Source organism: Variovorax sp. Soil_C_26, assembly GCF_057657075.1.
On sequence record NZ_JBDGJC010000003.1, the window covers coordinates 167,992 to 221,339 of the forward strand.

Below are 53,348 nucleotides of genomic sequence, written 5' to 3' on the forward strand. Positions count from 1 at the left end.
GAAGGCCAAGTGGTTGTTGCGCGCCGAAAAGGCGGGCCATACCGGCACGCTCGATCCACTGGCCACCGGCGTGCTGCCGCTGTGCTTTGGCGCGGCCACCAAGTTCAGCCAACTGCACCTCGATGCAGACAAGACCTACGTGGCCACGGCCCGGCTTGGCGTCAAGACGACGACCGGCGATGCCGAGGGCGAGGTGATCGCCGAACGGCCGGTGCAGGTCTCGCCCGAAGACCTCGTGCGCGTCGAAGCGCAGTTCGCCGGCTCGATCAGCCAGGTGCCGCCGATGCACAGCGCGCTCAAGAAGGACGGCAAGGCGCTCTATGAATATGCCCGCGAGGGCGTGGAGGTCGAGCGCGCGCCGCGCGACGTCGTCATCCACATGCTCGCGCTCGAACGCACGGGCGATGCCGAACTGCGCATCGCCGCCCGCGTGAGCAAGGGCACCTACATCCGCACGCTCGGCGAAGACATCGGCGAGGCGCTCGGCTGCGGCGCCCACCTGACCTCGCTGCGCCGCATCGCCACGGGCAACTTCGTCGAGGCGCAATGCGTCACGCTCGAGGCGCTCGAGGCCATGGACGAGGACGAGCGCCTCGCGCAACTGCGGCCGGCCGAGGCCCTGGTGGACGGCCACAGCCGCGTCACGCTCGGCGCCGAAGATGCGGCACGTTTCCTGTCGGGGTTGCGGCGCCGCGGCGACTGGGGCGACGCCGATGCGGTGGCGGTGTTCGGCACCGACCCACCGGCCTTCCTGGGCACCGCCCATGTCAAGGCCAGCGAACTGATCCCGGGGCGCTTGCTGAACCCCATCGAAATCCAGCAAATTCTTTTGAACGCACAACAGACCGAAGCGACACCATGAGTACCAACAAGCAAATCCGCAATATCGCCATCATTGCCCACGTGGACCATGGCAAGACCACGATGGTTGACCAGTTGCTGCGCCAGTCGGGCACCTTCGCCGAGCACGAGAAGGTTGTCGACACCGTGATGGACAACAACGCGATCGAGAAGGAACGCGGCATCACGATCCTGGCGAAGAACTGCGCCGTGACTTGGCAGGGCACGCACATCAACATCGTCGACACCCCGGGCCACGCGGACTTCGGCGGCGAAGTGGAGCGCGCGCTCAGCATGGTCGACGGCGTGGTGCTGCTGATCGATGCCCAGGAAGGCCCGATGCCGCAGACCCGCTTCGTGACCAAAAAGGCGCTGGCGCTCGGCCTGAAGCCGATCCTGGTCGTCAACAAGGTCGACAAGCCCGGCGCCAATCCTGACAAGGTGGTCAACGCCGCCTTCGACCTGTTCGACAAGCTCGGCGCGACCGACGAACAGCTCGACTTCCCGGTGGTGTACGCCTCGGGCATCAACGGCTGGTCGTCGCTCGAGGAGGGTGCGCCCGGCGAGCAGTGGGGCCCCGACATGTCGGCCCTGTTCAACACCATCCTCGAGCACGTGCCGGCCCAGACGGGCGACCCCGAGGCGCCGCTGCAGCTGCAGATCTCGGCACTCGACTTCTCGACCTTCGTCGGGCGCATCGGCGTGGGCCGCATCAGCCAGGGCACCCTGAAGCCGATGACGGACGTGCTGGTGATGGAAGGCCCGGACGGCAAGTCGATTAAAGGCCGCGTCAACCAGGTGCTGACCTTCCAGGGCCTCGACCGCGTGCAGTCGACCGAGGCCGGCCCCGGGGAGATCGTGCTGATCAACGGCATCACCGACATCGGCATTGGCGTGACCGTGACCGACCCCACCAATCCGGCGCCGCTGCCGATGCTAAAGGTCGACGAGCCCACGCTGACGATGAACTTCTGCGTCAACACCAGCCCGCTGGCCGGCCGTGAAGGCAAGTTCGTCACCAGCCGCCAGATCTGGGACCGCCTGCAGAAGGAACTGCAGCACAACGTGGCCCTGCGCGTGAACGAAACCGGCGAAGAAGGCATCTTCGAGGTGATGGGCCGTGGTGAACTGCACCTGACCATCCTGCTGGAGAACATGCGCCGCGAAGGCTACGAGATGGCCGTGTCGAAGCCGCGCGTGGTGTTCCGCACCGTCGACGGCGAGAAGCACGAGCCGATCGAGCTGGTCACGGCCGACATCGAGGAACAGCACCAGGGCGGCGTGATGCAGGCACTGGGCGAGCGCAAGGGCGAGCTCGTCAACATGGAACCGGACGGCCGCGGCCGCGTGCGCCTCGAGTACCGCATTCCGGCGCGGGGCCTGATCGGCTTCACCAACGAGTTCCTGAACCTGACGCGCGGCTCGGGCCTCATCAGCAACATCTTCGACAGCTACGAGCCGCACAAGGGCGACATCGGTGGTCGCAAGAACGGCGTGCTGATCTCGATGGACGACGGCGAGATCTTCACCTACGCGCTCGGCAAGCTCGACGACCGCGGCCGCATGTTCGTGAAGGCCAACGATCCGGTGTACGAAGGCATGATCGTGGGCATCCACAGCCGCGACAACGACCTCGTGGTCAACGCGACGCGCACCAAGCAGCTGACCAACTTCCGTGTCTCGGGCAAGGAAGACGCGATCAAGATCACGCCGCCGATCGACCTCACGCTCGAATACGGCGTGGAGTTCATCGAGGACGACGAACTGGTCGAGATCACGCCCAAGAGCGTGCGCCTGCGCAAGCGCTTCCTGAAGGAGCACGAGCGCAAGCGGGCCGGCCGCGACACGACGAGCTGAGCACGCGGCGGCTGGCCCGGCGATGCGCCTGACTCACGGCAGGGCGGTGTGGCTGATGGTCGCCGTGACCCTGATGTGGGGCACGGCGGGCGTCGTCACGCGCCACCTTGAACAGGCACAGAGTTTCGAGGTCACGTTCTGGCGCAGCTTCTTCACGATGCTGGCGCTGCTCGTGATCCTGCCGCTCTGGCGCGGCCGGGCGGTTTTCTCGCAGATCCGCCATGGCGGACGGGCGCTCTGGATCTCGGGCGCCTGCTGGACCGTGATGTTCACCGCATTCATGGTGGCACTCACGCTCACATCGACTGCACGGGTGCTGGTCACGCTGTCGCTCGGGCCCCTGCTCACGGCGCTGGCGGCACGCATCTTCATCGGCCATCGGCTGCCGCTTCGGACCTGGGTGGCGATCGTCGTCGGCGGTCTCGGCATCGCCTGGATGTACGGCGCTCAAATGACGGGTGGGGGCGGGGGCGCGCTGCCCGGCATGCTGGTGGCGCTCTGCGTGCCGCTCGCGGGCGCGACGAACTGGACCGTGGTGCAGCATGCCAATGCCAGGGGCCAGAACATCGACCTTGTGCCCGCGGTGCTGATCGGCGCGGCCTTGAGCACGCTGCTCACGCTGCCGCTGTCGCTGCCGTTCCAGGCGAACGCGCACGACCTGGGCCTGCTGGCCTTCCTGGGGGTATTCCAGCTCGCGATCCCGTGCGTGCTGTCGGTGCTGTGCGCACGCGTGCTCAAGGCACCCGAAGTCGCGCTGCTGGCCTTGCTCGAAGTGATCTTCGGCATCGCGCTGGCTTGGCTCGGGGCGGGCGAACAGCCCGCGGCGAGCGTGCTGACGGGCGGCGTGCTGGTGATCGGCGCACTGGTATTCAATGAATTGCTGGCGCTGCGCGCTCGCCGCACGCCCTTGCCGGACAAGGTGCTGCCGGGCGCGCACTGATCAGCAGCTGACGCGGACGAAAAAAAACCCCGGCAGCACCGGGGCCCTTGCGGCCAGCGGACCGACAGCGGTCGCTCAGGGACGCGCAACCTTCCAGGCGCCGTTCATCACGCCGTCGCCCGTCTTGTCGCCGGGCTTGCTGTCCTTCACCCAGTAGTAGAGCGGCCAGCCCTTGTAGGCCCACTGCTTCTTGCCGTCCTGGCGAGCGATGATGGTGTAGCCGCCCATGGGCTTGGCGGTTTCGGCCACCGGCAGCGGTGGCCAGTTGGCGGCGCACTGGGCGTTGCATGCGGAGGTGCCCGCGCCGGCCGTGTCGCGTGCGAAGGTGTAGAGCGTCATGCCGTTTGGCCCCACCAGCACGCCGTCGGCCGTGCGGGTCGGCGTGTCGGGTGCGCTGGCGGTCTGGTTCGACATGCTGCCGCAGCCGGCGAGCAATGCCGCCGCGAGGATCGAGGCGCTGAGCAATTTCATGCAATTTCTCCTTCAGTTGAAAAATCGCGCCGACAGCAGGGCAGGTCGGGCGACCGGGCAGTGTATGCCGGGCGCGAGGCAACTCCGGTAGGCCGGAGTCGCGAGTTTCTTTCAGCGGCTGCGGCTCTTCATTGCGCGCTCGACCTCGCGCTTGCCTTCGCGGTCCTTGATGGTGTCGCGCTTGTCGTGCTCGGCCTTGCCCTTGGCCAGCGCGATCTCGCACTTGACCTTGCCGGCCTTCCAGTGGAGGTTGAGCGGCACCAGCGTGTAGCCCTTCTGCTCGACCTTGCCGACCAGGCGCTTGATCTCTTCCTTGTGCAGCAGCAATTTCTTGGTGCGGACCGAATCGGGGCTGATATGGGTCGATGCGCTCTTGAGCGGATTGATCTGCAGGCCGACGACGAACAACTCGCCGTCGCGGATCACCACGTAGCCGTCGGTCAGCTGGACCTTGCCTTCGCGCAGCGACTTGACTTCCCAGCCCTCGAGCACCATGCCGGCCTCGAAGCGCTCTTCGAAGAAATAGTTGTACGCGGCCTTCTTGTTGTCGGCGATGCGGGAGGAGGTGGTGTCTTTTTTCTTGGTGGCCATCGTTGTCAGTTGGGGGCGCATGGCGCCCGGACAACCGCCCGGCATGCACAGGGCATCGATTCTATGAAAACCGGCACCGGCCTCAGCGATGGCGCTGCAGCGTGCGGTGCGGCGACTCGCCGAAGCGGCGCGCGTAGTCCTGTGCGAATCGCCCCAGGTGGCCGAAGCCGCATGCCAGCGCGGCCGAGGTCACGGTGGTGTCGTGCGCCGGCGCCGCGAGGCAACGGTGCACCGCGAGCAGGCGCCTCTCTCGCAGGTAGGCCATGGGTGTCAGGCCTGCGTGCTCGCGAAATGCCAACTGCAGGCTGCGTACGCACAGCCCGCTGGCCGAGGCGATCTCGTCGACGGTGAGGGCGTCCGCCAGATGGGCCTCGATGTAGTCGCGCGCACGGCGCAGCGCGCGCGGCGAGACGTCGCCGCGCGGGGTGCACAGCCGCCCGCTCTGGTTGTGCGGCAACTGGCCGAGCAGCGTGTGGATCAGGCCCGATTCGGCCTGGGCCAGGAAGGGCGTGGTCAGCGTCGTGCGGCCGCAGGAGAGCTCTTGCGCCAGGAAATCGACCAGGTGCTTCACGCTCGCGCCTGCGCCCTCGTCGAGCGCGACCGCAGGCTCGAACTCGAGCGGCCGGTCGCCGGCGGGTTCGCCGCACAGCGACGCCCAGTGGCGCTGCACCACCGCGGTGGCGATCTTCACGATCAGGTGCGGCGTGTCGTCGCCCCAGCGCATGCGCAGCGGCTTGCTCGGGGAGGCGAGCGAGGCCCGGTGCGCGTCGGACGTGAAGGACCGGCCTGCCCAGTCGATCTGGGCGCTGCCCCGCAACGGTATCTGCAGCAGGTAGAAGTCGCCGAGGCAGCCGGGATCGATCTCGACTTCGGCGCCGTATTGCACGTAGTTCAGCGAGATGTCGCCCAGCGGCGCCACGTGGTGCCGCGCATCGAAGCGCGCGCTGCCGTGCCCCAGGTGCAGCCGGTGCGGACAGAAGATGCGCGCCACTTCGTCGCGGGCCTGGTCGAGGTCGGGCGTGGCGATGACGGCGTAGCGCGCCAGGGGGAGCGTGGCCGGTTGCGCGACAGCGTGTGGCATGCGGAGCAGCGTCGAAAAGCGAATAAATGCGTTTTGCGGACAGCGCGCTGCGCAATCCGGATTGGGCAGCGAATCCTTCAAATCTAAAGTACCTGCAGCCGATTGACAACGGGACCAACCAGGAGAAAGTGCATGAGCGACAAGGACTTGCAGGACAGGACGGTGCTCGTCACCGGTGGCGCGACCCTGATCGGTGCGGGCGTTGGCCGCTGCATGCGCGATGCCGGCGCACGCGTGGTGCTGGCCGACATCGACGTGGCGCGCGGCGAAGCGGTGGCGCGCGAGATCGGTGCGACGTTCATCGCCACGGACATCACGGACGACAGCGCGGTGCAGGCCTGCGTGGCGCAGGCGGCGGACGCCGAGGGCCGCATCCACGGGCTCGTGAACCTCGCCTGCAGCTACCTCGACAACGGCCTCGCCTCGCCGCGCGCCGAATGGCAGGCCGCGCTCGACGTGAACGTGGTCTCGGCAGCGATGATGGCGCGCGCCGTGCTGCCTTTCATGCAGGCGGCGGGCGGCGGCGCCATCGTCAACTTCACCTCGATCTCCTCGGGTGTGGCGCAGACCGGGCGATGGCTCTATCCGGTAAGCAAGGCCGCGCTGGTGCAGCTCACGCGCAACATGGCGCTGGACCTGGCGCCGATGAACGTGCGCGTCAATTCCGTGTCGCCGGGCTGGACCTGGTCGGCCGTGATGGACCAGCTCAGCGGTGGCAACCGCGCCAGGACCGATGCGGTGGCGAAGCCCTTCCACATGCTCGGCCGCGTGGGCGACCCGGTCGAGGTCGGCCATGTCGTGGCCTTCCTGTGTTCGGCCAAGGCTTCGTTCGTCACCGGCGCCGACTGGTCGGTGGACGGCGGCTACTCGGCCATGGGCCCGGAGCAGGGCGAGCCGGCCATTCCCAAGCTCGCGGCCTGAAGAGCGCCGCCGACCCCTTTTCTTCCCCACCCACGAGGCTTTCCCATGAGCAACATCGCATCGCAGGGCGCCAAGCCGCGCCGTTTCATGATCGTCGGCGCCGGGCAATCGGGCCTGCAGCTGGCGTTGGGCCTCCAGCGCGAGGGGCACGAGGTGACCGTGGTCTCGAACCGCAGCGCCGAGGACATCGCTGCGGGCCGCGTGATGTCGAGCCAGTGCATGTTCGACAGCAGCCTGCAGATCGAGCGCGACCTCGGCCTCGACCAGTGGGGCGAGCGCTGCCCGCCCGTCGAGGGCATCGGCTTCACGGTTCCGCATCCCGAGAAGCCCGGCGAGAAGCTGCTCGGGTGGTCGCATCGCCTGGATGCGCCCGCGCGCTCGGTCGACCAGCGGGTGAAGGTACCGGCCTGGATGCAGACCTTCGCCGAGCGCGGCGGGGAGCTGCTGTTCCAGGACGCCGGCGTCGAGGACCTCGAGCGCTGGACCCGCTCGCACGACCTGGTGATCGTGGCTGCCGGCAAGGGCGAGATCGCGCAGATGTTCGAGCGCGATGCCGAGCGCTCGCCCTACGACAAGCCGCAGCGCGCACTGGCCCTGACCTATGTGCATGGCATGACGCCGCGCGCCGACTACTCGGCCGTCAACTTCAACCTGATCCCCGGCGTTGGCGAGTACTTCGTGTTCCCCGCGCTCACGCTCTCGGGGCCTTGCGAGATCATGGTGTTCGAGGGCGTGCCCGGCGGTCCGATGGACTGCTGGGCCGATGTGAAGACGCCCGAGCAGCATCTCGCGCGTTCGCTGTGGATCCTCGACACGTTCACCCCCTGGGAGGCCGAGCGCTGCCGCGACGTGCGCCTGACCGACGACAACGGCATCCTGGCCGGGCGCTTCACGCCCACGGTGCGCAAGCCGGTCGGGCTGCTGCCCTCGGGGCGCGCCGTGCTCGGCATGGGCGACGTGGTCTGCCTCAACGATCCGATCACCGGCCAGGGCTCGAACAACGCCGCCAAGTGCGCCGACGCCTACCTGCGCGCCATCCTCGCCCATGGCGAGGGCGCCTACGACGCCGCGTTCATGCAGTCGGCCTTCGACCGCTACTGGCACTACGCGCGCCACGTGGTCGAATGGACCAACGCGATGCTGCAGCCGCCGCCTCCGCACGTGCTAGAGGTGCTGGGCGCAGCCCAGGGCCACGCCGCCGTGGCACGGCGCTTCGTCAACGGCTTCGACGATCCGCGCGACTACGCCGAGTTCTTCATGACGCCCGACGCCAGCAGCGCCTACCTGCGCTCGCTGGCGCCGCAGCCGGAGGCGGCCTGACCATGCGCGGCGAATTCCGGGCCATCGAGACGCTGCGCTGCGAACCCAGCGTGGGCGCAGGTGATTTCCGCCGCGCCATGCGCTGCCTGGTCGGTGCGGTGACAGTGGTCACGAGCACCGACGGGCAGACGCCGGTCGGCCTCACGGCCACGGCCGTGACCTCGTTCTCGGCCGAGCCCGCGCGCATCCTGGCTTGCGTCAACCTGCAGGGCAGCAGTTTCCGCACCATCGCGCAAAGCCGCCGCATGGCCGTCAACCTGCTGTCGCTCGATCAGTCGGCGCTGGCGCTGGCGTTCTCGCGGCGCGGCGACGAGCCCGGCGACCGCTTTGCTTCGGCGTGTTGGGAAACGTTGGTGACCGGTGCGCCGGTGCTGCGCGGCGCGCTCGCGGTGTTCGATTGCGTGGTCGACGAGATGATGGTCGCGCACAGCCACGCCATGCTGATCGGCGAGGTCAAGGCGGCGCGCATCACCGATGCCCAGGAGTTGCCGCTGCTCTACGCCTGCGGGCAATTCACTACCTTGCGCGACGGCGTGCCGGCCTGAACGCACAGCCAAAGAGGAAAACCACGACATGACAGCTCGACAAGGCCGATGGCTGCAGGTGCCCGCCATCGACGGCAGCGGCAGCTTCCGCGCGTACCTCGCCGTTCCGGACGCAGGGCATGGCCCCGGCATCGTGCTGGCGCAGGAGATCTTCGGCGTCAACGCCACCATGCGGGAGGTCGCAGATCTTTACGCCGAGGAGGGCTACACCGTGCTCGCGCCCGACCTGTTCTGGCGACAGCAGCCCGAGGTCGAGCTCGGCGACACACCCGACGACTGGCAGAAAGCCTTCGCGCTCTACCAGGGCTTCGACGAGGACAAGGGCGTCGAGGACATCGCCGCCACGCTGGCGCTCCTGCGCTCTTTGCCCGAGCAGCAAGGCAAGGCCGGCGTGCTGGGCTTCTGCCTGGGCGGCAAGCTCGCCTACCTCGCGGCCTGCCGCACCGATGCCGAGGTCTGCGTGGGCTACTACGGCGTGGGCATCGAACAGCGGCTCGAGGAGGCCGGTCGCATCCGCGGCCGGCTCGTGCTGCACATTCCCGAGCTCGATGGCTTCTGCCCGCCCGAGGCGCGCACGCGCATCGTCGAAGCGCTGGGCGCGCGGCCGGGTTGCGCGCTCCATGTCTACCCGGGCGTCGACCATGCGTTCGCGCGGCTCGGCGGCGCCCACTACCACAAGCCTTCCGCGCTGATGGCGCACGAGCGCAGCGTGGCCGCCTTCCGGCGCGAGATGGGCCCGCACTACGACTTCTCGGCGCTGTGGGACAAGCATTGCGAATACGAGTTCGCCACGCGCAACGTGGCCGACACGATGGCGACGATGGTTGCCGAGCCCTACGTCAATCACATTCCGACCATGACCGGCGGGGTGGGGCATGCGATGCTGAGCCGCTTCTACCAGCACCATTTCGTCGACAGCAATCCGCCGGACACGCGGCTCGTGCCGATCTCGCGCACCGTGGGCGCGACGCAGATCGTGGACGAGGTCCTGTTCAGCTTCACCCACACCTGCGAGATCGACTGGATGCTGCCCGGCGTCGCGCCAACGGGCCGGCCGGTGGAGATCCCGCTGGTGGCGATCGTCAAGTTTCGCGGCGACAAGCTCTGCCACGAGCACATCTACTGGGACCAGGCCAGCGTGCTGGTGCAGGTCGGGATGCTCGATCCCGCGGGCCTGCCGGTGGCCGGTGTCGACACCGCGCGCAAGCTGCTCGACGAGACGCAGCCATCCAACACACTGATGGCGGCCTGGTCGCGTTCTGGTTGAGGCAAGGGCCTCCCGCGCGGAGGTGGGGGCCGGGCGGAGGCTCCCTACAATGAATCGCTCTCCCGATCCGATTCATGAAAACAGTCAACAAGTCCGTTCTCATCTGGTACAGCGCCGAAGAGATGTACGCGCTCGTCACCGATGTGGCGAAATACCCGCAGTTCCTGCCCTGGTGCGACAAGGCCCGGGTCATCGAGGAAGACGAAGCCGGCATGACCGCCGAAGTGGGCCTGGCGTTTGCCGGCCTGCACCAGAGTTTCACCACCCGCAACACCCACGTGCCGGGCCGCGAGGTGCAGCTCAAGCTCGTGGACGGGCCGTTCTCCAACCTCGACGGCACCTGGAAATTCGCGCCCGTCGGGGAACCCGGCGAACGCGCCTGCCGGGTCGAACTGCACATGAGCTACGGCTTCAGCAACTTCGCGCTGCAGGCGCTCGTGGGACCGGTGTTCGACACCATCGCATCGAGCCTCGTCGAGGCCTTCGTGAAGCGCGCGGAGCAGGTCTACGGCAGCGCCTGATGATCGAAGTCACGCTGAGCTGCTCGCCCGCGCCGCGTGAGGTGTTCGAGCAGGCCCTGCGGCTTGCGCCCGGTGCCACGCTCGCCGATGCGGTGGGTGCGAGCGCGCTGGCCGAGCGCTTTCCGCAACTGGACTGGCGCAGCACGATGACGCCCGGCGTCTGGGGCAGGGAAGCGGCCTGGGACCAGCCGCTGCAGGACGGCGACCGCGTGGAGCTTTGCCGGCCGCTCGCGGTCGACCCGAAGGTGGCGCGGCGCGAACGCTTCCAGCGCCAGGGCGCCCGGGGCACCGGGCTCTTTGCCAAGCAGCGCAAGGGCGGCAAGGCCGGTTACTGACCGAACGCGCTGACGGCTACTTGCAGTCGCTCTGGATGATCGACTGCAGCCGCTTCTGTTCCGCGGCGCGTGCCGTGTCGTCGAGGATCTCGCGCTCGCCGCTGGCGTTGACCCGCGCGACGCGCATGCCGCTGTCGTAGGTGGCCTTGGCCTGGCGCGCGCGGTCGCAGTTCTCGGCCTTGGCCTTCGCGACCTTCGCGGCCTCGGCGTCCTGCCGGGCCTTTTCCTCGTCCTCGGCCTTCTTCTTCTTCGCCTCGAGCTCCTTGTCGACGCCCGCGGGCTTGGGCGGCGCGGCCTCGGCCGCCGGTGCCGCTTCGACCGGTGCGGTGGCGGCGGCACCGCGCGAAGGCGGCACGCCCGCGCGGCGCAGGATGTTCTTCTCGGGCACGTTCGAAGGCGGAGGTTGGTCGCTGAAGACCTTCTTGCCCTGGTTGTCGACCCATTGCCACTGCGCGCCGGCCGCAAGCGGCAGCAGGCAGCAAATCCATCCCAGTACGAGCCGATGCGCAAACTTCATGAGCGGGAGTTTAGCCGCGCCTTACGTTTTGCAACATCGCGGCGGCGGGCGCCGGAGCGGGCGAGTTGGGAATTGGCGACGTTTTGCCAGCTGCCGTGCAGGTCGGCGGCCGCGCAAACCCTGCAGGCTTCGGGTAAGTACCGGGCGTCGTTACAATCCGTCTTTTGGAGCTTCACCCATGCGCCTTCTCGGCAAAGCGCTCACCTTCGACGACGTGTTGTTGGTGCCAGCGTTCTCCCAGGTCCTGCCCAAGGACACCTCCCTCGCGACCAAACTCTCCCGCAACATCACGCTGAACCTGCCGCTCGTCTCGGCGGCCATGGACACCGTGACCGAAGCCCGCCTCGCGATCGCGATCGCGCAGGAAGGCGGCATCGGCATCGTGCACAAGAACCTCACCGCGCAGCAGCAGGCCGCCGAAGTGGCCAGAGTCAAGCGCTACGAGTCCGGCGTGCTGCGCGATCCGGTGGTCATCACCCCCACGCACACCGTGCTGCAGGTCATGCAGCTGTCCGACGAGCTCGGCATCTCGGGCTTCCCGGTGGTCGATGGCGGCAAGGTGGTGGGCATCGTCACCAGCCGCGACCTGCGCTTCGAGACCCGCTACGACGTGCCGGTCAGCGAGATCATGACGCCGCGCGAGAAGCTGGTGACCGTGAAGGAGGGCGCCACGCCCGCCGAGGGCAAGGCGCTGCTCAACAAGTACAAGCTCGAGCGCCTGCTCGTCATCGACGACGACTTCGTGCTCAAGGGCCTGATCACCGTCAAGGACATCACCAAGCAGACCAGCTTTCCCAACGCCGCGCGCGACCCTTCGGGCCGCCTGCGCGTGGGTGCGGCGGTCGGCGTGGGCGAGGGCACCGAGGAGCGCGTCGAGGCGCTGGTCAAGGCCGGTGTCGATGCCATCGTGGTCGACACCGCGCACGGCCATAGCAAGGGCGTGATCGAGCGCGTGCGCTGGGTCAAGCAGAACTATCCGCAGGTCGACGTGATCGGCGGCAACATCGCCACGGGCGACGCGGCGCGCGCGCTGGTCGAGGCGGGCGCCGACGGGGTCAAGGTCGGCATCGGCCCCGGCTCGATCTGCACCACCCGCATCGTCGCGGGCGTGGGCGTGCCGCAGATCATGGCGGTCGACAGCGTCGCCACCGCGCTGCAGGGCACCGGCGTTCCGTTGATCGCCGATGGCGGCATCCGCTATTCGGGCGACATCGCCAAGGCCATCGCCGCCGGCGCGAGCACCGTGATGATGGGCGGCATGTTCGCGGGCACCGAAGAGGCGCCCGGCGAGATCGTGCTGTTCCAGGGCCGCAGCTACAAGAGCTACCGCGGCATGGGCTCCATCGGCGCCATGCAGCAAGGCAGCGCCGACCGCTACTTCCAGGAATCGAGCACGGGCAACCCGAACGCCGACAAGCTGGTGCCCGAAGGCATCGAAGGCCGGGTCCCCTACAAGGGCACGATGGTCTCGATCGTCTACCAGATGGCCGGCGGCCTACGCGCCAGCATGGGCTACTGCGGCTGCGCCACCATCGACGAGATGAAGAACAAGGCCGAATTCGTCGAGATCACCACGGCCGGCATCCGCGAGAGCCATGTGCACGACGTGCAGATCACCAAGGAAGCGCCGAACTACCGGGCCGACTGATTCGCGCCAGATACGAAAGTTGGGCCAGATTGTTATAATCTGGCCCAATTTCTTTTTCAGGCCAGACTTTTATGCAAACCGTCTCGGTGCATCAAGCCAAGGACCGCTTCTCTGCGCTGCTTCAAGCGGTGGAGGCGGGCGAGGAAGTGGTGATCACGCGCCACGGCAAGAAGATCGCGCGCATCGTGCATGAAGCCGACGCGCAGCCTTCGGAGACCGAGCGCGAGCGAATTCGCCAGCAGGCCCTGGCGCAATTGCGCGAATACCAGGCGGGCGTGAAACCTGCCGTCCCGGGCTATTCCGACTGGAAGAGCCTTCGGGACGCGGACCGCCGATGAAGCCCATCGTCATCGACGCCTCGGCCGCCGCCGCGTGGGTGCTGCCCGACGAGTGCAGCGATGCGGCGCAGGCGCTCTACCTGCAGGCCATCGAACCCAACGACGTGTTCCACGTCCCGCTGCTGTGGTCATGGGAAATGGGCAACATGCTCGTCATGGGCGTGCGCCGCGAACGCCTCGACGCGCAGCAGCTCGAACAGGGCCTGGCGCTGCTCGCCAGGGTGCAGGCGCAGGTCGACGTGCCGCTGTCGGCGCATCGGCAGGCGCAGGTCGGCCGGATGGCGCTGGCCCATGACCTGACTTTCTACGACGCCACGTACCTCGAACTCGTGCTTCGCCTCAACGGGCAACTCGCCTCGCTCGACCACAAACTCGTCGCTGCAGCCAAGTCCTGCGGCATCGTCTGCCTTCATTTCTGAGCCCTCACCATGCAACACGACAAGATCCTCATTCTCGACTTCGGCTCGCAGGTCACCCAGCTCATCGCGCGCCGCGTGCGCGAGGCGCATGTGCTCAGCGAAGTGCATCCCTGCGACGTCAGCGACGAATGGGTGCGCGAATACGCCGCCGACGGGCACCTGAAGGGCGTGATCCTTTCGGGCAGCCACGCCAGCGTGTACGAGGAAACCACCGACAAGGCGCCGCAGGCCGTGTTCGACCTCGGCGTGCCGGTGCTCGGCATCTGCTACGGCATGCAGACCATGGCGCACCAACTCGGCGGCAAGGTCGAGGGCGGGCACAAGCGCGAGTTCGGCTTCGCCGCCGTGCGCGCGCATGGCCACACCGCGCTGCTGAAAGAGATCGCCGACTTCACCACGCCCGAAGGCCACGGCATGCTCAACGTGTGGATGAGCCACGGCGACAAGGTCACCGAGCTACCGCCCGGCTTCAAGCTCATGGCCAGCACCGAGAGCTGCCCGATCGCCGGCATGGCCGACGAGGCGCGCCGCTACTACGCGCTGCAGTTCCACCCCGAGGTCACGCACACGGTGCAGGGCAAGGCCATTCTCGAGCGCTTCGTGCTCGGCATCTGCGAAGCCAGGCCCGACTGGGTCATGCGCGACCACGTCGCCGAGGCCGTCGAGAAGATCCGTGCGCAGGTGGGCGATGAAGAAGTCATCCTCGGCCTCTCGGGTGGTGTCGATTCGAGCGTGGCCGCCGCGCTCATCCACCGCGCCATCGGCGACCAGTTGACCTGCGTCTTCGTCGACCACGGGCTGCTGCGCCTCGACGAGGGCGACAAGGTGATGGAGATGTTCGCAGGCAAGCTGCACGCCAAGGTGATCCGCGTCGACGCGAGCGACCTGTTCCTCGGCAAGCTCGCGGGCGTGAGCGACCCCGAAGCCAAGCGCAAGATCATCGGCGGCGAGTTCGTCACCGTGTTCAAGCAGGAGGCCGCGAAGCTCAAGGCCGGCGACCAGGGCCACAAGGGCGCGACCTTCCTGGCGCAGGGCACCATCTACCCCGACGTCATCGAGTCGGGCGGCGCCAAGAGCAAGAAGGCCGTCACCATCAAGAGCCACCACAACGTCGGCGGCCTGCCCGAGCAGCTCGGCCTCAAGCTGCTCGAGCCGCTGCGCGACCTGTTCAAGGACGAGGTGCGCGAGCTCGGCGTGGCGCTCGGCCTGCCGCCCGAGATGGTGTACCGCCATCCGTTCCCCGGCCCCGGCCTGGGCGTGCGCATCCTCGGCGAAGTGAAGAAGGAATACGCCGACCTCCTGCGCCGCGCCGATGCGATCTTCATCGAGGAGCTGCGCAACTTCACCGACGAAGCCACCGGCAAGAGCTGGTACGACCTCACGAGCCAGGCCTTCACCGTGTTCCTGCCCGTGAAGAGCGTGGGCGTGATGGGCGACGGCCGCACCTACGACTACGTCGTCGCGCTGCGCGCCGTGCAGACCAGTGATTTCATGACCGCCGACTGGGCCGAGCTGCCGTATGCGCTGCTCAAGAAGGTGTCGGGACGGATCATCAACGAGGTGCGCGGGATCAACCGGGTGACGTACGACGTGTCGAGCAAGCCGCCGGCGACGATCGAGTGGGAGTGAGGTCACCCCGGCCCGGCGGCCGCAGCGCCGGTGCTGCACGATCGTCCCTCAAGGCGCAAGCCCGGCCGACTTGACGATCAACGCGTACTTGCCAACTTCCGATTCCGTATAGCGCGCAAACTGCGCCGCATTGCGCGCATCCGGCTCGGTGCCGATGTCGCGCAGCCGCTGCACCATGGCGGGCGCCTGCATCACCTCGGCCAATGCATCGGACAACTGCTTCAGCACCGGTTGCGGCACCTTGGCCGGCGCGAACACGCCGAACCAGGCGCTGACCTCGAAATCGGGCAGGCCGCTTTCCGCCACCGTTGGTACATCGGGCAGCAGGGGGCTGCGCTTGAGGCCGGTCACGGCGAGCGCCTTGACCTTGCCGGCCTTCAGGTTGGGAATGGCCGTGGTCTGCAGGTCGAACATCAGCGGCACGTGCCCGGCCAGCACGTCCGCGAGCGCGGGTGCGCTGCCGCGATAGGGCACGTGCATCAGCTGGATGCGCGCCGCGTTCGCTAGCATTTCGCCGGCCAGGTGGTTGGAGGTTCCCGGCCCGGCCGAGGCATAGCTGATCGTGCCCGGGCTCTTCTTGCCCGCGGCGATCAATTCCGAGACGTTGCCGTAGGGCGCAGCGGGATGGGCGACCAGCACGAACGGAATCGAGGCCAGCGGGCCAACCACGGCGAAGCCCTTGACCGGGTCGTAGCCCACCTTGCTCATGGCCGGGTTGATCGCCTGCGAGCTCACCGTCCCCATGAGCAGGGTGTGGCCGTCCGGCTTGGCATCGGCCACGAAGCGAGCGCCGATGGCGGTGCCGGCGCCGGCCTTGTTCTCCACGATGACGGGTTGCCCGAGGCGCGTGGCGAGCTGCTCGCCCACAGTGCGTGCGAGGATGTCGGCCGACCCGCCGGGCGGATAGGGCACCACGAGGGTGACCGGACGGGCCGGAAAGGTCTGGGCGAGCGAGGGCCCGGCGACCACGGCCGCAGCCATCAGGACCGGAACGGCGAACAGCTTCTTCATCATTGATTTCATCGTGGACTCCAGTGGGCGGGCAGGGCGGCACGGAGCGCTTCATCGCGCTTCCTCGCCGCATGATGCAAACCGCGCCTCATAACGTCCAATACGGACTGCGTACCGAATCCATACATGAATCGAATCACCAGCGCCTGCCGGGCAGAGCTGATCCGGTCAGCTGCCGCGGGCCTGCGCGACGACCTTGGCCGCCACCGAGAGGAAGGAATGGATCACGGGGTTGTCGTTGCTGCGGCTGTAGGCGAACGCCAATTGGTAGGTCGGCGGGACGCGCGTCGCGGCTACGTCGAGGAAGGCCACCTCTTTCATCGCCAGCATGCGCATCGAGGCCGGCACCAGCGCGATGCCCAACCCACCGGCCACCAAGGTCAGCACGGCCTGCATCTGCGAGGCCTCGTGCACCACCCGGGGCGAGAAGCCCGCGGCCTTGCATGCACTCAGCAGCGCCCCCACGAAGCCCGCGCCCTCGGCGGCCGGAAAGGTGATGAAGGGTTCCGCGGCCAGCGCCTTGATCTTGACGCTGCGCTGCGACGCGAGCGCATGGCTGCGCGGCACCGCGATCACGAAGGGCTGGGCCTTGAGGTCGACGAACGCAAGGTCGGGCACGTCCTGCAGCGGCCCGACGACCAATGCCAGGTCGACCTCGGCTCGCCGCAGTGCCTCGACTTGGCGCGTGGTGGTGTCGGCGGTCACCTGCAGGTGCACCGTCGGGTAGTCGCGTTGAAAGCGTTTGAAGACTTCCGGCAGCAGGTCGAGCGCGGCGCTCGGCACGAACGACAGGCTGAGTGCGCCCTCGGCGCCCTGGGCCGCGCGCCGGGCTCGCTCGGTGGCGGCATGGGCCTGGGTCAGCAGCCGCTGCGCGTCCTTCAGGAACACCTTGCCCGCGGGCGTGAGGCGCACGTGGTGCCGGCTGCGGTCGATCAGCAGCGTGCCCACCTGCGCCTCGAGGTTGCGGATGGCCACGCTCAAGGGCGGCTGCGACATGTGCAGCTTCTCCGCCGCACGGCCGAAGTTGAGTTCTTCCGCCACGACCACGAACTGACGCAGTTGCCTGAATTCGATCATCTGGGGTGCCTTGCTCGCCGAATGGATATACACGGATTGGATCACCGCACCATCCAAACGGTATTGGATGTATCACTGTGGCGAACCTAGCATGCGTGGCATTCCCCCACTGCCGAAGGAAGCGCGCCATGCAACCGTCTTTGCTCGAAGAGATCCCCGCCGTTCCGAATCCGTACCCGGTCGTCTCGAAGATCGAATACCCCGAGGTCTGGCGCCTGTGCACGCAGGCGCGCGAGCTGGCCTGGAACCCCGTCACCGACATCGACTATTCGGACCTGCAGAAAGCCGAGCTTCCGCCCGAGGTCCGCCGGGCCGGTGCCGAATGGTGGAGCCTGCGCGCATGGATGGAGCACGGCGCCACGCCCTATGGCGCCGAACGCCTGCGCGATGCGATCTTCCAGCACCAGCCCTTCGAGGTGAAGCAGCACATCACCAACTTCATCGCCGAGGAGTTCCGGCACCACGAAGCCAGCTTCCGGATCGCCGACGCGCTGGCCGCGTACGAGCCGATGCCGCGCTCGGACTACTTCAAGGACATCATTCCGCGCTTCCACGACGAGACGGACGAGAAGGCGATGAGCTTCTTCGCGGGCCTCTCGGTCAACACGCTGTTCGAGCAGCTGTCGGGCGACCTGCTGCAGGCGCGCTACGAGAACGCGCGCTTCGACTCCATCCGCGAGGCCTGCCGGCTGATCCTGCGCGACGAGGCGCGCCACATCCAGTTCGGCCGCATCATCATGCGGCGCTTCTTCAGCGAGCTGCCCGCCGAGGAGAAGCGCCTTATCGGGCTCAAGGTCGCGAAGAAGCTGCGCGGCAGCCTGCTCAACGGGGTCTATGCCGTCGTCAACCTGCCGGAGGCAGAGCGCGAGCGGTCCGGGCGCAACCGCGCGCTGGCCGCCGACCACGGCCTCGGCGCAACGCACCCCGACGAAGAGATCGGCATCATCAAGCGGGGCGTCGACAAGATCCGCGAGGACATCGGCGTCTACGGTGTCGAGATCCCGGCGATCCCCGAAATCGACAGCGTCGTGCACTGAGGCGGCCATGCATCGACGCATCGCTCCCGACACCGTCGCAGCGCCTGCGGGCGCCTACAGCCATGGCATTGCTGTCCAGGGCCCCGGCACATGGCTGCATGTCGCAGGCCAGATCGGCACGGACCGCGACGGCCTTCTGCTGCAAGGCTTCGACGCACAGGCCGACCAGGCCTGGAAGAACCTGATGGCGGTGCTCGCAACGGCCGGCATGGACGCGTCGCACCTGACCAAGGTCTCGACCTATCTCACCCGTGCCGCGGACCTGCCGCGGCTCAATGCGATCCGCAGCGTCTACCTCGGGTCGGCGCGCCCCGCCTCGACGCTGGTGGTGGTCGCGGCGCTGGCGCATCCGGACTGGTGTTTCGAGGTCGAGGCTTTCGCCTTCCGGCCCGACTGACCGCCATGCGCATCGCCGGCCGGTCTGCGGAACTGGACGCGCTGCTGCGCGAGGTCGGCCCCGTGTGGCAGAAGGACATCCGCACGGCGGGCGACAGGGTCAAGGCCGCCTACCTGCCCGTGCTGATGGCGGCGACGCGCAGCGGCATCGCGGTCACGCGCGAGCTGGCCTACGGAACGCATCCGCGCCAGGTGCTGGACGTCTATCGCCCGGCCACGGCGCGCGAAGCACCCGTGGTGGTCTTCGTGCATGGCGGCGCGTTCGTGCGTGGCGCCAAGGACATCAACGAAGCCATGTACGCCAACGTGCTGACCTGGTTCGCGCGCCAAGGCTGCGTGGGGGTCAACGTGGAGTACCGGCTCGCACCCGAGGCGTCGCATCCGCAGGGCGCCCTCGACGTGGCAGCCGCATGCGCCTGGGTGGCCGAGCACATCGGCGGCTTCGGCGGCGATCCGCGCCGCGTCTGCCTGATCGGCCATTCGGCCGGCGGCACCCACGCAGCGAGCTTTGCCTGCGATCCGTCGCTGGCCCACCTGCGGCGCGGCCTGCGCTGCCTGGTGCTGGTGTCGGCCCGGCTGCGCGCCGATACCTTGCCGGAGAACCCCAACGCGGCGGGCGTGCGGGCCTATTACGGCGACGACGAAGGCTGCTACCAGGATCTGGCCCCCATGGCGCACGCGGCGCACCTCGCGCTGCCGCTGTTCGTCGTCAATGCGCAGTACGAGAACCCGCTGCTCGACGTCTATGCGGCGGAATTCGTCCATCGGGTTGCCGTGGCCCGTGGCGTCGCGCCGCGCCACATGACGATGGCGCAACACAACCATGTGTCGATCGTTGCGCACTTCGACAGCGGCGAACAGCTGCTCGGCGAGCAGATACTCGATTTCTTTGCAGCTTGCTAGACCGCAACCACGATCGGAAACCGCGCCCGCAGTCCGTCCGCACCGCGCTCGAACGGCACGGTCACGGCGTCGCGCGCGGCCTCCGGCAGACGGCGCCAGAGCCCGTCGCGCGCATTGCCCGGGTCGCCGGCCACATAGAGCTGCGTCGTCAACAGCTCGCGCGCACCGAGCTTCACCTTGACGTGGATGTGCGGTGTGCGGCCGCTGTAGGGCACCGGCCGGATGGTGCGAAAACGGTAGCGGCCGTCGTCGCCCACGGCGACGCGGCCGAAGCCCTGGAACGCGGCGTCCGCGCGGTCGCCGTCACCCGGGTGGTGGTAGTGGCCGTTCTCGTCGCATTGCCAGATCTCGACCTGCGCGCCGCGCACGGGCTTGCCTTCCAGGTCGGTCACGGTGCCGTCGACCCAGGCCGGCTGGCCGCGGCCGTAGCGCAGCGTGCCGTTCTGCAGCAGGTCGTGGTCGGCATCCTGCGGCAGGCGCACGGGGTAGAACGGGCCTTCGGTCTGGGCTGGCGTGGCGATGCGCGCGGGCGCGGGTTGGGCGCGGGCACCGAGCCAGAGCGCGGGTGCGCCGACGATGGCCGCGGCGAGCAGAATGCGACGGGCGCTGTCAGGGGTGGGTTGGGCCGGTGCGCGCATGACGGGTCAGACCCGCGCCGCCGGTGCCGAGTTCCGCGGGCGCTTGAACGCGCCGCGTGCGCGGTCCACCTTCGAGCGGACCACGCAGCCTTCGGCGTGATCGTTGATGAGTCCCATCGCCTGCATGAACGCATACACGGTCGTGGGCCCGACGAACTTCCAGCCGAGCTTCTTGAGCGCCTTCGAGATCGCCACCGATGCCTCGGAGGTCGAGGCCGTCTGCGGCGTGTCGAGCGCTGCGGGTTCGTAGGCCCAGAAGAAGGCCGCGAGCGAGCCTTCGCGCGCGACCATCTCCTGCGCGCGTGCGGCGTTGTGGATCACCGCCTCGATCTTGCCGCGGTGGCGCACGATGCCCGCGTCCTGCAGCAGGCGCGCGACGTCGTCCTGCGTGAAGCGGGCGACCTTGTCGAAATCGAAACCCTCGAAGGCCGCGCGAAAGTTCTCGCGCTTCGCAAGAATGGTGCGCCAGCTGAGCCCCGACTGGAAACCCTCGAGGCTGATCTTCTCGAACAGGCGCCGGTCGTCGGCGACCGGATAGCCCCATTCGTTGTCGTGGTAAGCCGTGTATTCGGGCGTGGCCGCGCACCAGTGGCAGCGGGGGTGGCCGTCGGGGCCGTCGATCAGGGGAGGGGCTGTCATGCGGGATCGATCAGGGGTGTGGTGCGGCGCATTGTGCCAATATTGCGCGTTTGGCCGGAGGCGCTGCGCACGCTGCCTCCGGCGCATCGACAGAGTCCCATGACCGAACAGCTTCTTCTCCCCGGCATCGATCCGCCACCGCCGCCGTTGCGGCGCAAGCGCGGCACCGCCAAGCCCCGGGTGCGCCTGGCCCGCTCGCTGTTCTTCGCGATCTTTCCGCCGCCCGAGCTTGCCGGTTCGGTGGCCGCGCTGGCGGCGCAGCTCGACGATCGGCATGCGCTCAATGGCAAGCGGGTCGAGCCGCACCGCCTGCACGTCACGCTGCACCATCTCGGCGATTTCGCAGCCGTGCCAGCCAAGCAGTTGCAGGCCGCGCGCGATGCCGCAGCGGCGGTGCCGCCACCCGTGTTCGAGATCGTGTTCGACGAAGCCATGCGCTTCGACAAGAGCCAGGCCTTCGTTCTGTGCGCCGACGACAGCCGCAACGCAGCGTTGACGGCTTTCCGGCAGCGCCTGGGCGAAGCACTGGCCGACGTGGGCTTCAAGCCCGAGCACGGCTTCACGCCGCACATGACGCTGGCGCGGACCCCGCGCACGATCGCGCGGCAGGCCGTCGCGCCGGTGCGCTGGCATGCCGACGCCTTCGCGCTGGTCGAAAGCCATGTCGGCAAGGGTGTGTACGACGTGCTCGCGCGCTGGCCCGCCTGACGAGCGCCACATTCAGGCGCCGTCGGCAAAGTGGTCGAACAGCAGCCCGCGCAGCCACTGGTTGCCCGGCTCGCGGTGCACCTTCGCATGCCAGAACAGGTTGATCGCGATCTGCGGCAGCGCCACCGGATGGGGCCGCCACACCAGCCCGAACGGTTCGGCAATGCTCTGTGCGAGGCGCTCGGGCACGGTCGCGATCATTCCGCTCGCGCGCAGGATGTGGCCGATCGCCACGAAGTGCGGCACCTTGAGCCGGATGCGACGCTGGATGCCTTGCGCGGCCATCACGTCGTCGGCCTTGCCGTGACCGGTGCCGGCCGCCTGCACCAGCACATGGTCGGCCGCGCCGAAGTCCTTCAATGACACGCTGCGCTTGCGCGCGAGCGGATGTGCGGCAGAGAACAGGCACACGTAGCGCTGCAGAAACAGCCGGCGCTGGAACACGCCAGCCTTGAGCTGCGGCAGCAGCCCGATGGCGATGTCGACGTGGCCGGCCTCGAGCTCGTCGCGCAGGCTCGCGGGCGCACTGCTGTTGTTGCGCACCGTACTGATCGTCACGCCCGGCGCCGCGTGCGACAGCGCCTCCATGAGCCGGGGCGTGAAGTAGATCTCGCCGATGTCCGTCATCGCGAGCGTGAAGCTGCGCGTGCTGGTGGCCGGATCGAACACCACCTGCTGGTTGAGCGCGCCGTGCAGCGCGCCCATCGCATAGGCGACCGGCTCGGCCAGCTGCAGCGCGAACGGCGTCGGCTCCATGCCGCGCGCGGTGCGCAGGAACAGCTCGTCGCCGAGCAGCTTGCGCAGCCGCGCGAGCGCGTTGCTGATGGCCGGCTGCGAGAGGCCGAGCGATTCGGCCACCGCAGAGACGCGCTTCTCGGCCAGCATGCGGTCGAACACCAGCAGCAGGTTGAGGTCGATGTCCTTGAGTTGCATGCCGGACCTTTATTCATGAGCGTGATGTCATCGATTCACCAAATTCTATTGGTCAATTCGACACGGCCGCGCATCATCGCGGCACAGAGACAAGCCGGCCATGGCGCCCGACGCCGCCGGCCCAAGAAAGAGCCCCCGATGGACCTGCACATTCACCCGCTTGCCCGCACCCTCGAGGTTCGCCCCGGCGCGAACCTGCTCGAAGTGCTGCGCGCGCACGACGTACCCGTGTCGTACAGCTGCCTGTCGGGGCGTTGCGGCACCTGCCGCTGCAAGGTGGTGGGGGGCCAGGTGCTCGACGGCGGCCAGGACGCGATCCGCCCGGACGGGCAGGGCGAACGCTACGTGCTGGCCTGCCAGGCCACGCTGACCGAAAGCTGCGCGATCGAGATTCCCGAGCCCGACGAGGTGGTGGTGCATCCGGCACGCATCCTCAAGGCCACGGTCACGGCCATCGATGCGCTCACCCATGACATCCGCCGCCTGCGGCTCAAGCCGAACAAGCCGCTTGCGTTCTCGCCCGGCCAGTATGCGCAGCTGCAGTTCGCGCCCGACCTCGTGCGGCCGTATTCGATGGCCGGACTTTGCGACGACGCGGAACTCGAATTCCACGTGCGCCGGGTGCCGGGCGGGCGCGTCACCGACCACGTCTTCGACCGGCTGCAGCTCGGCGATGCGGTGCGCGTGAGCGGTCCGCTGGGCACGGCCTACCTGCGCACCAAGCACCGCGGGCCCATGCTCTGCGCGGCGGGCGGCACCGGGCTCGCGCCGATCCTGTCGATCGTGCGCGGCGCCGTCGCCGCCGACCTGATGCAGCCGATCCACCTGTACCTGGGCGTGCGTTCCGACGCGGACGTGTACGGCCTGGACGAACTGCGCGCACTCCAGGCGCAGCATCCGGGGCTGAACGTGCACGTGGTGGTCGTCACCGGCCCCGCGCGCGAAGGGCAGCGCCAGGGCCTCATCACCGATGCGATCCGCGCCGACTGGCCCGGTGGCTTCGAAGGCTGGCGCGCCTACCTCTGCGGCTCGCCGCCGATGGTCGAGGCCGTCACGCAGCTCGTGCGCAGCCGCGGCTTGGCGCCCGAGCAGATCCACGCCGACGCCTTCTACCTGCAAGGCACCTGAAGAATTCGAACGAAAGGAGACCCCACGATGACGACGCAGACCGTGTTCCCCATCGAACTCGCATGGGAGAACGACAAGACCAGCCGCATTCCCTTCATGGCCTACACCGACGAGGCGCTGCACAAGAAGGAACTTCAGCGCTTCTTCTACGAGAAGCACTGGTGCTACGTGGGACTCGAAGCCGAGATACCGAACCCGGGCGACTTCAAGCGCACCGCGATCGGCGAGCGCTCGGTCGTCATGGCGCGCGACGAGGCCGGTGAGATCCATGTGTTCGAGAACGTCTGTGCCCACCGCGGCATGCAGTTCTGCCGCGAGCGCCATGGCAACCGCAAGGAGTTCGTCTGCCCCTATCACCAGTGGAACTACACGCTCAAGGGCGACCTGCAGGGCGTCCCGTTCCGGCGCGGCGTGAAGCAGGATGGCAAGGTCCATGGCGGCATGCCGCCCGACTTCAAGACCGAGGACCACGGCCTGACGAAGCTCAAGGTCGCCTCGCGCGGCGGCGTGGTGTTTGCATCGTTCGACCACGGCATCGAATCGTTCGAGGATTTTCTCGGCCCCGACATCCTGCATTACTTCGACCGCCTGTTCGACGGCCGCAAGCTCACGATCCTGGGCTACAGCCGCCAGCGCATCCCGGGCAACTGGAAGCTGATGCAGGAGAACATCAAGGACCCGTACCACCCGGGCCTGCTGCACACCTGGTTCGTCACCTTCGGGCTCTGGCGCGCCGACAACAAGTCCGAGCTCAAGATGGATGCGCGCGGCCGCCACGCCGCGATGATCTCCACGCGCGGCAGCGCGGGCAAGGCGGCGCAGGTCACGCAGGTGTCGAGCTTCAAGGAGAGCATGCAGCTGAAGGACCCGCGCTTTCTCGACATCGTGCCCGAGCCCTGGTGGGGTGGGCCGACCGCGGTGATGATGACGCTGTTCCCGAGCCTGATCCTGCAGCAGCAGGTCAACAGCGTCTCGACGCGCCACATCCAGCCCGTGGGCCACGATGCCTTCAATTTCGTCTGGACGCATTTCGGCTTCGAGGACGACACCGCCGAGATGACGCAGCGCCGCTTGCGCCAAGCCAACCTGTTCGGCCCGGCGGGCTTCGTGTCGGCCGACGATGGCGAGGTGATCGAGTTCTCGCAGCAAGGCTTCGAGCAGAAGCCGTTCCACCGCACGCTCGCCGAGCTCGGTGGGCGCGAAGTAGCGAACACCGACCACATGGTGACCGAGACGCTGATCCGCGGCATGTACCGCTACTGGCGCGACGTGATGGAGGCGGCATGACGAAAAAGCTCGACCCCGGCGCCTACCTCGAACTCGCGGGGCTCTATGCGGCCTATGCACATGCGGTCGATTCGGGCCAGTGGGACCTGTGGCCCGGCTTCTTCATCGAACAGTGCAGCTATCGGCTGCAGCCGCGCGAGAACCACGCGCGCGGCCTGCCGCTCGCCACGCTATCGTTCGAGAGCCGCGGCATGCTCGAAGACCGCGTCTACGGCATCCAGGAGACGCTGTTCCACGATCCGTACTACCAGCGCCATGTGGTCGGCCTGCCGGTGGTGCACCGGGTCGACGACGACGGCGCGATCCACAGCGAGGCCAACTATGCGGTCTTTCGCACCAAGCTCGACGGGCCCTCCACCGTGTTCAACGTGGGGCGCTACATCGACCGGGTCGTGCCGACGCCCGACGGCCTGAAGTTTGCCGAGCGCCTGTGCGTATTCGACAGCGAAATGATCCCGAATTCCATCATCTATCCGATCTGAACCCCATGACCGAAAAAAAAGAACCCGACACCCACGGTGCGCCGCTCAGGCGCTTTGTCGACCCGGACTACCGGCCGCTGTGCGCCACGCTGGCCGAGGTGCGCCAGAACATCGATGCGCTCGACCGCAAGATCGTCGCGCTGCTGGCCGAACGCGGCCGCTACGTGAAGGACGCCGCGCGCTTCAAGCGCGATGCCTTCCAGGTGTCTGCGCCGCAGCGCCAGCAGGAAGTGATCGACAAGGTGCGCGCGCTGGCCGAAGCGGAGGGCGCCTACCCCGAGGTGGTCGAGGCCGCCTACCGCGCGCTGATCGCGGGTTTTATCGCGCGAGAACAACAGGACCATCAAGGCATGGTCGACCTGGAGGCAACATCATGAAATCGCTTCGTCTTTGGTTGAGCATTGCCGCAACCGCGCTGGCCGCGAGCGCCCATGCGCAGGAATGGCCGCAGCGCCCGGTGCGCATCGTGGTGCCCTACGGCGCCGGCTCGTCGCCCGACATCCTCGCGCGCATCGTCAACGACAAGCTCGCGGCACGCATCGGCCAGCCGCTGATCGTGGAGAACAAGCCCGGCGCGGGCGGCAATACGGGCACGGATTCGGTCAGCAAGGCGCAGCCCGACGGCTACACCTTTTTGCTGTCGGTGAACGCGCCGCTGGTCTACAACACCGTACTCTTCAAGAACCTGCCGTACGACCCCTTCAAGGACCTGGTGCCGGTCTCGCTCGCGGCCACCACGCCCAACGTGTGTGCGGTGTCCAACGCGATGAACGTCGATTCGGTCAAGGGCTGGCTCGCCGCCATGAAGGCGAACCCCGGCAAGTTCAACTTCGCCTCGACCGGCAACGGATCGATCTCGCACCTGGGCGTGGAGCTCATCAAGGCGAAGACCCAGTCGTTCGCGGTGCACATTCCGTACGCATCGTCGGGGCAGGCCGTCACCGCGATCATCCAGGGCGACGTGCACTACGCCTGCCTGCCGCCGGTCGCCGTGATGCCGCAGGCCAAGGCCGGCCGCCTCAAGGCGCTGGCCGTCACCTCGGCCGAGCGTTCGGCGCTGCTGCCCGAGCTGCCGACGCTGCGTGAATCGGGCATTCCCGACATCCAGGCCGTGCCGTGGTTCGCCTACATGGCGCCCAAGGGCACGTCGAGCGACGTGGTGCAGCGCATGAGCCGCGAGATCGCCGCGGTGCTGAAAGACCCCGAGACCCAGAAGCGGCTGCAGACCGCGTACTTCGACCCGGTCGGCAGCACGCCCGAGGCGCTCGCCAAGTTCATGGCCGACGAGCTCGCGCGCTGGAAGCCGGTGATCGAGCGTGCCGGCCTCAAGCCCGACAACTGAGCCAGGAACGAACACATGAGCACCACCACCTGGGTCGACGCCGCGGCGGTCGACGACGTTCCCGCCGACGACGTGATCGGCATCGAGGTGCAGGGGCGCGACATCGCGCTCTACGGCACCGAAGACGGCATCCATGCCACCGACAACATCTGCACCCACGGCCATGCGCGGCTGTGTGACGGTTTTCTCGAAGGCCACGAGATCGAATGCCCGCTGCACCAGGGCCGCTTCGACGTGCGCAGCGGCAAGGCGATGTGCGCGCCGCTCACCGAGGACCTGCGCAGCTATCCGGTGAAGATCGAGGGCGGACGCGTGTACCTGGCGCTGGACGCCTGAGCCGCGCCCTCAGCGCTGTGCGGCTTCGACCACGTCGCGCGCGAGCGAGGCGATGGTCAGCGGCGCGCAGCCCTCGGCGTTGTTGCTGACCGTGACGTAGGCGCGCTGGCCGGCGCCGGTGGTGCCGGCGATCACCTTCGCGAGCGCCGCGCGCGTCTCCGGGTCGGGGTCGACGATCCTGTCGAAGGGGCCGTAGAGCTTCTCGGCATCTTCGTAGCCGAAGCGGCCGTGCCGGCGGTGCAGGTTCCAGCGGCACACCAGTGGCCCCGGCCAGAGCGCGCGCAGCATCGGCAGTTGCGCCTCGATCGGCGGCATCTTGGCATGCAGGCCCATGCAGAAGGTGGCGCCCACGCTGCGCAGCATGGCCGCGAAGGCGGGTGAGAGCAGTTGCGGGTCGCGCACCTCGACGGCGATCACCGCGTCGGGCGCCGTTGGCTTCAAGTTGGGCAGCGCTTCGAGCATGACGCCGATGCGCGCGAGCAGCGCCGGCGTGTCGGCCAGCAGCTGCGAAGGAATCGGGCTCAACTGGAACACCAGCGCGCCGATGCGGTGGCCCAGGCCCTCGAGCGCGGGCTGCACGAACTCCTGGACCGCGAGCTCGCGGTTCAGGAACACCGGGTTGGCCTGCGTGCCGCGGCCGCTTTCGTCGCGCACCGTGGCATCGGTCACGAGGCTCGGCGCCTTCACCACGAAACGGAAGTCGTCGGGCACCATGGCCGCATAGCGCGCGTACTGGCTCGCGGTGAGCGCGCGATAGAAGTTGCGGTCCAGGCTCACGGTGCGAAAGAGCGGATGCTGCGCCAGCGCCGCGAGCCCGTTCTTCGACAGCGCCGACTCGGCGTACTCGCCGTCCCAGACGAGGTGGGCCCAGCCCGGATAGCTCCATGACGAGGTGCCGAGCCGCAAGGCCGGCGGCAGCGCGGAAGCCAGCGCGACGAGCGCCGGATCGATGGGCGCGGGAGCCACCGTGCCGCCGCGCGATTTCTTCTTCGCAAGCGGCTCGGCTTCTTGCGGGCCTGCGGCGGGCGCCTCGGGAGGGCGCGCGAGATCGGGAAAGAGGGGGTCCTGCAGTTCGGTCATTTCTGGGCCCGCATTCTCGGCCACGCGGGGCCGCCCCCGCCGCGCCGGGCACAATCCGCGCCATGAAACAGTGGTTGCGCACGCGGGGTGGCTGGTGGCTGGCATGGCTGGCGCTCACGGCCGTGGGCGCGGTGTGGCTGGCGCGCGCCGAACTCGCGCAACTGCAGCAGGACTTCGAGACCGATGCCCGCATTGCGCACCGGCTCATGAGCCAGCAGATGGTGCAGTACGACGCCGTGCTCGCGACGCTCGCGCTGCTGGAGCCCGGCGCCGAGGCGGGCCAGCCCGAGCAGCGCCTGCCGTCGGTGTATTCGTCGATCCTGCGGGTGCAGCGCCGTGCGCGCGACGAGCCCTGGCCCGACGCCCGCCAGGCCGACGCGCTTGCAGCGGCCGAGGCTCGATCGCGCAGCACGCGTCACGCCGAACTGGCGTCGCTGGCCTTCGCCGAGGCCCGCTACCAGCTCGTGATGGGTGCCACGCCGTTCAGCTATGCGCTCGAGATCGACCTGGCCGGCTCGGTGCCCTGGCGCGACTGGCCGATGAAACCGCAGGACAGTCCGGTGCGCCTGAGCCTGCAGCACGATGGCCAGCAACTGGTGCTGCAGCCCGGCAGGCCGGCGCCCAACGGCTGGCGCTTCGGCCTCTCGAAGGCGCTCGCCTCGCCGAGCCAGCCGTTCCTCATGGTGGCCGAGCGCGAGGTCGGCTGGGCCGAGCTGCCGTGGCGCAGCATGGCCGGTTGGGCCGCCGTGGTGGCGCTGCTGCTCGCGGGCCTGTGGGCCGCACAGCGCCAGCGCATTGCGCGTCGCCGGGCCGAAGAGCTGCTGCGGCTCGGCCAAGTGGCGCGGCTCAATGCGCTCGGCGAACTCTCGGCCGGGCTGGCGCACGAACTCAACCAGCCGCTCACCGCCGTGCTGGCCAATGCCCAGGCTGCGCGCCGCCTGCTCGACGACGATCCGCCCGACCTCGCGACCGCCCGCGACGCGATGGGCCAGGCGGTCGAGCAGGCCCGCCGCGCGGCCGGCGTGGTCGGCCGGCTGCGCCGCGTGATCGAGCGCCCGGAGGCCGGCGGCGACGTGCGGCCGCTCGTGCTGCAGGAGGTGGTGCGCAGCGCGCTGCACCTGCTGGCGCCCGAAATCGCGAAACGTGGCGTGGCCGCGCAGTTCGATGCCGGTGCCCAGGCGCCGGTGCGCGTGCAGGCCGAAGCGGTGGCGCTGGAGCAGATCGTGCACAACCTGCTGATGAACGCGCTGCAGGCGCTCGACCTCGTGCCGGCCGGCGATCGGCGCCTTTCCGTGGCCGTCGGGCGCAACGGCCAAGAGGGCGTGCTGACCGTCACCGACAACGGACGCGGTATCGCGCCCGAGGCCATGCCGCGTCTTTTCGAGCCTTTCTTCAGCACGCGGGAGGGCGGCCTCGGCCTGGGGCTGAGCCTCAGCGAGACGCTCGCGAGCGGCATGGGCGGCAGCCTGAGCGCCGCCCATGCGTCGCCGCGCGGCGCGCGGTTCACCTTGCTGCTGCCGCTGGTGGCGCCCCCTACGCCATGAATGCACCTGCCGCCGGCCCTCAGCCGCAGTCCCCGCTGGTCCACCTGATCGACGACGACCAGGCCGTGCGCGAGGGCCTTGCGCTCTTGATCGGCACCGTCGGCCTGCGCGTGCAGGGCTGGGCCGATCCGCAGGCCTTCATCGACGGCTTCGACCGCGCAGGCGTCGGCGCCATCGTGCTCGACGTGCGCATGCCCGGCATCAGCGGCCTCACGGTGCTCGACCGGCTGGTGGCGCAGGGCGTCGACCAGCCCGTGATCATGCTGACCGGCCACGGCACGGTGGAGATGTGCCGCCGCGCATTCAAGGCCGGCGCGGCCGAGTTCCTCGAGAAGCCGGTCGACGACGAGCAGCTGCTCGAGGCGCTGCAGCAGGCGGTGCGCCAGCATGTGCGCTCGCGCGAGCGCTCGCAGGCCGACCAGGCCGCGCGCGAGCGGGTGGCGCAGCTCTCCGAGCGCGAGCGCGAGGTGCTGGCCTTCATCGTCCAGGGGCTCACCAACAAGGAGATCGCGCGCACGCTCGCGCTGTCGCCGCGCACGGTCGAGACGCACCGCGCCAACCTGTTCGCCAAACTCGAAAGCGATTCGCTCGCGCAGCTGATCCGGCGCTATGCGCTGGTGGTGGCGCCGCAGGACTGACCGGCGCAGACACGCTCCGTCGTCTCCGTATTTTTACGGAGCGCCGGGCGTAGCCGTACGAATGGCCCGCAAGCGCCGCGGCTTCTACAGTTCGTGCAGCCGTCGACACACCGTCGGCGCAGCCCCTGCACCCCTGGAGAAACAACACACCATGCGTTCCATCCTTCGCTTCAGCACCGCCGCCGTCCTGCTCGCCGCTTCGGCCGTTCAAGCCCAGACGCCGGCACCCGCCGTGCGCACCGAAAAGAACATCTCGCTGGCGCTCGCGAACCAGATCGCGGCCGAAACCGTGGCCGCGTGCAGCGCCCTCGGCTACAACGTGGCCGCCACCGTGGTCGACCGCGCCGGCACCGTGCGCGCCGTACAGCGCGCCGACAACGCCGGCCCGCACACGCTGGCCTCGAGCGAGCGCAAGGCCTGGACCTCGGCCTCGGCCAAGGCCCCCACGCAGGCCATGATGGAAGGCGCCCAGAAGAACCCCGGCGCCGCCAACCTGGTCTACCTGCCGGGCTTTCTGCTGCTCGGCGGCGGCGTGCCGGTGAAATCGGGCAACGAAGTGATCGGCGCCGTCGGCGTGGGCGGCGCGCCGGGCGGCCACCTCGACGAGCAGTGCGCAAACGCCGCGCTCGAGAAGGTCAAGGGCCTGCTCTGATGACGATCCAGCGCCGCGCATTGCTCTCGGGCCTCGCCGCCGCTGCGCTCGGCGCCGTGGTGCCGGCCCGCGCGCTGGCGCAGGTGGCGCCGCAGCCCGCCGAGGCCGAGGCCTACCAGGGCCTGCACCGCGCCGCCTGGCGTGGCGACCTCGCGAAGATGAAGGCGCTGATCGCGGCCGGCGCGATGCTCGAGGCGCGCGACGCGCACGGCCGCACGCCGCTGCATGTGGCCGCCCATGCACGCCAGCACGACGCGATCCGGCTGCTTGCCAAGGCCGGCGCCGATCTCGACGCGCTCGAGGCCGACCGCTACGACGCCGTCACCATCGCCGCGGTGGCCGACGACGTGCCGACGCTCGCGCTGCTGCTCGCGCTGGGCGCCAAGCCCGGCCAGATCACGAGCCGCTACGACGGCAACGCCCTGATCGCGGCCGCGCACCTCGGCCACGACGAGGTGGTGCGCCGGCTGATCGCGGCGGGCGCACCGCTCGACCATGTCAACAACCTGCACTGGACCGCAGTGATCGAGTCGATCGTGCTCGGCGACGGCGGCCCGCGCCACCAGCGCACGCTCGCCGCGCTCGTCGAGGCCGGTGCCAGCCTGAAGCTCACCGATCGCCAGGGCAACACGCCGCTGCAGCTCGCGAAGGCGCGCGGCTACGCGGCAATGGTCGCGCTGCTCGAGGCAGCGGGCACGGGCCTACAGCGAAAGTAGCGCGCAGCACGGCTGCTGCCGCTCGGGGACAATCGGGGCCTCGCCACGAGGAATCCGCCCCATGTACATGCCCCCGCAGTTCAATGCCAAGGACCCGGCCATCGCGCTGGAACTGATGCGCGCGCACCCGTTCGCCACGCTGATCTCGAACGACGACGACGGCCTGCCGTTCGTCACGCACCTGCCGCTCGTGGCCGAGCAGGATGCCGACGGCGAACTGGTGCTGTTCGGGCATTGCGCCAAGCCCAATCCGCACTGGCGCTTCCTGCAGGCCCGGCCGCAGGCGGTTGCCAGCTTTCTCGGCCCGCATGCGTACCTTTCGCCATCGGTGTATCCCGACCTCGCGCGCGTGCCGACCTGGAACTACCTGGCGGTGCACTGCACGGTCGAGGCCCGGCTGATCGAAACACCCGAGGCCAAGGACGCGCTGCTCAAGAAGCTCATCGGCGAGCACGAGCCCGCCTATGCGCAGCAGTGGCGCGACCTCGGGGAAGCGTTCCAGCACAAGATGCTGGCCGGCATCATGGGCTTCTCGCTGCACGTGCGCGCGCTGCAATCCAAGGTCAAGCTCAACCAGCACCGGCGCGAATCGCATGCCGCGATGCATGCGATGTATGGCGCAGGCACGCCCGACGAGAGAGCACTCGCCGTGTGGATGGAACGCCTCGGGCTCATGGCCGACATTCCGCAGACCGCCGCTGGTACGCAGAGCGCGTGATGATGGCCGCCGACGACGCGCACTGGATGGCGCTCGCGCTGGCCGAGGCGCGGCTGGCGGCCGAGGCCGGCGAGGTGCCGGTGGGCGCGGTGCTCGTCAAGCAGGGGCAGCTCGTCGCGTCGGGACGCAACCGGCCCGTGGCGCAGCACGACCCGAGCGCGCATGCCGAGATCAACGCGCTGCGCGCCGCCGCCGCTGCGCTCGGCAACTACCGCCTCGACGGCTGCGAGCTGTTCGTCACGCTGGAGCCCTGCGCGATGTGCGCCGGCGCCATGCTGCATGCGCGGCTCGCGCGCGTGGTGTTCGGCGCACCCGATCCCAAGACCGGCGCGGCCGGCTCGGTGCTCGACCTCTTCGCGGAACCGCGGCTCAACCATCGCACGCAGGTGCAGGGCGGGGTGCTCGCCGACGAGTGCAGCGCGGTGCTGCAAGCGTTCTTCCGCCTGCGCCGGGAGGCGGCGCGCGAGCAGGCCGAGCCGCTGCGCGACGACGCGCTGCGCACCCCGGCCGAACGCTTCGAGGCGCTCGAAGGCTATGACTTTTCGCCGCACCATGTGCAGGACCTGCCCACGCTGCAGGGCTGGCGCATGCACTACCTCGACGAAGGCCCGGCCGATGCGCCGCTGGCCCTGTGCCTGCACGGGCCTGGCGAATGGAGCTACTTCTTCCGCCACCTCACAGGCGCGCCGGGACTGCGCACGCTGGTGCCCGACCTGATCGGCTTCGGCCAGAGCGACAAGCCCAAGCGCGAGAGCGTGCATCGGCTCGCGTGGCACTGCGAGGTGCTCTGCGAATGGCTCGACCGCATCGCGCCCGGGGCGCCGGTGGCGCTGGTGCACAGCGCCGCGGGCGGGGCGCTCGCCGCGCTGCTGCAGGCGGCGCGACCCGGGCGATTCACTGCCGTGCTGGCTGCGCCTGACGAGGGCACCGCGGCCGGCGCTGCATGGCGCGCGCCATTCCCGGACCGCGGCCACGAGGCGGCACTGCGCGCGCTCGGCCCGGTCGCCCCGGCCTCGGCATCGGGGCCAAGCCCTGCACAGGCCGCCGCGCTCGGGCGGCAGGTGCGCGAGGCAATGGGATACTCGTCGCCGTGAGCACCAAAAAACACATCTACATCTATTCCCCTTCGAGCGCGGTCCGCGACAAGGCCGCATTCCGCCGCGGCGTCGTGAGGCTCGAGAAGCTCGGCCACGAGGTCGAGATCGACGAAGCCGCGTTGTCGGTGCACCAGCGCTTCGCGGGCGACGACGCCACGCGGCTCGCATCGATCACACGCGCCGCGGCAAGCGGCGCCGACATTGCGCTGATCGCGCGCGGCGGCTACGGGCTCACGCGCATCCTCGATGCGGTTCCCTACAAGGCCGTGGCCAAGGCGATCGACCGCGGCACCGAGTTCGTCGGCCTCAGCGACTTCACCGCGCTGCAGAACGCGCTCTTCGCCAAGACCGGCGCCGTCACCTGGGCCGGACCCGCGGTCGGCGAAGACTTCGGTGCCGAGGGCGGCCCCGACGACATCATGGAAGCCTGCTTCGACGACCTGGTGAGCGGGCAGGGCGAGGGCACCGGCTGGCGCATGCCGGTGCGCGATGCAGAGATCCGGTTCAAGCCGGTGCACGGCGCCACGCTCTGGGGTGGCAACCTTTGCGTGCTCGCGAGCCTGCTCGGCACCCCGTATTTCCCGCAGGTCGACAAGGGCGTGCTGTTCCTCGAGGACGTCAACGAGCATCCCTACCGCATCGAGCGCATGCTCGAGCAGTTGCGCATGGCCGGCGTGCTCGCACGGCAGCGCGCGATCGTGCTGGGCCAGTTCACCGGCATGCGCAAGGTGCCCGGCTACGACCGCGGCTTCGGCTTCGAGGCGGTGGTCGACCGGCTGCGCACGCAGCTCAAGGTGCCGGTGCTCACGGGGCTGCCTTTCGGGCATGTGCCGACCAAGGTGCTGCTGCCCGTGGGCGCCAAGGTCGAACTCGCGGCCGACGGGCGCGACGTGTTCATGGTCTGGGGCCATCGGCATGCGCACGGTCATGGCGACCATGCCTGAAGCCTGACGGCCGGCGGCCGGCGGCCGGTCAGCAGACTCTGTGGTGGCGGCGCGGCCCCATGGAACCGGGCAGGCCGCCCTTGAACATGCCGTTGATGGATTTCATCTGGCGGCGCGCGGCGGTTTCGCCGTCGATCGCGCTCAAGGCCAGCATCACGTCCTGGCGCAGGTACCAGAGAGATTCCACATCGACCGCGAAGCGCACGCGCTGCGCCACCCGCTGAACCGAATGTCCGCCGTGCACCTGAAGCACCTTCAGCATGGCCGCGCGGATGCGCACCAGCTGGTGTTCTGCCATGAGAGCGGTCGACCCAGGACCGGGAATTCCTAGAAGTCGGAGGAGGCGACGGACAAGCAGCATGAGACGAAGCAAAACGTATTGCGGCGACGGTGATGGATACCTTAAGCCTCACACAATCAATTCACAAGCTGGGGAATACCGTCCCTTGTTTACAAACAACAAACTTTACGTTGCAGTTGATCAAATAGGGTAGGAATTGCCTGCCTTTGCAGCGATCGCCCCGGGGGCCACGCGGCAGAAGGGAGAATGGCGAGATCCCATCTTTCAACTTGCCATGGACGTTCAAGCCACCGTCGTTTTCGCGGACCTGACGGAAAGCTCCAGGGTCTTCGAGGCCATGGGCAACGCGCGGGCGACCGAAACGGTGACGCGGCTCACCCAGTGGATCGGCAGCATCTGCCAGGCCCACGGCGGGCGGGTCGTGAAGTCGCTGGGCGACGGCGTGTTCGCCGTCTTCGCGCATGCGGCGCCGGCCACGCAGGCGGTCATCGAACTGCAGCGCTACCACCAGAAGCGGCTCATGGCATGGCCGGCGCCGCTGCGCATGGCGCTGCAGATCGGCGTGGCGAGCGGGGACGTGGTCGAAGTCGAAGGCGACTGCTTCGGCGATGCCGTCAACCTGGCGTCGCGGCTGAGCGACCTGGCGGGGCCGGGCCAGATCTGGGCCACCGACGCGGTCATCGCGCAACTGGGCGAAGGCAGCGTGCGGCACCGCGACCTGGGCCTGCTCACGATCCGCGGCCGCAGCGAGATGTCGGCCGTGCACCGCATCGACTGGCAGGAGGAACTGACGGCCTTCCTCACGGTGCCGGCTGCGCTCGCGCCGCTGCGGCTGCCCGATTCGTCCTTCGGCCAGATCGTGCTCGAATGGCTCGACGTGCGCTCGGAGTTCCGCATCGACGAGCTGCCGATCCACCTGGGGCGCGTCGACGAGGCGCAGTTCGTGGTCGACGATCCGCGGGTTTCCCGGCTGCATGCGCGCATCGAAATGCGCCACGGCAGCTGCGTGCTGATCGACCTGAGCACCTACGGCACCTGGGTGCGCTTCCACGGCAATGGCGGCCCGAGCCACGAGATCGCCTTGCGGCGCGAGGAGTGCGTGCTGCACGGCAGCGGCGAGATCGGCCTCGGCGCGCCACTTGGCGACTTCAGCGCACCGACGATCGCCTTCAACACCTCGGGCGGCGGGGTGCACCTGTCGCGCGGGTTCGCGCGCTGAGCCGCACCGTCGGGGTCAGTGTCCGGCGGCCAGGATGTCCGAGAGTTGGCCGATGTCGATCGGCTTCTGCAGGTGGTGGTCGAACAGGTCGCGCGCGGCAGCGCCTGCGGCGTCGTCGGCCGAAAAGCCCGAAATCGCCACCAGCAGTCGCGGGCTGTGGCCGCTGGTGTCGGCGCGCAGGCGCCTGGCGACCTCGCTGCCCGGAAAATCGGGCAGCGTCAGATCGATGAGCGCCGCATCGAAGCGCTCCGCGGCCGCGGCGTCCATGGCCTGTTGCGCGGTGTAGGTGCAGCGCGCCGTATGGTCCTGCAGGGTCAGCAGCTCCCGCAGCAGGTCTGCGGCAGCTTCGTTGTCATCGACGATCAGCACGTTCACGGAGGCGCTTTCTTAATAAATTCAAAGGTCGATCATGCAGTATCCCGGCGCACCAGCGCGCCGGTCGTAGGAGGACGCCTATGCCTGCGCCGGGGTCGGCAGGGCGGCGGGGGTTTCGGCCTGCAAGGGCAGCGTCACCCGGAACAGCGCGCCCTCGCCGGGGTGGCTCTCCACTTCGATGCGCCCGCCGTGCAGGCACACGATGCGCCGCGTGATGAAGAGGCCCAGCCCGAGGCCCGGCGCGTGCTTGCGGCTGTCGTCGGTGCGCTCGAACTGCTCGAAGATGCGCTCCTGGTCCTCGGGCGCGATGCCGATGCCCTGGTCGCGCACCGCGACGTTCGCCATGCCGTCGATTTCGCGCAGCTGCATCTCGACGGGCTTGCCGCGGCCGTAGCGCAGCGCGTTGGTCAGCAGGTTGGTCAGCACCTGCTCGATGCGGAACTCGTCCCACACACCGTGAAGCTGCTGCGGCGCGTCGAGCGCGATCACGGAACCCGCGGCCTCGGCCTGCTGCCGCAGGCCCTCGACCACCGCCCGGGCCAGCGCTGCCAAGTCGACCGACTTGGGCTGGATCGACAGCGCGTCGCGGCGCAGCCGCGTCACGTCGAGCATGTCGTCGATCAGCCGCACCATGTTGCGAATCTGCCGCTGGTCGCGCTCGATCATCGCCGGCAGCCGGTCGGCGGCGAAGGACTCGAGGTTGCCCTTGGCCACATGCAGCTGCCGCAGCTGTGTTTCGAGGTAGAGCGTGTTCAGGGGCGTGCGCAGCTCGTGCGAGACCATCGACATGAAATCGTCGCGCATGCGCACCGCATGCTCCAGCTCGACCTGCGTATGGCGCAGCTGGCGCACGAGCTCTTCCTGCTTGTGGTTGGCGGCCGCGAGCGCGTCGCGCTCGTGCCGCAGCGCCTTGCGGTGGCGGTGGAGGTCGACGAAGACGCTGACCTTGCTCGCGACCACATGCGGATCGAGCGGCTTGTGCAGGAAATCGACCGCGCCGCTTTCGTAGCCCTGGAACGCGTAGTTGAGCTCGCGGCCCGCGGCGCTCACGAAGATGATCGGGATGTGGCGCGTGCGCTCGGTGCCGCGCATCAGCTCGGCCAGCTCGAAGCCGTTCATGCCCGGCATCTGCACGTCGAGGATGGCGAGCGCGAACTCGTGGTCGAGCAACAGCGCCAGCGCCTCCTCGGCAGAGGCCGCGCGGTGCACGGCGCGGCCGGGGCCGCGGATCAGGGCCTCGAGCGCCAGCAGGTTCTCGGGCAGGTCATCGACGATCAGCAGCTTGCTCTCGACGTCAATGGGCATGGGTGGACTCCAGTTGCAGCAGCAGTGCGCGAAGTTCGCGCAGGGGAAGCACGTGATCGGGACGGTGCAGCGCGATGGCCGCTTCGGGCATGGTGGACACCTGGGCTTCCCCGGGGTCCTGCACGGCGGTGAGCCCGCCGGCCAGGTGGATGCGGTACAGGCCCTCGGCGCCGTCTTCGTTGGCGCCGGTAAGTAGCAGCCCGGCCAGCCCGGCGCCATACGCGTCGGCGGCCGAGGCCATGAGCACGTCGATCGAGGGCCGCGAAAACCGCACCGGCGGCTCGCAACTCAGCGAGAACGAGCGGTCGCGCTCGATCGACAGATGGTAGCCCGGCGGCGCGAAATACACCGAGCCGGCAGCGACCGGCATCTTGTCGGCGGCTTCGTGCACCGGTACCTGCAGGCGCTCGGCGAAGATCTCCGCCAGGTGGCTCTCGTGCGCTTCGGGCAGGTGCAGCACGATCACCACCGGCAGGCGCCAGGGCGGCGCAAGACCGTCGAGCAGCGCGATGAGCGCCTCGATGCCGCCGGCCGAGGCGCCGAGCGCCACGGCCTCCACGCGCCGCTCCGGATGGGGCCTTGCGTTCGTCTTCATGAGGCCTTGCGGTAGATGCGCTCGGGCCGCGAATGGGCGTCGAAGCGGCTGGCGTAGCTAGAGAAATCGATGCTTTCCTTGGCGCCCAGGCCGAGGAAGCCGCGGTGGCAGAGTGACTCGTGGAACAGGCCGAGCGCGCGGTCCTGCAGCTCGCGGTTGAAGTAGATCAGCACGTTGCGACACGACACGAGCTGCGTCTCGGCGAACACGCTGTCGGTCGCCAGGCTGTGGTCGGCAAAGATCACGCCGGCGCAGAGCGAGGGGTCGAAGCGCGCCGCGTCGTAGGCCGCGGTGTAGTAGTCGGAAAATTCGCCACGCCCGCCCGCGCGCTGGTAGTTGGCGGTGTAGCCGCGGATCGCCTCGATCGGAAAGATGCCCTGGCGTGCCTTCTCGAGCGAAGCGGGATTGATGTCGGTCGCGTAGATCTGCGTGCGCGCGAGCAGGCCTTCTTCCCGCAACAGGATCGCGAGCGAGAACACCTCCTCGCCAGTACTGCAGCCCGCCACCCACACCTTGACCGACGGGTAGGTGTGCAGGATCGGCACCACCTGCTGGCGCAGCGCAAGAAAGTACGCCGGGTCGCGGAACATCTCGCTGACCGGAATCGTCAGGTACTGCAGCAGCCGCCCGAACAGCGCCGGGTCGCGCAGCACCTTCTCCTGCAGCGCCGAGATGCTCGGCAGGCCCAACTGCTCGAGCGCATGCAGCACGCGGCGCTTCTGCGAGGCCAGCGTGTAGTTGCGGAAGTCGTAGCTGTACTTGAGGTAGATCGCCTCCATCAGCAGCCGCAGCTCGATCTCCGTGTTGCTCAGCACGGCGGGCGGCGGTGGGGCGGCGGGCTTCACAGCCGCTCCATCTTGGGCATCCACACGCGCAGCAGCGAGAACAGCCGCTCCAGGTCGACCGGCTTGGCGAGGTAGTCGCTCGCGCCGGCCGCGAGGCACTGCTCGCGGTCGTCCTTCATGGCCTTGGCGGTGATGGCGATCACCGGCAGCTTGTCGAAGCGCGGGTCGGTGCGCAGCCGGCGCGTGGCCTCGAGGCCGTCCATCTCCGGCATCATCACGTCCATCAGCACGAGGTCGATGTCACGCACCTGGTCGAGCTTCTCGAGCGCCTCTCGCCCGTTGCGGCCGATCTCGACAGTCGCGCCGCGCTGCTCGAGCGCGCTCGTGAGCGCGAACAGGTTGCGCACGTCGTCGTCCACCAGCAGGATGGTGCGGCCCTCGAAGATGCGGTCGCGCCCGCGAGCCGCCTTCAGCATGCCCTGGCGCTCGCTCGAGAGCTCGGCCTCGACCTTGTGCAGGAACAGCGTCACCTCGTCGAGCAGCCGCTCGGGCGAGCGCGCGCCCTTGATGATGATCGAGCGCGAATAGCGCTGCAGCTCGGCTTCCTCGTCGCGCGTGAGGTTGCGCCCGGTATAGACGATGACCGGCGGGAACGAGACGATCTCCTCGGCCGCCATCTGCTTGAGCAGCTCGCTGCCCTGCATGTCGGGCAGGTGCAGGTCGGTGATCATGCAGTCGAACACGCGCTGGCGCAGCAGCACGAGCGCCTCTTCGCCCGAGCCCACGGCGACGATCTCGATGTCGTCGTCGCCGATCAGCCGGATCACGCTTTCGCGCTGCAGCGCGTCGTCCTCGACCAGCAGCACGCTCTTGACCTTCTGCGTGAGCTTCTCTTCCAGCCGCCCGAACACCTTCATCAACTCGGCGCGCGTGGCCGGCTTCTGCGCGTAGCCGATGGCGCCCATGTGCAGTGCGGCCGCCTGCGCGTTCTCGGCCGCCGAGACCACGTGGATCGGGATGTGACGCGTCTTCGGCGAATCCTTCAGCCGCTGCAGCAGGTCGAGCCCGGTGCTGTCGGGCAGCCGCATGTCGAGCAGGATGGCATCGGGCACGAACTGCTGCGCCAGATCGAAGCCGTCGGCCGCGCCGTGCGCGACCAGGCAGCGGTAGCCGAGCTCGTGCGCAAGGTCATAGAGGATGTGTGCGAACTGCGGCTCGTCCTCGATCACGAGCACGCGCCGAACCTGGTCGATCGGCAGCGCCCGGTCGTCGTCGAAGAGCGGCGCCGGCACCGGCGCGGGCGGTGCCGGGCTCGCGTGGCCGAAAGAAGAAGAAGAGAGAGCGGAAGAGGGCGCACGCGTGGGCGACGGGGCGCGCTGCGGCAGTGCCGAGCGTGCGGGCGCGGGCGCCTGCTGCGATGCCTGTGGCGCCGCCGCCGGCAACTGCAAGGTGAAGGTGCTGCCGCGGCCCGGTTCGCTCTGCACGGTGATCGTGCCGCCCAGCAGATGCGTGAGGTCGCGCGAGATCGACAGGCCCAGGCCGGTGCCGCCATAGCGGCGGCTCGTGGTGCCGTCGGCCTGGTGGAAGGCCTCGAAGATCAGCGCCTGCTGCTCGGGCGCGATGCCGATGCCTGAATCGGACACGGCGAAGGCCGCACCGCCGTCGGGCGTGCCCGAGACCACCACCGACACCTCGCCGCTGTCGGTGAACTTGAGGGCGTTCGACAGCAGGTTCTTAAGGATCTGCTCGACGCGGTGCCGGTCGGTGACGAGCGTCGGCGGTATGTCGGGCTGCAGCGCCATGCGGAACGAGAGCTGCTTGTCGGTGGCCAGTGGCCTGAACATGTCCTCCAGGCCTTGCACGAGCTTCGGCAGCGCCAGCTCCTCGACCACCACCTCGAGCTTGCCGGCCTCGACCTTGGCAATGTCGAGGATGTCATTGATCAGCACCAGCAGGTCGTTGCCGGAGGCATAGATCGATTCGGCGAACTTCACCTGCTCGGCGCTCAGGTTGCCCTGCGGGTTGTCGCCGAGCAGCTTGGCGAGGATCAGTGCACTGTTGAGCGGCGTGCGCAGCTCGTGCGACATGTTCGCGAGGAATTCCGACTTGTAGCGGCTGGCGCGCTGAAGCTCGTCGGCACGGTCTTCGAGGTCGCGCTGCACACGGCGCAGCGCGGCATTGCGCTGATCGAGCGCCTCGGTGCGTTCCGACAGCTGGCTGTTGGTCTGCTCGAGCTCGGCCTGCTGGTTCTCGAGCATGGCCTGCGAGGCGCGCAGCGCCCGCGACTGCTCCTCGAGCTCCTCGTTGGCGGTGCGCAGTTCTTCCTGCTGAACCTGCAGTTCCTCGTTGAGCTGCTGTGTCTCGGTGAGCGCGTCCTGCAGCTGCTCGCGGTAGCGCGCGGCCGCAAGCGAGGCGCCGATGTCCTCGGCGACCAGGTCGAGCAGGTCGTTGGTGCGCGCATCGGGGGCGCGCGGCAGGCCGAGCTCGAGCACGCCGTTGACCAGCCCGTCGCTCGACACCGGCACCAGCAGCACGGCCGAGGGCGACATCTCGCCAAGGCCCGAATTGACCTTCAGGTAGTCGGCCTGGATCGGCTCCACCAGCATACGCCGGCGCTCGGCGGCGGCTTGGCCGACGAGGCTCTGGGTCGGCGAGAAGACCTGCGGCGACGACTCGGCCTCCATCGAGAAGCCATAGCTCGCGGCCCGCCGCAGCGAGCCGTGGCGCTCGCGCACGTAGAGCGCCCCCACGGCGCTGCCGAGGTGGCGCGAAAAGAAGGCCAGCACCTTGCGGCCCATGTCGTTGGCGCTGAGTTCGCCGACCAGTTCGCCTACCAGCTCCGTCTGCAGGTTGCGCAGCCATGCCTGCTGGGCCAGCCGCTCTGCATGCGTGGCCTGTTCCTGGAGCACCGCGTCGTAGCTGTCGGACAGCAGCATCAGCTGGCGCCGTCCGAAGTAGGCCACCAGGCCCGTGAAGAGCACCGTGAAGAACAGGAACACGCTCACCACGAGCCAGCTCGTGCGGTTGGCGTCGCCGTTGCGCTGGTGGCGCAAGGTCTGCTCGGTGTTCATGAAGGCATCGAACTCGGCACGCATGCCATCGCTGAGCTGCTTGCCCCGGCCGTCGCGCACGGGCCGAAGGTAGTCGGCGCCGGCGCGGCGCAGGTCGATGAGTTCCTGGGCATACCGGTTCCAGTCGTCCTGCACCGCTGCGATGCGGTCGAGCCGCTCGGTTTGCTGTCGGTTGTCGGACACCAGCTTGCGCAGCGCCTGGAAGTCGCCCTTGATGCGCGGCAGCGCACTCTGGTAGGGCTGGAGAAAGCTCTCGTCGCCCGTCAGCAGAAAACCGCGCAGGCCGGTTTCCATGTCGATGCTCCGGCGCTGCAGCTCGCTGACGCTGCGGGTCACGGTGTCGGAGTGCTCGACCCACCGGATCGTCGACAGCAAGAACAGGATCAGCCCGACGAACACCAGGGCGCCGATCAGCCCGCCGAGCAGCGGGAGTTTCAGGTTGCGGCTGAGCAGGCGGTCGAAGTCATCGGGGTCGATCGCGGTCGGGGTTTTCATTCGTGAGAAGCGTATTTGTAAGCAAAACCTTTGAAGTCTGACCGATTCGAGCGATTTTCCGTGTCAGAGAAGGCGCCGACAGGATTTGGAGCGCCGTCGGCAGGCTTAGTTATACTGTTGTTTTGTACAGTTCTCCCGTGGCCACGGATCCTTCCTCCATGCTCCCCGATATGGCAGCCGATGCGCGCACGGTGTCGGTGCGGGCGCTGTGCGCGTTCGCGGCCAAGGCGGGCGATCTCGACCTGCGTTTCGTGCCTGCGCCGAGCGCCCAGGAGGGCATGGCCGGCCACGCCCTGGTGCAGGACCGGCGCGGCGAGGGCTACGACAGCGAGGTCGCGCTGGTCTCGCACTGCGGGGCGCTGCGCGTGCGCGGCCGGGCGGATGGCCACGTGCCGCAAGCGCCGCGGGTGGAGGAGATCAAGACCTTCCGCGGCGACTTCGACGCCATCCGCGGCAACCATCACGCGCTGCATTGGGCGCAGGCCCGCACTTATGCCTGGATGCTCTGCGAGAAGCACGGCTACGAACGCATCACCGTCGCGCTGGTGTACCTCGACCTCGGCAGCGGCGAAGAAACCGTGCTCGAGGAGCCGCACACCCGCGAAGCGCTGCAGGCGCATTTCGAAGACCTGTGCGCGCGCTACAGCGCCTGGGCCGACAGCGAGGCCGCGCACCATGCGGCACTCGGCGCGGCGCTGGCGGGGCTGGCGTTTCCGCACGGGGCGTTCCGCGCCGGCCAGCGCGAACTGGCCGAGGCCGTCTATCGGGCCGCTGCGAACGGCCGCTGCCTGATGGTGCAGGCGCCCACGGGCATCGGCAAGACGCTGGCCACGATCTTTCCGCTGCTCAAGGCCCGGGCCGCGCAGAAGATCGACAAGATCTTCTTTCTCACGGCCAAGACCTCGGGCCGCGCCGTGGCGCTCGACGCGCTGCGCCTGCTCGGGCCCGGTGGCGGCAAGGCGCGGGTGCTGGAACTCACCGCGCGCGAGAAGGCCTGCGAATACCCCGAGCGCGCCTGCCACGGCGACGCCTGTCCGCTGGCCAAGGGCTTCTACGACCGCCTGCCCGCCGCGCGCGAGGAGGCTGCGCAGGCGGTCAGGCTCGACCGGCCGGCGCTGCGGCGCATCGGGCTCGCGCATGGCGTGTGCCCGTATTTCCTGGCGCAGGAGATGGCGCACTGGTGCGACGTGATCGTCGGCGACTACAACTACTACTTCGACGGCAGCGCCTTCCTGTTCGCCACCATGAAAGATGCCGAATGGCGCGTGGCCGTGCTGGTCGACGAAGCGCACAACCTGCTCGAACGTGCGCGCGGCATGTACAGCGCCGAACTCGACGGCCCGGCCCTCGAGGAAGCCCATCGCGCGGCGCCCGCGGCCGTGCGCGGCGCGCTGGCGCGGCTGTACCGCGAGTGGGACGCCGTGCAGCAGGCGCAATCCGAGCCCTACGACACCTGCGACGAGATCCCCGATCGCTTCGCGCGCACGCTGCAGGCCGCCAACATGGCGATGGGCGAGCATTTTGCCGCCACCCCCGACGCGGCGCAGGGGCCGCTGCAACGCTTCTTCTTCGACGCGCTGCATTTCGCGCGGCTGGTCGAAGCTTTCGGCGACCATTCGGTGTTCGAACGCCGGCTCGGCCCGACGGGCGGTCCGGGCCAGCCGCGCAGCCTTTCCATTCGCAACCTTGTGCCCGCACCGTTCCTGGAGGCGCGCTTTGCCGATGCGGCTTCGGTCGCGTGTTTCTCGGGCACGCTGTCGCCGTTCGCGTTCTACCGCGACGCGCTCGGGCTGCCACCCGAGACGGCGCTGCTCGACGTCGCGTCACCTTTCGGCAGCGACCAGCTGCAGGTCGAGGTGGCGACCCACGTCTCGACCCGCTTCCGTGACCGCGCGGGGTCGCTGCGCCGCGTCACCGACATCATGGGCGCGCAGTTCGAGCGCCGGCCCGGCAACTACCTCGCGTTCTTCAGCAGCTTCGACTACCTCGAACAGGCTTTCGCGGCCTTTCTCGCGCGGCATCCCGGCGTGCCCGCCTGGGCCCAGACGCGGGGCATGGCCGAATCCGAGCGCAGCGGCTTCGTGGCGCGCTTCGAGGAAGGCGGCCACGGCATCGGCTTTGCCGTGCTCGGCGGCGCCTTCGGGGAGGGCATCGACCTGCCGGGCAGCCGGCTCATCGGCGCCTTCATCGCGAGCCTGGGCCTGCCGCAATACAACGCGCTCAACGAGATCACGCGCGAACGCATGCAGGCGCGCTTCGGCAAGGGCTACGAATACACCTACCTCTATCCGGGCCTGCAGAAGGTGGTGCAGGCGGCCGGCCGCGTGATCCGCACCGAGCGGGACACCGGCGTGCTGCACTTGTTGGACGACCGCTTCGCACGCGCCGAGATCCGCGCGCTGCTGCCGCGCTGGTGGGCGCTGCGCATCGGTGGTGCGGCCGGGGCGACGCACGAAGGAGCGGCCGATGCGATCGGCTAGCCGCATCGTCCAGTTGCCCGACGAGGCCGACCTGTTCGGCGAATCGCCCGCCGCCGCGATCGAGGGGCTGAAGTACGAGCGCGAGTTCATCACCCGTGCCGAGGAAGAGGAACTGCTGCGCACCGTGCGCGGCTTCGAACTGCGCGAGATGCGCTACAAGGCCTACATCGCGCGGCGCCACGGCATCGGCTTTGGCGGCAGCTACGACTTCGAGGACCACAGGCTGCGCCCCGGCCCGCCGATGCCCGAATCGCTGCACCCGCTGCGGGCACGGGTGGCCGCATGGATGGGCATGGCGCCCGAGAATTTCGCGCATGCGCTGCTTGCCGAATACCGGCCCGGCACGCCGCTCGGCTGGCACCGCGACGTGCCGGATTTCGAGGACATCGTGGGCGTTTCGCTGCTCGGCGACGCCGTGCTGCAGCTGCGGCCCTATCCGCCGGCCAGTGCCAGCGCACCCGCGAGCCTGCAGCTGCGAATCGCGCCGCGCTCCATCTACATGCTGCGCGGCCCTGCGCGCTGGGCCTGGCAGCACGCGATCGCGCCGACCGAAGGGCTGCGCTATTCCATCACCATGCGCACGCGCCGGCAGGGGTGAGCGGCGGTGTGCGGCGGCCAGGGTGGCGCCGTGCGGCTGTGGGAATAGGCTCACGGCGGCCGTCGCCCCTGCCGCGCGCGCGACATGCCGGCGGCTGGGTAGCTTCATGCCATGACATACCCGTCCGTTCTCATTTCGTTCAGCGTTGCTCATGCGGCCGCGGAGGCCTCGCGATGAAGCACGCGGTCATCGGTGCCACCGGGCACGTCGGCTCGGCGCTTGTATCGGCATTGCTTGCGCGTGGCGAAGCTGTGACGGCCATCACACGCGATGCGCGCCATGCCGAGGGCTTTCAAAAGCAGGGCGCGGCCATAGCGCAAGCAGACGTCTTCGACGTGCCCGCGCTGCGCCGAGCGATCGAGGGGGCGGAGCGCCTGTTCGTGCTCAATCCGCCCGCGCCGCCCGACACCGATACGGCGGCCGAGGAGCGCCGCAGCCTGCGCTGCATTCTCGATGCGATCCAAGGGCTGCCGCTGCAGAAGATCGTGGCCGAGTCCACCTACGGCGCGCAGCCCGGCGAGGGCCTGGGCGACCTCGGCGTGCTCTATGACATGGAGCAGGCGCTCGCAGCGCAGCCGGTGCCGGTGCCGGTGCCGGTGAGTGTGATCCGGGCGGCCTACTACATGAGCAACTGGGATGCGGCCCTGGCAGGCGCGCGCGACGCGGGTGTCGTCGAGAGCCTGTTCCCGCGCGATTTCCGCTTGCCGATGGTGGCGCCCGCGGATCTCGGGCGCTACGCCGCGCGGCTCATGTTCGGAGCCGCCGAGTCTTCGGGTCCGCATTACGTGGAAGGGCCGACGCGCTACTGCGCGGCCGACGTGGCCGCTGCGTTCGAGGCGGCACTCGGTCGACCGGTGCGGGTCGTCGAGGTGCCGCCCGCGCAGTGGGAGGCGTGGTTCCGGCGTGCCGGTTTCTCCGAGGCCGGCGCCGCGTCCTATGCGGCCATGACGCGCGACACGCTCGACAACCTCGTGCTGCCCGATGCGCCCGAGCGCGGGACAGTTTCGCTCGAGGACTACATCGGAGCGCGCGTGCGCGCCTCAGCCGCGCAGGCCTGATTCGGCCAGCCGCCTGGCCCGGTTTCCGCCCTGGCGCTCGAGCATCCAGCCCGGGTATTCCGAGGGCAGGGCGCTCGCCTTGCCGAGCGCCGCGAGTTCGGCGGCGTCGAGGAGGATCGCGGTGGCAGCGATGTTGTCGTCGAGCTGCGCCAAGCGCTTGGCACCGACGATCACGCTGGTCACCACCGGCTGGTGCAGCAGCCAGGCGAGCGCGATCTGCGCCACCGAGACCTTGCGCGCCTCGGCCAGCGTGCGCATTGCGTCGATGCAGTCGTAGGCACGCTCGAGGTTGACCGGCGGAAAGTCGAAGGTGGTGCGGCGGCTGCCCTGTTCGGCCGCGCCCGCATCGACGTCGCGCCCGTACTTGCCGCTCAGCAGGCCGCCGGCGAGCGGGCTCCAGACCATCAACCCCAGGCGTTCGCTCTGCAGCATCGGCACGAGTTCCCGCTCGAGGTCGCGCCCGGCGACGGTGTAGTAGGCCTGCAGCGACTCGAAGCGCGCGAGGCCCTGGCGCTCGGCGATGCCCAGCGCCTTCATGATCTGCCAGGCGGCCCAGTTCGAGACGCCCACGTAGCGCACATGGCCCTGGCGCACCAGATCGTCGAGCGCGCGCACCGTCTCCTCGATTGGCGTGACCGGATCGAAGCCGTGGATCTGGTAGAGGTCGATGTGGTCGAGCTGCAGTCGCCGGAGGCTCGCCTTCACGCCGTCCATGATGTGGTAGCGCGAAGCGCCGGCCGAATTGGGAGCCTGGCCGGTCTCGCCGAACACCTTGGTGGCGACGACGACGTTCTCGCGCGGCACCTTGAGGTTGCGCAGCGCCTGGCCGGTCATGGTTTCGGACAGCCCTTCGGAATACACATCGGCCGTGTCGATGAAGTTGATGCCGGCATCGAGCGCGCGGCCGACCAGCGCCTCGGCCTCGGACTGCTGGAGGTTGCCGATCTGGCCCCAGATGCCGCTGGCGCCGCCGAAGGTCATGGTGCCGAGGCAGAGCTCGGAGACGAACAGGCCGGTGCGGCCGAATTGGCGGTATTGCATGGAAGTGCGTCCTTTGCGTCGGGTGTGTGGTGTGGCGTCGTGGCCAAAAGTATCCGTCCACGGCGTGCCGTCCGGCGAGCGCGATTCTGCAAAGTCCTTGCCTGATCCTCCAGAACGCTGGCGGCCGTGGTGCAAGGCGGCTGGTGGCGCGCTAAGCTCCGGGCACCCGATCCTCCACGGCGCCCGCCCGCCGTGGCTTCATCCGTCACAAGGTTGAAACATGCCCGACAAAACACCCGAATTCGCAACCGCCGTGGCTGCGCCGGTGCCGCTGGAGCCCGAACTCGAGGCGGCCCGCAAGGAACTGGTCGCACTGATCAACCGCATCACACGCGGGCAGGACGGCAGCATCGAAACCCCGGTGCCCGGCCTGTTCGTGTACTGCATCAACAAGCCCGACGGCCCCAAGCATGCGCTGCAGACGCCGGCCTTCGGCCTTATCGCGCAGGGCTCCAAGCGCGTGATGGTGGGCGACGAGATCTACGTCTACGACCCGATGCACTACCTCGTGAGTTCGGTCGACCTTCCGGTCTGCGGGCAGGTGCGCCTGACCAGCGAGAACGAGCCTTACCTGGGCCTGCGCCTGGACCTCTCGCTCGACGAGATCGGCGACCTGATCCGCGACGAAAAGCTGCCCGCCAAGGCCAATGCGCCCGCATCGCGCGGCGTCTACGTCAGCCGCATCGCGATGCCGGTGCTCGAACCCGTGCTGCGGCTGCTGCGGCTGCTGGATACGCCCGAAGACATCCCGATCATGGCGCCGATGGTCAAGCGCGAGATCTTCTATCGCCTGCTCGTGAACGGCGAGGGCGCGCGGCTGCGCCAGATCGCGCTGCAGGACAGCCACACCCAGCGCATCGCCAAGGCGATCAGCGCGCTGCGCATCAACTATGCGCAGTCGCTGCGCATCGAGGACATGGCGCGCGCGGTGCACATGAGCGTGTCGTCGTTCCACCACCACTTCAAGGCCGTGACGGCGATGAGCCCGCTGCAGTACCAGAAGCAGTTGCGCCTGCAGGAGGCGCGCCGGCAAATGCTGATGGCGGGAGCCGACGTGGCGAGCGCGGCGCACAGCGTGGGCTACGAGAGCCCGTCGCAGTTCGCGCGCGAATACGGCCGCATGTTCGGTGTGCCGCCGCTGCGCGACAAGCGGCGCTGGCTGGCCGAGGCCGAGGCGCAGAACGACGCGCTCGGCGCCGCATCGCAGGCGGCCTGAGCGGCTCAGCGCAGCACGAGCACCGGCAGCGTCGAGTGCGTCAGTACGTGCTGCGTCTCGCTGCCGAGCAGCAGCCGCTGCAGTCCCTTGCGGCCGTGCGAGGCCATGACGATCAGGTCGCAGCGGTGCTTGCGCGCCGCGGCGATGATCGATTCGGCGACCCGGTCCGAGTTCGCGACCACCGGCTTCACATGCACCCCAGCCGCCGCCGCACGCGCCGCGACGCTGTCGAGCATGGCTTGCGCCTTGTCGGCCCACTGCTTTTCCACGTGCGCGATCTCCTCGGGCGAAAAAGCCATGGCACCCTCGAAGTAGCCCTTGGGGTAGCGTGGCACCACGGTGAGCGCCACAAGGGAGGCCGCGTGCGCGGCTGCGAGGTCGATGGCGCTGGCGACGGCCTTCTTCGACAGCGTGGAGCCGTCCGTGGCGACGAGGATGCGCTTGAACATGGGAATTCTCTCCAGTGAAGTTGCCGTCAGCTTAGGCGGTGACCGGGCGCGCCACTTGATGCATATCAAAGGGGAGGGCGCCGGCCCCGCTTAGCCTTGCGCGATGCAAGCTGCGCTCGCCCCCTTTTCATCGCCCGATGCGGCGCCGCCCACGCCATTGCACGAGGCCTGGCGGGTGCTCGACGATCCCGCCGAATGGTCCGCGTTCGGGCGCGCGCTCGATGAAGGCGCGCCGGCGGCCGCACGCTGGGAATCTCAGGTTGCCGTCGAAGGCATGCATTGCGCCACCTGCGGCTTCACGCTCGAGTCGGCGCTGCTGCGCGTGCCCGGCGTTCAGGAGGTGCAGGTCAATGCCGCGAGCCGGCGCGCGCGGATCGTGTGGTCTGCCGTGCTGGTGCGGCCCTCGCAATGGTTGGAAGCCGCCGAGGCGGCAGGCTACCGGCTGGTGCCCGCAACCGACAGCGCCGCGCGCGAGCGCCGTTCGCGCGAGGTGCGGCTCGCGCTCTGGCGCTGGCTGGTGGCGGGTTTCTGCATGATGCAGGTGATGATGTACGCCTACCCGGCCTACATCGCGCAGCCCGGCGAGATGGCGGACGACGCCGCGCAGTTGCTGCGCTGGGCTTCCTGGGTGCTCACGCTGCCGGTGCTTTTCTTTTCCTGCGGCCCGTTCTTCCGCAGCGCGTGGCGCGACATCCGCCACGGCCGCATCGGCATGGACCTGCCGGTGGCCTTCGGTATCGCCATCGCCTTTGCCGTCAGCACGGCGGCCACCTTCGACAGCGCCGGCGTGCTGGGCAGCGAGGTGTATTTCGACTCGCTCACCATGTTCGTGTTCTTCCTGCTGACCGGTCGCTGGCTCGAGGCGCGGCTGCGCGATCGCACCGCGGGCGCGCTCGAGACGGTGCTGAACCGCCTGCCGGACAGCATCGAGCGGCTCGCTGCGGATGGCAACTGGGAGCGCGTGGCGGTGCGCCGACTTGTGGCCGGCGACGTGGTGCGGGTGCGCGCGGGCGAAGCCTTTCCGGCCGACGGCGTGCTGCTGGACGGCGGCACCAGCACCGACGAGGCGCTGCTCACCGGCGAGTCGCGTCCCGTGCCCCGTGCCCGCGGCGAGCGCGTGCTGGCGGGCAGCCACAACCTCTCTGCCACGGTGCAGGTGCGCATCGACGCGGCGGGCGAGGGCACGCGCTTCGCGCAGATCGTCCGACTGATGGAAAGCGCCGCCTCTGGCAAGCCGCGCTGGGCACTGCTGGCAGACCGTATCGCTCGGCCGTTCCTTGCCGTGGTGCTGGCCTCGGCCGCTGCCGCAGCGGCGTTCTGGTGGCATGTCGAACCGGGCAAGGCGTTGATGGTGGCGGTGGCGGTGCTCATTGCGACCTGCCCCTGTGCGCTGTCGCTCGCCACACCCGCGGCCATGCTCGCAAGCGCGGGTGCGCTGGCGCGTGGCGGTGTGCTGACCGCGAACCTCCAGGCGCTCGAGGCGCTCGCCGCGGTGGACACCGTGGTCTTCGACAAGACCGGCACGCTCACCGGCGACACGCCGCGCCTGGACCGCGTGTTCTGCCGGCAGGGTTTGCGCCACGGCGAGGCGCTGGAGATGGGGGCCGCGCTGGGCGCGCACTCGCTGCACCCCGGCGCGCGAGCGCTGGTGGCTGCATGGCAGGCGCAGCTCGACATGCCGCCCGCCTGGGAGGTGATGCAGCCGGCGGAGCGCGCGGGCTTCGGGCTCGAAGGGCTCATGCGGCGCGCCGGCGGTCCGGATGGCGCGGTGCGCCGCGTCCGGCTCGGGGCAGCCGCGCATTGCGGGGTCGCGTCGGTTGCCGTCGAGGCGCCGCAGGTGCACCTGAGCGACGACGACGGCTGGCTCGCGAGCTTCGTGCTCGCAGAAGACCTGCGCCCCGACGCCGTCGCCGCAGTGGCGGCGCTGCAGGCCGAGGGCATCACGGTGCGGCTGCTGTCGGGCGACCGCGACGGCGCCGCGCGGGAGGTTGCCGCGCGTGCCGGCATCGAATTCGCGCAGGGCGGCTGCACACCCGAGGAAAAGCTCCAGGTGCTGTGGCGGCTGCAGGCCGAAGGCCGGCAGGTCGCCATGGTGGGCGACGGACTCAACGACGGGCCTTCGCTCGCCCGCGCGAACGCCTCGTTCGCCTTCGGCAAGGCGGTGCCGCTGTCGCGCGCGCGCGCCGACTTCGTGGTGCTCGGCGAGACGCTCTCGGCCATCCCGCGCACCATCTCGCAGGCGCGTCGCACCGCCCGCGTGGTGCGGCAGAACCTGGCATGGGCAGCCGGCTACAACGCGCTGTGCGTGCCGCTCGCCATCGCTGGCTGGCTGCCCGCGTGGCTCGCGGGGCTGGGCATGGCGGCGAGTTCGCTCGTGGTGGTCGCCAACGCGGCGCGGCTCGCGACCGTGGCGCAGAGGGGCCGCTGATGGACGTCCTCTTTCTTCTGATTCCGCTGTCGGTCGCGCTGGTGCTCGCGATCCTCGCAGGCCTTTGGTGGGCCATCGAGCGTGGGCAGTTCGACGACATCGACGGCGAAGGCGACCGCATCCTGCGCAACGATTGATCTGCATCAAACCCCGGGCCCTGTCGGCCGCGGACACTGCCTTCAGAACATCCAAAGGCAGCACGATGCAAGTTTCGAACCCCCCGGCGGCGATCTACGACGACACCGCCGTCCGCCAGTTGAGCCTCATGTCCGTGGTCTGGGGCGTGGTCGGCATGCTCGTCGGCGTGATCATCGCCGCCGAACTCGCATGGCCCGACCTCAGCCTCGGCATTCCCTGGCTCAGCTACGGCCGGCTTCGGCCGCTGCACACCAACGCGGTGATCTTCGCGTTCGGCGGCTGCGCGCTCATGGCCACCAGCTTCCACGTGGTGCAGCGCACCTGCCAGGTGCGGCTGTTCGCGCCCCGGCTCGCATCGTTCGTGTTCTGGGGCTGGCAGGCCGTGATCGTGGCGGCCGCCATCAGCCTGCCGATGGGCTACACCTCGGGCAAGGAATACGCCGAACTCGAGTGGCCGATCGACATCCTGATCGCCGTGGTGTGGGTGGCCTACGCCATCGTGTTCTTCGGTACCGTCGGCACGCGGCGCGTGCGCCACATCTACGTGGCCAACTGGTTCTACGGGGCCTTCATCATCGCGGTGGCACTGCTGCACATCGTCAACAGCGCCGCGATCCCGGCCGGCTGGATGAAGAGCTACTCGGCCTATGCCGGCGTGCAGGATGCAATGGTGCAGTGGTGGTACGGCCACAACGCAGTCGGCTTCTTCCTCACCGCCGGCTTCCTCGGGATGATGTACTACTACATCCCCAAGCAGGCCGAGCGGCCGGTCTATTCGTACCGGCTCTCCATCGTCCACTTCTGGGCGCTGATCTTCACCTACATGTGGGCCGGCCCACACCACCTGCACTACACCGCGCTGCCGGACTGGACCCAGTCGATCGGCATGGTGTTCTCGCTGATCCTGCTCGCGCCGAGCTGGGGCGGAATGATCAACGGCGTGATGACGCTCTCGGGCGCCTGGCACAAGCTGCGCACCGACCCGATCCTGCGCTTCCTGATCGTGGCGCTGTCCTTCTACGGCATGGCCACCTTCGAGGGGCCGATGATGTCCATCAAGACGATCAACGCACTGAGCCACTACACCGACTGGACCGTGGGCCACGTGCATGCCGGCGCGCTCGGCTGGGTCGGCTTCATCACGATGGGTTCGCTGTACTACCTGGTGCCGCGCATGTACGGGCGCACCACCATGTTCAGCATCAAGGCCATCGAGGCGCACTTCTGGATGGCCACGATCGGCATCGT

At 68.9% G+C, this 53,348-nt stretch carries 56 protein-coding genes (2 of these 56 only partly in view); 38 read left to right on the forward strand and 18 right to left on the reverse strand.

Annotated features, from left to right (window positions below; all coding sequences use genetic code 11):
* The 3 genes in view from truB to AC3A6G_RS10235 are tightly spaced (at most 22 nt apart) and all read left to right on the forward strand, a layout consistent with a single transcriptional unit that may run on beyond the window.
* Positions 1-862: the 3' portion of a tRNA pseudouridine(55) synthase TruB gene (truB, locus tag AC3A6G_RS10225; RefSeq protein ID WP_487859193.1), read on the forward strand. It extends 95 nt beyond the left edge of the window; the window shows 862 of its 957 coding nt (coding positions 96-957); its start codon lies beyond the left edge, outside the window; it ends in the stop codon at positions 860-862.
* Positions 859-2,697 (forward strand): translational GTPase TypA, encoded by a 1,839-nt coding sequence (gene typA / locus AC3A6G_RS10230; protein WP_487859192.1) that lies wholly within the window; start codon positions 859-861, stop codon positions 2,695-2,697. The genes truB and typA overlap by 4 nt, the downstream gene beginning before the upstream one ends.
* Positions 2,698-2,719: 22 nt before the next feature.
* Positions 2,720-3,637 (forward strand): DMT family transporter, encoded by a 918-nt coding sequence (locus tag AC3A6G_RS10235; protein ID WP_487859191.1) that lies wholly within the window; start codon positions 2,720-2,722, stop codon positions 3,635-3,637.
* 75 nt (positions 3,638-3,712) lie between these two features.
* Here the strand turns inward: AC3A6G_RS10235 and AC3A6G_RS10240 are convergent, their stop codons facing one another.
* From AC3A6G_RS10240 to AC3A6G_RS10250, 3 genes are all read right to left on the reverse strand, one after another.
* Entirely contained in the window at positions 3,713-4,108 is a 396-nt protein-coding gene (locus tag AC3A6G_RS10240; protein ID WP_487859190.1) for a COG4315 family predicted lipoprotein, read from the reverse strand.
* Between the two features lie 111 nt (positions 4,109-4,219).
* Complete coding sequence (smpB, locus tag AC3A6G_RS10245; RefSeq protein ID WP_487859189.1) at positions 4,220-4,699, reverse strand: SsrA-binding protein SmpB; 480 nt, start codon at positions 4,697-4,699, stop codon at positions 4,220-4,222.
* 82 nt (positions 4,700-4,781) lie between these two features.
* Positions 4,782-5,780, reverse strand: a complete 999-nt coding sequence (locus tag AC3A6G_RS10250; RefSeq protein ID WP_487859188.1) for an AraC family transcriptional regulator — start codon at positions 5,778-5,780, stop codon at positions 4,782-4,784.
* A 132-nt stretch (positions 5,781-5,912) separates the two neighbouring features.
* On the opposite strand from AC3A6G_RS10250, the gene AC3A6G_RS10255 reads away from it, so the two are divergent.
* The 6 genes from AC3A6G_RS10255 (at position 5,913) to AC3A6G_RS10280 (ending at position 10,689) form a co-directional block, all read left to right on the forward strand.
* A complete protein-coding gene (locus AC3A6G_RS10255) occupies positions 5,913-6,701 on the forward strand; it encodes an SDR family oxidoreductase (RefSeq protein ID WP_487859187.1) in 789 nt (262 codons plus the stop codon).
* A gap of 45 nt (positions 6,702-6,746) precedes the next feature.
* Positions 6,747-8,021: a styrene monooxygenase/indole monooxygenase family protein gene (locus AC3A6G_RS10260; RefSeq protein WP_487859186.1), complete on the forward strand. Its 1,275-nt coding sequence runs from the start codon at positions 6,747-6,749 to the stop codon at positions 8,019-8,021.
* A gap of 2 nt (positions 8,022-8,023) precedes the next feature.
* The gene (locus tag AC3A6G_RS10265) at positions 8,024-8,566 is read left to right on the forward strand and encodes a flavin reductase family protein (protein ID WP_487859185.1); all 543 of its coding nucleotides are present in this window, start codon (positions 8,024-8,026) and stop codon (positions 8,564-8,566) included.
* Positions 8,567-8,594: 28 nt separating this feature from the next.
* Positions 8,595-9,833: a dienelactone hydrolase family protein gene (locus tag AC3A6G_RS10270; RefSeq protein ID WP_487859184.1), complete on the forward strand. Its 1,239-nt coding sequence runs from the start codon at positions 8,595-8,597 to the stop codon at positions 9,831-9,833.
* A gap of 74 nt (positions 9,834-9,907) precedes the next feature.
* On the forward strand, positions 9,908-10,354 hold the full coding sequence (locus tag AC3A6G_RS10275; RefSeq protein ID WP_487859183.1) for a type II toxin-antitoxin system RatA family toxin: 447 nt from the start codon (positions 9,908-9,910) through the stop codon (positions 10,352-10,354).
* Positions 10,354-10,689: an RnfH family protein gene (locus AC3A6G_RS10280; protein WP_487859182.1), complete on the forward strand. Its 336-nt coding sequence runs from the start codon at positions 10,354-10,356 to the stop codon at positions 10,687-10,689. Before AC3A6G_RS10275 ends, AC3A6G_RS10280 begins: the two co-directional genes overlap by 1 nt.
* 16 nt (positions 10,690-10,705) lie before the next feature.
* On the opposite strand, the gene AC3A6G_RS10285 is transcribed toward AC3A6G_RS10280, so the two are convergent.
* A complete protein-coding gene (locus tag AC3A6G_RS10285) occupies positions 10,706-11,206 on the reverse strand; it encodes a DUF4124 domain-containing protein (RefSeq protein ID WP_487859181.1) in 501 nt (166 codons plus the stop codon).
* 178 nt (positions 11,207-11,384) lie between these two features.
* Here AC3A6G_RS10285 and guaB point away from each other — a divergent pair, with 178 nt between their 5' ends.
* From guaB to guaA, 4 genes are all read left to right on the forward strand, one after another.
* On the forward strand, positions 11,385-12,854 hold the full coding sequence (gene guaB / locus AC3A6G_RS10290; RefSeq protein ID WP_487859180.1) for an IMP dehydrogenase: 1,470 nt from the start codon (positions 11,385-11,387) through the stop codon (positions 12,852-12,854).
* A 71-nt stretch (positions 12,855-12,925) separates the two neighbouring features.
* Positions 12,926-13,192, forward strand: coding sequence for a type II toxin-antitoxin system Phd/YefM family antitoxin (locus AC3A6G_RS10295; protein WP_487859179.1), 267 nt, complete (start codon positions 12,926-12,928; stop codon positions 13,190-13,192).
* Complete coding sequence (locus tag AC3A6G_RS10300; RefSeq protein ID WP_487859178.1) at positions 13,189-13,611, forward strand: type II toxin-antitoxin system VapC family toxin; 423 nt, start codon at positions 13,189-13,191, stop codon at positions 13,609-13,611. Before AC3A6G_RS10295 ends, AC3A6G_RS10300 begins: the two co-directional genes overlap by 4 nt.
* Positions 13,612-13,620: 9 nt before the next feature.
* A complete protein-coding gene (gene guaA, locus AC3A6G_RS10305; RefSeq protein WP_487859177.1) occupies positions 13,621-15,240 on the forward strand; it encodes a glutamine-hydrolyzing GMP synthase in 1,620 nt (539 codons plus the stop codon).
* Between the two features lie 48 nt (positions 15,241-15,288).
* Here the strand turns inward: guaA and AC3A6G_RS10310 are convergent, their stop codons facing one another.
* A complete protein-coding gene (locus tag AC3A6G_RS10310) occupies positions 15,289-16,263 on the reverse strand; it encodes a Bug family tripartite tricarboxylate transporter substrate binding protein (protein WP_487859176.1) in 975 nt (324 codons plus the stop codon).
* Between the two features lie 156 nt (positions 16,264-16,419).
* Entirely contained in the window at positions 16,420-17,328 is a 909-nt protein-coding gene (locus tag AC3A6G_RS10315) for a LysR family transcriptional regulator (RefSeq protein WP_487859175.1), read from the reverse strand.
* 128 nt (positions 17,329-17,456) lie between these two features.
* Between AC3A6G_RS10315 and AC3A6G_RS10320 the strand changes: the two genes are divergently transcribed.
* Genes AC3A6G_RS10320 through AC3A6G_RS10330 form a run of 3 tightly spaced genes read left to right on the forward strand, consistent with a single transcriptional unit; the run spans position 17,457 to position 19,664 of the window.
* On the forward strand, positions 17,457-18,365 hold the full coding sequence (locus AC3A6G_RS10320; protein ID WP_487859174.1) for a ferritin family protein: 909 nt from the start codon (positions 17,457-17,459) through the stop codon (positions 18,363-18,365).
* 7 nt (positions 18,366-18,372) lie between these two features.
* A complete protein-coding gene (locus AC3A6G_RS10325; RefSeq protein WP_487859173.1) occupies positions 18,373-18,762 on the forward strand; it encodes a RidA family protein in 390 nt (129 codons plus the stop codon).
* 5 nt (positions 18,763-18,767) lie between these two features.
* The gene (locus AC3A6G_RS10330) at positions 18,768-19,664 is read left to right on the forward strand and encodes an alpha/beta hydrolase (protein WP_487859172.1); all 897 of its coding nucleotides are present in this window, start codon (positions 18,768-18,770) and stop codon (positions 19,662-19,664) included.
* On the opposite strand, the gene AC3A6G_RS10335 is transcribed toward AC3A6G_RS10330, so the two are convergent.
* On the reverse strand, positions 19,661-20,302 hold the full coding sequence (locus AC3A6G_RS10335) for a dioxygenase family protein (RefSeq protein WP_487859171.1): 642 nt from the start codon (positions 20,300-20,302) through the stop codon (positions 19,661-19,663). The genes AC3A6G_RS10330 and AC3A6G_RS10335 overlap by 4 nt on opposite strands.
* 6 nt (positions 20,303-20,308) lie before the next feature.
* A complete protein-coding gene (locus AC3A6G_RS10340) occupies positions 20,309-20,941 on the reverse strand; it encodes a DNA-3-methyladenine glycosylase I (RefSeq protein WP_487859170.1) in 633 nt (210 codons plus the stop codon).
* A gap of 99 nt (positions 20,942-21,040) precedes the next feature.
* Between AC3A6G_RS10340 and thpR the strand changes: the two genes are divergently transcribed.
* Complete coding sequence (gene thpR, locus AC3A6G_RS10345) at positions 21,041-21,649, forward strand: RNA 2',3'-cyclic phosphodiesterase (protein ID WP_487859169.1); 609 nt, start codon at positions 21,041-21,043, stop codon at positions 21,647-21,649.
* Between the two features lie 12 nt (positions 21,650-21,661).
* On the opposite strand, the gene AC3A6G_RS10350 is transcribed toward thpR, so the two are convergent.
* On the reverse strand, positions 21,662-22,582 hold the full coding sequence (locus AC3A6G_RS10350) for a LysR family transcriptional regulator (protein ID WP_487859168.1): 921 nt from the start codon (positions 22,580-22,582) through the stop codon (positions 21,662-21,664).
* A 138-nt stretch (positions 22,583-22,720) separates the two neighbouring features.
* Here AC3A6G_RS10350 and AC3A6G_RS10355 point away from each other — a divergent pair, with 138 nt between their 5' ends.
* From AC3A6G_RS10355 to AC3A6G_RS10380, 6 genes are read left to right on the forward strand one after another with little or no spacing between them, the layout of a single operon-like run.
* On the forward strand, positions 22,721-23,710 hold the full coding sequence (locus AC3A6G_RS10355) for a 2Fe-2S iron-sulfur cluster-binding protein (protein WP_487859167.1): 990 nt from the start codon (positions 22,721-22,723) through the stop codon (positions 23,708-23,710).
* Positions 23,711-23,737: 27 nt separating this feature from the next.
* Positions 23,738-24,997: an aromatic ring-hydroxylating dioxygenase subunit alpha gene (locus AC3A6G_RS10360; protein ID WP_487859166.1), complete on the forward strand. Its 1,260-nt coding sequence runs from the start codon at positions 23,738-23,740 to the stop codon at positions 24,995-24,997.
* Positions 24,994-25,479: an aromatic-ring-hydroxylating dioxygenase subunit beta gene (locus AC3A6G_RS10365; protein WP_487859165.1), complete on the forward strand. Its 486-nt coding sequence runs from the start codon at positions 24,994-24,996 to the stop codon at positions 25,477-25,479. Before AC3A6G_RS10360 ends, AC3A6G_RS10365 begins: the two co-directional genes overlap by 4 nt.
* A 5-nt stretch (positions 25,480-25,484) precedes the next feature.
* Positions 25,485-25,856 (forward strand): chorismate mutase, encoded by a 372-nt coding sequence (locus tag AC3A6G_RS10370; RefSeq protein ID WP_487859164.1) that lies wholly within the window; start codon positions 25,485-25,487, stop codon positions 25,854-25,856.
* Entirely contained in the window at positions 25,853-26,821 is a 969-nt protein-coding gene (locus AC3A6G_RS10375; protein ID WP_487859163.1) for a Bug family tripartite tricarboxylate transporter substrate binding protein, read from the forward strand. The genes AC3A6G_RS10370 and AC3A6G_RS10375 overlap by 4 nt, the downstream gene beginning before the upstream one ends.
* A 15-nt stretch (positions 26,822-26,836) precedes the next feature.
* On the forward strand, positions 26,837-27,157 hold the full coding sequence (locus AC3A6G_RS10380; protein WP_487859162.1) for a non-heme iron oxygenase ferredoxin subunit: 321 nt from the start codon (positions 26,837-26,839) through the stop codon (positions 27,155-27,157).
* A gap of 9 nt (positions 27,158-27,166) precedes the next feature.
* Here the strand turns inward: AC3A6G_RS10380 and AC3A6G_RS10385 are convergent, their stop codons facing one another.
* Positions 27,167-28,237, reverse strand: coding sequence for a DUF72 domain-containing protein (locus AC3A6G_RS10385; RefSeq protein WP_487859161.1), 1,071 nt, complete (start codon positions 28,235-28,237; stop codon positions 27,167-27,169).
* A 62-nt stretch (positions 28,238-28,299) separates the two neighbouring features.
* Here AC3A6G_RS10385 and AC3A6G_RS10390 point away from each other — a divergent pair, with 62 nt between their 5' ends.
* The 7 genes from AC3A6G_RS10390 (at position 28,300) to AC3A6G_RS10420 (ending at position 34,546) form a co-directional block, all read left to right on the forward strand.
* Entirely contained in the window at positions 28,300-29,781 is a 1,482-nt protein-coding gene (locus AC3A6G_RS10390; protein WP_487859160.1) for a sensor histidine kinase, read from the forward strand.
* The gene (locus AC3A6G_RS10395) at positions 29,778-30,419 is read left to right on the forward strand and encodes a response regulator transcription factor (RefSeq protein ID WP_487859159.1); all 642 of its coding nucleotides are present in this window, start codon (positions 29,778-29,780) and stop codon (positions 30,417-30,419) included. The genes AC3A6G_RS10390 and AC3A6G_RS10395 overlap by 4 nt, the downstream gene beginning before the upstream one ends.
* 151 nt (positions 30,420-30,570) lie before the next feature.
* On the forward strand, positions 30,571-31,071 hold the full coding sequence (locus tag AC3A6G_RS10400) for a GlcG/HbpS family heme-binding protein (protein WP_487859158.1): 501 nt from the start codon (positions 30,571-30,573) through the stop codon (positions 31,069-31,071).
* Positions 31,071-31,787, forward strand: a complete 717-nt coding sequence (locus AC3A6G_RS10405) for an ankyrin repeat domain-containing protein (RefSeq protein ID WP_487859157.1) — start codon at positions 31,071-31,073, stop codon at positions 31,785-31,787. Before AC3A6G_RS10400 ends, AC3A6G_RS10405 begins: the two co-directional genes overlap by 1 nt.
* Before the next feature lie 61 nt (positions 31,788-31,848).
* Positions 31,849-32,505, forward strand: coding sequence for an FMN-binding negative transcriptional regulator (locus AC3A6G_RS10410; RefSeq protein ID WP_487859156.1), 657 nt, complete (start codon positions 31,849-31,851; stop codon positions 32,503-32,505).
* Positions 32,505-33,599, forward strand: a complete 1,095-nt coding sequence (gene tadA / locus AC3A6G_RS10415) for a tRNA adenosine(34) deaminase TadA (protein WP_487859155.1) — start codon at positions 32,505-32,507, stop codon at positions 33,597-33,599. Before AC3A6G_RS10410 ends, tadA begins: the two co-directional genes overlap by 1 nt.
* Positions 33,596-34,546 carry an LD-carboxypeptidase gene (locus AC3A6G_RS10420; protein ID WP_487859154.1) on the forward strand — a complete coding sequence of 317 codons (951 nt, stop codon included), beginning with the start codon at positions 33,596-33,598 and terminating at the stop codon, positions 34,544-34,546. Before tadA ends, AC3A6G_RS10420 begins: the two co-directional genes overlap by 4 nt.
* A 28-nt stretch (positions 34,547-34,574) precedes the next feature.
* On the opposite strand, the gene AC3A6G_RS10425 is transcribed toward AC3A6G_RS10420, so the two are convergent.
* The gene (locus tag AC3A6G_RS10425; protein ID WP_487859153.1) at positions 34,575-34,826 is read right to left on the reverse strand and encodes a hypothetical protein; all 252 of its coding nucleotides are present in this window, start codon (positions 34,824-34,826) and stop codon (positions 34,575-34,577) included.
* Positions 34,827-35,121: 295 nt separating this feature from the next.
* On the opposite strand from AC3A6G_RS10425, the gene AC3A6G_RS10430 reads away from it, so the two are divergent.
* On the forward strand, positions 35,122-36,066 hold the full coding sequence (locus AC3A6G_RS10430) for an adenylate/guanylate cyclase domain-containing protein (RefSeq protein WP_487859152.1): 945 nt from the start codon (positions 35,122-35,124) through the stop codon (positions 36,064-36,066).
* A 15-nt stretch (positions 36,067-36,081) separates the two neighbouring features.
* Here the strand turns inward: AC3A6G_RS10430 and AC3A6G_RS10435 are convergent, their stop codons facing one another.
* From AC3A6G_RS10435 to AC3A6G_RS10455, 5 genes are all read right to left on the reverse strand, one after another.
* Positions 36,082-36,441, reverse strand: a complete 360-nt coding sequence (locus AC3A6G_RS10435) for a response regulator (RefSeq protein ID WP_487859151.1) — start codon at positions 36,439-36,441, stop codon at positions 36,082-36,084.
* A gap of 78 nt (positions 36,442-36,519) precedes the next feature.
* On the reverse strand, positions 36,520-37,746 hold the full coding sequence (locus AC3A6G_RS10440; protein WP_487859150.1) for a hybrid sensor histidine kinase/response regulator: 1,227 nt from the start codon (positions 37,744-37,746) through the stop codon (positions 36,520-36,522).
* On the reverse strand, positions 37,736-38,341 hold the full coding sequence (locus tag AC3A6G_RS10445) for a chemotaxis protein CheB (RefSeq protein ID WP_487859149.1): 606 nt from the start codon (positions 38,339-38,341) through the stop codon (positions 37,736-37,738). The genes AC3A6G_RS10440 and AC3A6G_RS10445 overlap by 11 nt, the downstream gene beginning before the upstream one ends.
* Positions 38,338-39,186 carry a CheR family methyltransferase gene (locus AC3A6G_RS10450; protein WP_487859148.1) on the reverse strand — a complete coding sequence of 283 codons (849 nt, stop codon included), beginning with the start codon at positions 39,184-39,186 and terminating at the stop codon, positions 38,338-38,340. Before AC3A6G_RS10450 ends, AC3A6G_RS10445 begins: the two co-directional genes overlap by 4 nt.
* A complete protein-coding gene (locus tag AC3A6G_RS10455) occupies positions 39,183-42,692 on the reverse strand; it encodes a response regulator (RefSeq protein WP_487859147.1) in 3,510 nt (1,169 codons plus the stop codon). The genes AC3A6G_RS10450 and AC3A6G_RS10455 overlap by 4 nt, the downstream gene beginning before the upstream one ends.
* A 158-nt stretch (positions 42,693-42,850) precedes the next feature.
* On the opposite strand from AC3A6G_RS10455, the gene AC3A6G_RS10460 reads away from it, so the two are divergent.
* The 3 genes from AC3A6G_RS10460 (at position 42,851) to AC3A6G_RS10470 (ending at position 46,828) form a co-directional block, all read left to right on the forward strand.
* Positions 42,851-45,172 (forward strand): helicase C-terminal domain-containing protein, encoded by a 2,322-nt coding sequence (locus tag AC3A6G_RS10460; protein ID WP_487859146.1) that lies wholly within the window; start codon positions 42,851-42,853, stop codon positions 45,170-45,172.
* Positions 45,159-45,770 carry an alpha-ketoglutarate-dependent dioxygenase AlkB gene (locus tag AC3A6G_RS10465; RefSeq protein ID WP_487859145.1) on the forward strand — a complete coding sequence of 204 codons (612 nt, stop codon included), beginning with the start codon at positions 45,159-45,161 and terminating at the stop codon, positions 45,768-45,770. Before AC3A6G_RS10460 ends, AC3A6G_RS10465 begins: the two co-directional genes overlap by 14 nt.
* A gap of 173 nt (positions 45,771-45,943) precedes the next feature.
* Entirely contained in the window at positions 45,944-46,828 is an 885-nt protein-coding gene (locus AC3A6G_RS10470) for an NmrA family NAD(P)-binding protein (protein WP_487859144.1), read from the forward strand.
* On the opposite strand, the gene AC3A6G_RS10475 is transcribed toward AC3A6G_RS10470, so the two are convergent.
* The gene (locus tag AC3A6G_RS10475; RefSeq protein WP_487859143.1) at positions 46,811-47,869 is read right to left on the reverse strand and encodes an aldo/keto reductase; all 1,059 of its coding nucleotides are present in this window, start codon (positions 47,867-47,869) and stop codon (positions 46,811-46,813) included. The two genes, AC3A6G_RS10470 and AC3A6G_RS10475, sit on opposite strands and share 18 nt — an antisense overlap.
* A gap of 220 nt (positions 47,870-48,089) precedes the next feature.
* Between AC3A6G_RS10475 and AC3A6G_RS10480 the strand changes: the two genes are divergently transcribed.
* The gene (locus AC3A6G_RS10480; RefSeq protein ID WP_487859142.1) at positions 48,090-49,085 is read left to right on the forward strand and encodes an AraC family transcriptional regulator; all 996 of its coding nucleotides are present in this window, start codon (positions 48,090-48,092) and stop codon (positions 49,083-49,085) included.
* Between the two features lie 5 nt (positions 49,086-49,090).
* On the opposite strand, the gene AC3A6G_RS10485 is transcribed toward AC3A6G_RS10480, so the two are convergent.
* Positions 49,091-49,534, reverse strand: coding sequence for a universal stress protein (locus AC3A6G_RS10485; RefSeq protein WP_487859141.1), 444 nt, complete (start codon positions 49,532-49,534; stop codon positions 49,091-49,093).
* 103 nt (positions 49,535-49,637) lie between these two features.
* Here AC3A6G_RS10485 and AC3A6G_RS10490 point away from each other — a divergent pair, with 103 nt between their 5' ends.
* The 3 genes from AC3A6G_RS10490 to ccoN all read left to right on the forward strand — a co-directional run.
* On the forward strand, positions 49,638-51,962 hold the full coding sequence (locus AC3A6G_RS10490; protein ID WP_487859140.1) for a heavy metal translocating P-type ATPase: 2,325 nt from the start codon (positions 49,638-49,640) through the stop codon (positions 51,960-51,962).
* Entirely contained in the window at positions 51,962-52,099 is a 138-nt protein-coding gene (gene ccoS / locus AC3A6G_RS10495) for a cbb3-type cytochrome oxidase assembly protein CcoS (protein WP_487864416.1), read from the forward strand. Before AC3A6G_RS10490 ends, ccoS begins: the two co-directional genes overlap by 1 nt.
* Before the next feature lie 65 nt (positions 52,100-52,164).
* Positions 52,165-53,348, forward strand: partial view of a cytochrome-c oxidase, cbb3-type subunit I gene (ccoN, locus tag AC3A6G_RS10500; protein ID WP_487859138.1) — the 5' portion only. The gene runs 256 nt beyond the window's last position; only the first 1,184 of its 1,440 coding nucleotides appear in the window; the start codon lies at positions 52,165-52,167; its stop codon lies off the right edge, out of view.

Excerpts from the sequence above, each read along its gene's own strand:
- AC3A6G_RS10320 (WP_487859174.1), top strand. The coding sequence starts at position 17,457 with ATGCAACCGTCTTTGCTCGAAGAGATCCCCGCCGTTCCGAATCCGTAC.
- AC3A6G_RS10340 (WP_487859170.1), bottom strand. The coding sequence starts at position 20,941 with ATGACAGCCCCTCCCCTGATCGACGGCCCCGACGGCCACCCCCGCTGC.
- AC3A6G_RS10400 (WP_487859158.1), top strand. The coding sequence starts at position 30,571 with ATGCGTTCCATCCTTCGCTTCAGCACCGCCGCCGTCCTGCTCGCCGCT.
- AC3A6G_RS10295 (WP_487859179.1), top strand. The coding sequence starts at position 12,926 with ATGCAAACCGTCTCGGTGCATCAAGCCAAGGACCGCTTCTCTGCGCTG.
- smpB (WP_487859189.1), bottom strand. The coding sequence starts at position 4,699 with ATGGCCACCAAGAAAAAAGACACCACCTCCTCCCGCATCGCCGACAAC.
- AC3A6G_RS10325 (WP_487859173.1), top strand. The coding sequence starts at position 18,373 with ATGCATCGACGCATCGCTCCCGACACCGTCGCAGCGCCTGCGGGCGCC.
- AC3A6G_RS10310 (WP_487859176.1), bottom strand. The coding sequence starts at position 16,263 with ATGAAATCAATGATGAAGAAGCTGTTCGCCGTTCCGGTCCTGATGGCT.
- thpR (WP_487859169.1), top strand. The coding sequence starts at position 21,041 with ATGACCGAACAGCTTCTTCTCCCCGGCATCGATCCGCCACCGCCGCCG.
- AC3A6G_RS10475 (WP_487859143.1), bottom strand. The coding sequence starts at position 47,869 with ATGCAATACCGCCAATTCGGCCGCACCGGCCTGTTCGTCTCCGAGCTC.
- AC3A6G_RS10255 (WP_487859187.1), top strand. The coding sequence starts at position 5,913 with ATGAGCGACAAGGACTTGCAGGACAGGACGGTGCTCGTCACCGGTGGC.
- AC3A6G_RS10360 (WP_487859166.1), top strand. The coding sequence starts at position 23,738 with ATGACGACGCAGACCGTGTTCCCCATCGAACTCGCATGGGAGAACGAC.
- AC3A6G_RS10465 (WP_487859145.1), top strand. The coding sequence starts at position 45,159 with ATGCGATCGGCTAGCCGCATCGTCCAGTTGCCCGACGAGGCCGACCTG.
- AC3A6G_RS10490 (WP_487859140.1), top strand. The coding sequence starts at position 49,638 with ATGCAAGCTGCGCTCGCCCCCTTTTCATCGCCCGATGCGGCGCCGCCC.
- AC3A6G_RS10430 (WP_487859152.1), top strand. The coding sequence starts at position 35,122 with ATGGACGTTCAAGCCACCGTCGTTTTCGCGGACCTGACGGAAAGCTCC.
- AC3A6G_RS10460 (WP_487859146.1), top strand. The coding sequence starts at position 42,851 with ATGCTCCCCGATATGGCAGCCGATGCGCGCACGGTGTCGGTGCGGGCG.
- AC3A6G_RS10250 (WP_487859188.1), bottom strand. The coding sequence starts at position 5,780 with ATGCCACACGCTGTCGCGCAACCGGCCACGCTCCCCCTGGCGCGCTAC.
- AC3A6G_RS10260 (WP_487859186.1), top strand. The coding sequence starts at position 6,747 with ATGAGCAACATCGCATCGCAGGGCGCCAAGCCGCGCCGTTTCATGATC.
- AC3A6G_RS10240 (WP_487859190.1), bottom strand. The coding sequence starts at position 4,108 with ATGAAATTGCTCAGCGCCTCGATCCTCGCGGCGGCATTGCTCGCCGGC.
- tadA (WP_487859155.1), top strand. The coding sequence starts at position 32,505 with ATGATGGCCGCCGACGACGCGCACTGGATGGCGCTCGCGCTGGCCGAG.
- AC3A6G_RS10370 (WP_487859164.1), top strand. The coding sequence starts at position 25,485 with ATGACCGAAAAAAAAGAACCCGACACCCACGGTGCGCCGCTCAGGCGC.
- typA (WP_487859192.1), top strand. The coding sequence starts at position 859 with ATGAGTACCAACAAGCAAATCCGCAATATCGCCATCATTGCCCACGTG.
- AC3A6G_RS10480 (WP_487859142.1), top strand. The coding sequence starts at position 48,090 with ATGCCCGACAAAACACCCGAATTCGCAACCGCCGTGGCTGCGCCGGTG.
- guaB (WP_487859180.1), top strand. The coding sequence starts at position 11,385 with ATGCGCCTTCTCGGCAAAGCGCTCACCTTCGACGACGTGTTGTTGGTG.
- AC3A6G_RS10265 (WP_487859185.1), top strand. The coding sequence starts at position 8,024 with ATGCGCGGCGAATTCCGGGCCATCGAGACGCTGCGCTGCGAACCCAGC.
- AC3A6G_RS10405 (WP_487859157.1), top strand. The coding sequence starts at position 31,071 with ATGACGATCCAGCGCCGCGCATTGCTCTCGGGCCTCGCCGCCGCTGCG.
- guaA (WP_487859177.1), top strand. The coding sequence starts at position 13,621 with ATGCAACACGACAAGATCCTCATTCTCGACTTCGGCTCGCAGGTCACC.
- AC3A6G_RS10300 (WP_487859178.1), top strand. The coding sequence starts at position 13,189 with ATGAAGCCCATCGTCATCGACGCCTCGGCCGCCGCCGCGTGGGTGCTG.
- ccoS (WP_487864416.1), top strand. The coding sequence starts at position 51,962 with ATGGACGTCCTCTTTCTTCTGATTCCGCTGTCGGTCGCGCTGGTGCTC.
- AC3A6G_RS10315 (WP_487859175.1), bottom strand. The coding sequence starts at position 17,328 with ATGATCGAATTCAGGCAACTGCGTCAGTTCGTGGTCGTGGCGGAAGAA.
- AC3A6G_RS10350 (WP_487859168.1), bottom strand. The coding sequence starts at position 22,582 with ATGCAACTCAAGGACATCGACCTCAACCTGCTGCTGGTGTTCGACCGC.
- AC3A6G_RS10440 (WP_487859150.1), bottom strand. The coding sequence starts at position 37,746 with ATGCCCATTGACGTCGAGAGCAAGCTGCTGATCGTCGATGACCTGCCC.
- AC3A6G_RS10275 (WP_487859183.1), top strand. The coding sequence starts at position 9,908 with ATGAAAACAGTCAACAAGTCCGTTCTCATCTGGTACAGCGCCGAAGAG.
- AC3A6G_RS10380 (WP_487859162.1), top strand. The coding sequence starts at position 26,837 with ATGAGCACCACCACCTGGGTCGACGCCGCGGCGGTCGACGACGTTCCC.
- AC3A6G_RS10385 (WP_487859161.1), bottom strand. The coding sequence starts at position 28,237 with ATGACCGAACTGCAGGACCCCCTCTTTCCCGATCTCGCGCGCCCTCCC.
- AC3A6G_RS10235 (WP_487859191.1), top strand. The coding sequence starts at position 2,720 with ATGCGCCTGACTCACGGCAGGGCGGTGTGGCTGATGGTCGCCGTGACC.
- AC3A6G_RS10470 (WP_487859144.1), top strand. The coding sequence starts at position 45,944 with ATGAAGCACGCGGTCATCGGTGCCACCGGGCACGTCGGCTCGGCGCTT.
- AC3A6G_RS10375 (WP_487859163.1), top strand. The coding sequence starts at position 25,853 with ATGAAATCGCTTCGTCTTTGGTTGAGCATTGCCGCAACCGCGCTGGCC.
- AC3A6G_RS10330 (WP_487859172.1), top strand. The coding sequence starts at position 18,768 with ATGCGCATCGCCGGCCGGTCTGCGGAACTGGACGCGCTGCTGCGCGAG.
- AC3A6G_RS10410 (WP_487859156.1), top strand. The coding sequence starts at position 31,849 with ATGTACATGCCCCCGCAGTTCAATGCCAAGGACCCGGCCATCGCGCTG.
- AC3A6G_RS10280 (WP_487859182.1), top strand. The coding sequence starts at position 10,354 with ATGATCGAAGTCACGCTGAGCTGCTCGCCCGCGCCGCGTGAGGTGTTC.
- AC3A6G_RS10390 (WP_487859160.1), top strand. The coding sequence starts at position 28,300 with ATGAAACAGTGGTTGCGCACGCGGGGTGGCTGGTGGCTGGCATGGCTG.
- AC3A6G_RS10395 (WP_487859159.1), top strand. The coding sequence starts at position 29,778 with ATGAATGCACCTGCCGCCGGCCCTCAGCCGCAGTCCCCGCTGGTCCAC.
- AC3A6G_RS10355 (WP_487859167.1), top strand. The coding sequence starts at position 22,721 with ATGGACCTGCACATTCACCCGCTTGCCCGCACCCTCGAGGTTCGCCCC.
- AC3A6G_RS10455 (WP_487859147.1), bottom strand. The coding sequence starts at position 42,692 with ATGAAAACCCCGACCGCGATCGACCCCGATGACTTCGACCGCCTGCTC.
- AC3A6G_RS10285 (WP_487859181.1), bottom strand. The coding sequence starts at position 11,206 with ATGAAGTTTGCGCATCGGCTCGTACTGGGATGGATTTGCTGCCTGCTG.
- AC3A6G_RS10365 (WP_487859165.1), top strand. The coding sequence starts at position 24,994 with ATGACGAAAAAGCTCGACCCCGGCGCCTACCTCGAACTCGCGGGGCTC.
- AC3A6G_RS10485 (WP_487859141.1), bottom strand. The coding sequence starts at position 49,534 with ATGTTCAAGCGCATCCTCGTCGCCACGGACGGCTCCACGCTGTCGAAG.
- AC3A6G_RS10270 (WP_487859184.1), top strand. The coding sequence starts at position 8,595 with ATGACAGCTCGACAAGGCCGATGGCTGCAGGTGCCCGCCATCGACGGC.
- AC3A6G_RS10335 (WP_487859171.1), bottom strand. The coding sequence starts at position 20,302 with ATGCGCGCACCGGCCCAACCCACCCCTGACAGCGCCCGTCGCATTCTG.
- AC3A6G_RS10445 (WP_487859149.1), bottom strand. The coding sequence starts at position 38,341 with ATGAAGACGAACGCAAGGCCCCATCCGGAGCGGCGCGTGGAGGCCGTG.